At 62.1% G+C, this 57,671-nt stretch carries 44 protein-coding genes (2 of these 44 running past the window's edge); 28 read left to right on the forward strand and 16 right to left on the reverse strand.

Annotated elements, in window-relative coordinates:
- Together GX515_00790 and GX515_00795 are read left to right on the forward strand one after the other, a co-directional pair.
- Positions 1-387 carry the 3' portion of a MarR family transcriptional regulator gene (locus tag GX515_00790; GenBank protein HHY31548.1) on the forward strand. Its footprint begins 102 nt before the window's first position, so only the last 387 of its 489 coding nucleotides appear in the window; the start codon falls outside the window, past its left edge; its stop codon occupies positions 385-387.
- On the forward strand, positions 380-1,810 hold the full coding sequence (locus GX515_00795; protein ID HHY31549.1) for a GNAT family N-acetyltransferase: 1,431 nt from the start codon (positions 380-382) through the stop codon (positions 1,808-1,810). The genes GX515_00790 and GX515_00795 overlap by 8 nt, the downstream gene beginning before the upstream one ends.
- A 188-nt stretch (positions 1,811-1,998) precedes the next feature.
- Here GX515_00795 and GX515_00800 read toward each other — a convergent pair whose 3' ends face one another.
- The 5 genes from GX515_00800 to GX515_00820 form a co-directional block, all read right to left on the reverse strand.
- The gene (locus GX515_00800) at positions 1,999-3,126 is read right to left on the reverse strand and encodes an ABC transporter ATP-binding protein (GenBank protein ID HHY31550.1); all 1,128 of its coding nucleotides are present in this window, start codon (positions 3,124-3,126) and stop codon (positions 1,999-2,001) included.
- A 10-nt stretch (positions 3,127-3,136) separates the two neighbouring features.
- Entirely contained in the window at positions 3,137-4,810 is a 1,674-nt protein-coding gene (locus GX515_00805; protein HHY31551.1) for an iron ABC transporter permease, read from the reverse strand.
- A gap of 290 nt (positions 4,811-5,100) precedes the next feature.
- The gene (locus GX515_00810) at positions 5,101-6,132 is read right to left on the reverse strand and encodes an ABC transporter substrate-binding protein (GenBank protein ID HHY31552.1); all 1,032 of its coding nucleotides are present in this window, start codon (positions 6,130-6,132) and stop codon (positions 5,101-5,103) included.
- A gap of 386 nt (positions 6,133-6,518) precedes the next feature.
- A complete protein-coding gene (locus GX515_00815; protein HHY31553.1) occupies positions 6,519-7,865 on the reverse strand; it encodes a sigma-54-dependent Fis family transcriptional regulator in 1,347 nt (448 codons plus the stop codon).
- Positions 7,834-9,939 carry a HAMP domain-containing protein gene (locus tag GX515_00820; GenBank protein HHY31554.1) on the reverse strand — a complete coding sequence of 702 codons (2,106 nt, stop codon included), beginning with the start codon at positions 9,937-9,939 and terminating at the stop codon, positions 7,834-7,836. Before GX515_00820 ends, GX515_00815 begins: the two co-directional genes overlap by 32 nt.
- A 352-nt stretch (positions 9,940-10,291) precedes the next feature.
- Between GX515_00820 and abc-f the strand changes: the two genes are divergently transcribed.
- The gene (gene abc-f / locus GX515_00825; protein ID HHY31555.1) at positions 10,292-12,259 is read left to right on the forward strand and encodes an ABC-F type ribosomal protection protein; all 1,968 of its coding nucleotides are present in this window, start codon (positions 10,292-10,294) and stop codon (positions 12,257-12,259) included.
- 75 nt (positions 12,260-12,334) lie between these two features.
- On the opposite strand, the gene GX515_00830 is transcribed toward abc-f, so the two are convergent.
- The 3 genes from GX515_00830 to GX515_00840 all read right to left on the reverse strand — a co-directional run bounded on the left by GX515_00830 (position 12,335) and on the right by GX515_00840 (position 17,417).
- Positions 12,335-15,139: a carboxypeptidase regulatory-like domain-containing protein gene (locus GX515_00830; GenBank protein HHY31556.1), complete on the reverse strand. Its 2,805-nt coding sequence runs from the start codon at positions 15,137-15,139 to the stop codon at positions 12,335-12,337.
- Positions 15,140-15,513: 374 nt separating this feature from the next.
- Positions 15,514-16,797 carry a hypothetical protein gene (locus tag GX515_00835; protein HHY31557.1) on the reverse strand — a complete coding sequence of 428 codons (1,284 nt, stop codon included), beginning with the start codon at positions 16,795-16,797 and terminating at the stop codon, positions 15,514-15,516.
- A gap of 59 nt (positions 16,798-16,856) precedes the next feature.
- Positions 16,857-17,417: a hypothetical protein gene (locus GX515_00840; GenBank protein ID HHY31558.1), complete on the reverse strand. Its 561-nt coding sequence runs from the start codon at positions 17,415-17,417 to the stop codon at positions 16,857-16,859.
- A 635-nt stretch (positions 17,418-18,052) separates the two neighbouring features.
- On the opposite strand from GX515_00840, the gene GX515_00845 reads away from it, so the two are divergent.
- The 11 genes from GX515_00845 (at position 18,053) to GX515_00895 (ending at position 29,717) form a co-directional block, all read left to right on the forward strand.
- Positions 18,053-19,312 (forward strand): D-alanyl-D-alanine carboxypeptidase, encoded by a 1,260-nt coding sequence (locus tag GX515_00845; protein HHY31559.1) that lies wholly within the window; start codon positions 18,053-18,055, stop codon positions 19,310-19,312.
- Positions 19,313-19,353: 41 nt separating this feature from the next.
- Positions 19,354-20,274: a thioredoxin-disulfide reductase gene (gene trxB, locus GX515_00850; GenBank protein ID HHY31560.1), complete on the forward strand. Its 921-nt coding sequence runs from the start codon at positions 19,354-19,356 to the stop codon at positions 20,272-20,274.
- A 704-nt stretch (positions 20,275-20,978) separates the two neighbouring features.
- The gene (locus tag GX515_00855) at positions 20,979-21,305 is read left to right on the forward strand and encodes a hypothetical protein (protein ID HHY31561.1); all 327 of its coding nucleotides are present in this window, start codon (positions 20,979-20,981) and stop codon (positions 21,303-21,305) included.
- On the forward strand, positions 21,292-23,304 hold the full coding sequence (locus GX515_00860; protein ID HHY31562.1) for a V-type ATP synthase subunit I: 2,013 nt from the start codon (positions 21,292-21,294) through the stop codon (positions 23,302-23,304). The genes GX515_00855 and GX515_00860 overlap by 14 nt, the downstream gene beginning before the upstream one ends.
- Before the next feature lie 6 nt (positions 23,305-23,310).
- Positions 23,311-23,805 carry a V-type ATP synthase subunit K gene (locus GX515_00865; protein HHY31563.1) on the forward strand — a complete coding sequence of 165 codons (495 nt, stop codon included), beginning with the start codon at positions 23,311-23,313 and terminating at the stop codon, positions 23,803-23,805.
- A complete protein-coding gene (locus tag GX515_00870) occupies positions 23,806-24,405 on the forward strand; it encodes a hypothetical protein (GenBank protein ID HHY31564.1) in 600 nt (199 codons plus the stop codon). It abuts the gene before it with no gap.
- Positions 24,406-24,450: 45 nt separating this feature from the next.
- On the forward strand, positions 24,451-25,455 hold the full coding sequence (locus GX515_00875) for a hypothetical protein (GenBank protein HHY31565.1): 1,005 nt from the start codon (positions 24,451-24,453) through the stop codon (positions 25,453-25,455).
- Positions 25,439-25,771, forward strand: a complete 333-nt coding sequence (locus GX515_00880; protein HHY31566.1) for a V-type ATP synthase subunit F — start codon at positions 25,439-25,441, stop codon at positions 25,769-25,771. Before GX515_00875 ends, GX515_00880 begins: the two co-directional genes overlap by 17 nt.
- Before the next feature lie 8 nt (positions 25,772-25,779).
- Positions 25,780-27,552 carry a V-type ATP synthase subunit A gene (locus GX515_00885; protein ID HHY31567.1) on the forward strand — a complete coding sequence of 591 codons (1,773 nt, stop codon included), beginning with the start codon at positions 25,780-25,782 and terminating at the stop codon, positions 27,550-27,552.
- On the forward strand, positions 27,545-28,927 hold the full coding sequence (locus GX515_00890; protein ID HHY31568.1) for a V-type ATP synthase subunit B: 1,383 nt from the start codon (positions 27,545-27,547) through the stop codon (positions 28,925-28,927). The genes GX515_00885 and GX515_00890 overlap by 8 nt, the downstream gene beginning before the upstream one ends.
- Positions 28,928-29,090: 163 nt before the next feature.
- On the forward strand, positions 29,091-29,717 hold the full coding sequence (locus GX515_00895; GenBank protein HHY31569.1) for a V-type ATP synthase subunit D: 627 nt from the start codon (positions 29,091-29,093) through the stop codon (positions 29,715-29,717).
- A 6-nt stretch (positions 29,718-29,723) separates the two neighbouring features.
- Here the strand turns inward: GX515_00895 and GX515_00900 are convergent, their stop codons facing one another.
- From GX515_00900 to GX515_00910, 3 genes are all read right to left on the reverse strand, one after another.
- Entirely contained in the window at positions 29,724-30,686 is a 963-nt protein-coding gene (locus GX515_00900; GenBank protein HHY31570.1) for an ABC transporter permease, read from the reverse strand.
- A 14-nt stretch (positions 30,687-30,700) separates the two neighbouring features.
- Positions 30,701-31,621 carry an ABC transporter permease gene (locus GX515_00905; GenBank protein ID HHY31571.1) on the reverse strand — a complete coding sequence of 307 codons (921 nt, stop codon included), beginning with the start codon at positions 31,619-31,621 and terminating at the stop codon, positions 30,701-30,703.
- A 439-nt stretch (positions 31,622-32,060) separates the two neighbouring features.
- Positions 32,061-33,743 carry an ABC transporter substrate-binding protein gene (locus tag GX515_00910; protein HHY31572.1) on the reverse strand — a complete coding sequence of 561 codons (1,683 nt, stop codon included), beginning with the start codon at positions 33,741-33,743 and terminating at the stop codon, positions 32,061-32,063.
- Between the two features lie 714 nt (positions 33,744-34,457).
- Between GX515_00910 and GX515_00915 the strand changes: the two genes are divergently transcribed.
- From GX515_00915 to GX515_00940, 6 genes are all read left to right on the forward strand, one after another.
- The gene (locus tag GX515_00915) at positions 34,458-35,732 is read left to right on the forward strand and encodes an insulinase family protein (GenBank protein HHY31573.1); all 1,275 of its coding nucleotides are present in this window, start codon (positions 34,458-34,460) and stop codon (positions 35,730-35,732) included.
- Positions 35,733-35,870: 138 nt separating this feature from the next.
- A complete protein-coding gene (locus tag GX515_00920; protein HHY31574.1) occupies positions 35,871-37,574 on the forward strand; it encodes an arginine--tRNA ligase in 1,704 nt (567 codons plus the stop codon).
- A gap of 30 nt (positions 37,575-37,604) precedes the next feature.
- Positions 37,605-38,324: a hypothetical protein gene (locus tag GX515_00925; GenBank protein ID HHY31575.1), complete on the forward strand. Its 720-nt coding sequence runs from the start codon at positions 37,605-37,607 to the stop codon at positions 38,322-38,324.
- Between the two features lie 14 nt (positions 38,325-38,338).
- Positions 38,339-39,067 carry an MBL fold metallo-hydrolase gene (locus GX515_00930; GenBank protein HHY31576.1) on the forward strand — a complete coding sequence of 243 codons (729 nt, stop codon included), beginning with the start codon at positions 38,339-38,341 and terminating at the stop codon, positions 39,065-39,067.
- A gap of 33 nt (positions 39,068-39,100) precedes the next feature.
- The gene (locus GX515_00935; protein ID HHY31577.1) at positions 39,101-40,729 is read left to right on the forward strand and encodes a CTP synthase; all 1,629 of its coding nucleotides are present in this window, start codon (positions 39,101-39,103) and stop codon (positions 40,727-40,729) included.
- Positions 40,730-41,225: 496 nt separating this feature from the next.
- A complete protein-coding gene (locus GX515_00940; GenBank protein HHY31578.1) occupies positions 41,226-42,503 on the forward strand; it encodes a transcription termination factor Rho in 1,278 nt (425 codons plus the stop codon).
- Between the two features lie 185 nt (positions 42,504-42,688).
- Here GX515_00940 and GX515_00945 read toward each other — a convergent pair whose 3' ends face one another.
- From GX515_00945 to GX515_00965, 5 genes are all read right to left on the reverse strand, one after another.
- Positions 42,689-43,654 (reverse strand): ABC transporter ATP-binding protein, encoded by a 966-nt coding sequence (locus GX515_00945; GenBank protein HHY31579.1) that lies wholly within the window; start codon positions 43,652-43,654, stop codon positions 42,689-42,691.
- Complete coding sequence (locus GX515_00950; GenBank protein ID HHY31580.1) at positions 43,654-44,703, reverse strand: ABC transporter ATP-binding protein; 1,050 nt, start codon at positions 44,701-44,703, stop codon at positions 43,654-43,656. The genes GX515_00945 and GX515_00950 overlap by 1 nt, the downstream gene beginning before the upstream one ends.
- A gap of 5 nt (positions 44,704-44,708) precedes the next feature.
- Entirely contained in the window at positions 44,709-45,626 is a 918-nt protein-coding gene (locus tag GX515_00955) for an ABC transporter permease (GenBank protein ID HHY31581.1), read from the reverse strand.
- A 14-nt stretch (positions 45,627-45,640) separates the two neighbouring features.
- Positions 45,641-46,567: an ABC transporter permease gene (locus GX515_00960; GenBank protein HHY31582.1), complete on the reverse strand. Its 927-nt coding sequence runs from the start codon at positions 46,565-46,567 to the stop codon at positions 45,641-45,643.
- Between the two features lie 246 nt (positions 46,568-46,813).
- Positions 46,814-48,490: a hypothetical protein gene (locus tag GX515_00965; protein HHY31583.1), complete on the reverse strand. Its 1,677-nt coding sequence runs from the start codon at positions 48,488-48,490 to the stop codon at positions 46,814-46,816.
- A gap of 733 nt (positions 48,491-49,223) precedes the next feature.
- Here GX515_00965 and GX515_00970 point away from each other — a divergent pair.
- From GX515_00970 to GX515_01005, 8 genes are all read left to right on the forward strand, one after another.
- Positions 49,224-50,537: a radical SAM protein gene (locus GX515_00970; GenBank protein HHY31584.1), complete on the forward strand. Its 1,314-nt coding sequence runs from the start codon at positions 49,224-49,226 to the stop codon at positions 50,535-50,537.
- Between the two features lie 13 nt (positions 50,538-50,550).
- On the forward strand, positions 50,551-51,636 hold the full coding sequence (locus GX515_00975) for a flippase-like domain-containing protein (protein ID HHY31585.1): 1,086 nt from the start codon (positions 50,551-50,553) through the stop codon (positions 51,634-51,636).
- 14 nt (positions 51,637-51,650) lie between these two features.
- The gene (locus tag GX515_00980) at positions 51,651-53,057 is read left to right on the forward strand and encodes an MFS transporter (GenBank protein HHY31586.1); all 1,407 of its coding nucleotides are present in this window, start codon (positions 51,651-51,653) and stop codon (positions 53,055-53,057) included.
- Positions 53,058-53,062: 5 nt separating this feature from the next.
- Entirely contained in the window at positions 53,063-53,389 is a 327-nt protein-coding gene (locus GX515_00985) for a hypothetical protein (GenBank protein ID HHY31587.1), read from the forward strand.
- Between the two features lie 294 nt (positions 53,390-53,683).
- Positions 53,684-55,567 carry an adenylate/guanylate cyclase domain-containing protein gene (locus tag GX515_00990; GenBank protein HHY31588.1) on the forward strand — a complete coding sequence of 628 codons (1,884 nt, stop codon included), beginning with the start codon at positions 53,684-53,686 and terminating at the stop codon, positions 55,565-55,567.
- A gap of 167 nt (positions 55,568-55,734) precedes the next feature.
- The gene (locus GX515_00995) at positions 55,735-56,568 is read left to right on the forward strand and encodes a FecR domain-containing protein (GenBank protein ID HHY31589.1); all 834 of its coding nucleotides are present in this window, start codon (positions 55,735-55,737) and stop codon (positions 56,566-56,568) included.
- A gap of 11 nt (positions 56,569-56,579) precedes the next feature.
- Positions 56,580-57,332 carry a Crp/Fnr family transcriptional regulator gene (locus GX515_01000; GenBank protein HHY31590.1) on the forward strand — a complete coding sequence of 251 codons (753 nt, stop codon included), beginning with the start codon at positions 56,580-56,582 and terminating at the stop codon, positions 57,330-57,332.
- A 275-nt stretch (positions 57,333-57,607) separates the two neighbouring features.
- On the forward strand, positions 57,608-57,671 hold the start of the coding sequence (locus GX515_01005) for a methylated-DNA--[protein]-cysteine S-methyltransferase (GenBank protein HHY31591.1). The gene runs 458 nt beyond the window's last position; the window shows 64 of its 522 coding nt (coding positions 1-64); its start codon is at positions 57,608-57,610; its stop codon lies beyond the right edge, outside the window.

Here is a 57,671-nt window from a genome sequence, read left to right on the forward strand (position 1 = left end):
TGCGGGATCACTCTGTCTCAGTGCCACGCGCTGGGTGAGATCGCGGGCGCGGAAGGTCTGACCCCCGGAGAGCTTGCTCAACGCCTGCGGGTGGATCCGAGTGCTGTGACGAGGATAACCGATGCCCTTGTCCGGGGCGGGTTGCTCAGGAGATCGGGAGACCCCGAGGATCGCAGGCAAGTGCGGCTCTACCTGACCTCCGACGGGAAAGCCCTGTGGGACGAGGTGGACAGGACGATGACGGAAAGGGCAGGTGTTCTCGCATCGCGGATACCTCAAGCTGAACGAGGGGCGATACTCGCGGCGCTCGGGCGGCTGGTGGAAGTGCTGCAAGATGAAGGGTACCTGCCTGCACCGAGGACGAAAGGGGGATGCTGCTGTGAATGATGGCGAACTCAGGCAGGCGATCCTTTCCCGTTACGACGCCGTGGCGAAGAGGTTTGAAGAAGGCGCCAAACCGAGTTGCGGGTGCGGCGTGTCGGCCTACGGGTCTGGGGGATGCTGCACGCCGGAATCCCAAGGCAATGCCTGCTGCAGCGAAGGTGGGGCCAACCAGCACGGGGGATCGAGCGAGAAGCGGAGGAACGTGGTAGATGACGAGACCCGGCTGGGCGTAGGGGAAAGTGGCCTTGGCTGCGCGCGTCTCGAGTCGGTCGTTGCGCTCTACCCTGGGGAGGTGCTCCTTGACATCGGGAGCGGCCCGGGTCTTGAGACTATCTCGCTCGCGCGGCGCGTGGACCCGGCATGGGCCTTCGGCTTGGACCCCGTCCCTCGCATGCTGAAGGTGGCGTCTGACAACGCGCGGAAGGCGGGTGTACGAAACGCCTCATTTCTCAAGGGGTCGGTAGAGGACATCCCCCTAGCCGACGAGAGCGTCGACGTGGTTGTGTCGAATTGTGTCATCAACTTGTCCACAGACAAGGAACAAGCGATGAGGGAGATCTTGCGCGTGCTTCGTCCGGGCGGCCGCGTCGCGGTCGCCGACATCGTCTGGCTGGGCACTCCGTCTGCCAGTGTCCGAGCGAGCGCCCAGGCATGGGCATCGTGCATCGGCGGAGCGCTCGAGGCCGACGGATACACGAGACTCCTTGAGGAGGTCGGCTTTGTCAGCGCAAGGCTAGAGATCTTGCATGCCGTCGACATGGCTCCTGCCCCAGCTCACGGTGAGCCGGGCATGTCGCGGCGCGTTGCCGGAAAGCCCCGGCCAACGGCATGCGGTTGCGCGGAGGCAGGGGAAGACAGCCTGCGAAAGACGGGGAGCGGGCACGGGAACGCGGCCGTGCCGTCCGACCTGGAGGAACGCCGGATCCCGTCGCCGGAGGAGCCCGTTCTCGCGAGCGCCCTTGTGACCGCGGCAAAGAGCGGCTTTCCCGATGGCGCCGTGGAGATACGCAAAGCGGGCGGGGCTGACCTGGACATTGTCATCCGCATCCTCCAAACCGCCGGGTTGCCTGTGGCTGGGGTCGAGGAGCATTTCGATGAATTCCTCGTCGCTCTTGCACCGGACAGCACGATCGTCGGGGTGGCTGGACTCGAGCGATACTCGTCCTCCGCTCTGCTGCGGTCCGTGGCCGTGCTGCCCCGCTGGCGCCGCATGAATGTGGGACGTCGCCTGGTGTCAGCGCAGCTCTCGAAGCTCGAGCGCGGGACTCATGTGTACCTGCTCACGACCACCGCGCAATGGTACTTCCATTCGCTTGGGTTCCAAAAGGTTTCAGAAAGCGAAGTCCTCCCGGAGGTTAGGCAGTCTCCTGAGTTCCAAGGAGCCTGCCCGAAATCTGCCGTACTAATGAGGCTCATTCTGCCCTAGGAACGGCTTGTCTCGGGAGCAGTCGTGATCGGAAGCTTGAGCAAAGTACCGAAAGTACCGAATGGTCGCGTACGGCGCGGAGAGGAGTGGTCCCGTGGAGCAGTTTGATCGGATGCATGGCCGAGCCCGCAGGGGTTCGACCTGGCTCGGGCGACGCGCTCACAACAGGCCCGAGTGGGATCAACGCTCTAGGCCTCGCCGGCGATGACGTGCGTCCTCTCGGCTGCAAACGAGATGAGGGCTTCACCCGACGACACGACTGCAGTGCCTGGGTCGCTGACGTCCACGGTCCAGAGGGTGCCGTGAGACAGACGCACGGTGTACCTGGCCTTGCTCCCGAGGAAGGTTGCTTTCGTGACTTGACACGGCAGCACGTTTACCCCCGCCGCTTCACCTTCTCCTCGGAGCCCTGTCCCGGGATGGCGTGGGGCTGTCATGATCCGTACCGATTCCGGGCGCACCGTGAGGAGCACGCTCTGACCCGGGACGAAGCGTCGCTCCTGAGTCGTGGCGACGAGGGTGGTTCCGGCGGTCGCCAGCGTCACGCGGTTGCGTTGCACGCCGAGCACGACGGCGCTCAGGAGGTTCGTCGTGCCCACGAATTCTGCCACGAAACGGTTCGCAGGCCGGTAGTAGATGTCCTCGGGCGTGCCAACCTGCTGGACCTTGCCGGCGTTCATGACCACCACCGTATCCGAGAGACTGAACGCCTCCTCTTGATCGTGGGTCACGTAAATGGACGTGATGCCGATCCTTTGCTGGATGTCGCGGAGCTCGCTCCTCACAGCCTCCCTGAGCTTGGCGTCGAGGTTTGAGAGAGGCTCGTCCAAGAGGAGAGCGTCCGGCTGGATGACGAGGGCCCTCGCGAGCGCGACGCGCTGCTGTTGTCCCCCGGAGAGCTGGGCGGGAAAGCGGTTACCCATCCCGGCCAATTGGACGAGCTCGAGCGCCTCGTTAACCCGCCTCTTGATCTCCTCGGGCCTTACGCCCCGGATTCGCAGGCCATAGGCCACGTTGGAGAACACGCTCATGTGCGGAAACAGCGCGTAGTCCTGGAAGACCATGGCGGTATTGCGAAGGTAGGCGGGGAGCACGTCCACGCGCCTGTCCCCGATGAGTATCTCGCCAGAATCGGGCTCGTAGAACCCTGCGATCATGCGCAAGGTCGTCGTCTTGCCGCACCCGGACGGGCCAAGGAGGGTCGTGAGCTTCCCAGGCTCCACGTGAAGGTTCACGTTGTCGACCACCCGGGTCCGTCCGAAAGACTTCGTGACATCCTTAAGCTCCACGGAGAGTGCAGTGTGCGCGTTCGTCATTGGGGTCCTCCTACATCTCGAAGAGTCTGACCTTCTCGCCCAGGATGAACCTTGCCAAACCCAGGACAACGAATATCGATCCGACCACCGCAACCCCGAGGGAGCTCGCCTGGCCCCAGTAGCCGTGGTCTGCAAGGTTTATGATAGATACCGACGCTAGTTTCCAAGACGGGGATATGAGGAAAACGGGGCCGCTCACGGAGTTCATCGACCTTATGAAGGTGTACAGCAGCCCTGTGGTGAACGCCGGCTTCATCAGGGGCAGCATCACCGACCAGAACGACCTCAGGCTGTGGGCACCGAGGTTCGTGGAAGCCTCCTCGATCCCTCTGTCTATCTGTTTGAGCATTCCGGACGCGGTCCTGTAACCGACCGCCATGTAGTGGAATACCATGAACGTCACGATTATCAGAGCCGTCCCTGTCATGGCGAGAGGCCCGGAGTTGAACGCGAGGATGTATCCGATGCCGAGCACGGTGCCTGGGACCGCCGACGGCAGCACCGCGGCGAAGTCCAGCGCGGCCTTGCCGGGCACTTGCTTGAACTGGACCACGTAAGCCAGGACGACCGTGAAGAGAGCTGAGAATGCAGCGGCCATAGCGGAGAGCATGACGCTGTTGAGAAGCTCCTTCCCGTGGACCACCGCCATGACGAAATGGTACGCGGTGAGCGTGAAGTCTGCACCCCAGGTCTTCACGAACGCGCACACGAGGATGACCCCGTATATCGCTACCACGAAGAGGGCGACAACCAGGCAGAACGCCGCAAGCCCCCATTTTAGCCAGGGCGCCGGTCCCACGCGTCCTCCCTGGATAGGCTTGCCGGTCACGGTCACGAAGGAACGCCGCTCCACGATTGAACGTTGGACGAGGAACACCGCGAGCGCGGGCACGAGCAACACCGTTGAGAGCACCGCCGCTCGGGCAGGGCTCCAGTTGGTGATGAGCTCGAGGTAGGATTCGGTGGCGAGCACCGTAAAGTCGCCTGCGATGAGCATCGGGTTTCCAAAGTCGGCAAGGACTTCAGATGCGACCAGGAGAGCAGCGCCTGCGATGCCAGGGGTGGCGAGCGGCAGCACGATGTCCCTGAAAACACGCCACCGACGCGCCCCGAGGTTCACGGCGGCGAATTCCAGGCTTGAACCTGCGGCCTTGAGCACGGACGATATAGAGAGGTACGCCGTGGGGAAGAAAGCGAACGTCTGCACCGCCCAGAGGCCTTTCCACCCGTATATATCCGGTCTCAGGCCGAGGAGGGTCCACGTGATGAGGCCGCGCCGCCCGAAGAGGAGTATGAAAGCAAGCCCGGTGACGAACGGCGGTGACATGAGCGGCAAGAGCCCGATGATCCGGAAGAAGCGGCTTCCTGGGACCTCGACGTAAGTCACGGCATAGGCGAACACAAATCCGAGCACGGTGGCGGACGCCGTCGATATGACCGCCATGAATAGGCTGTTCAGCGTGGCCTTGACGAAACGAGGCGTCTCGAAGTAGGCGAGCCAGTCGGCAAGGCCAGGCATAGCGAGCACCTTGCCGAGGGGCAAGAAGAGAAACAGCGCGAGAAGCACCACGGAGCCACCGACAGCGAACAACAAGGCGGGCTCGCGCGCGATCTGACGGGCGCGGGTCAGCGTTCGGTTGTACTGTCCCATGTGTTGTTGAGCTTTAGTGATAGAGGTTTCCACAGCTATCCTCCGTTCCGGACGCGCAGCGCTTGACGACCGAGGCGAGTCCGCGTCTGAAGCGGGCGACGGTACCGCCCATCATGGCGCAACACGTATGAGTGCAGCGCGGAACGCGCATCCATGCGCCGCCCGGGTCATGTCGTCTGTCAGGACCAGGGAGACCGGCAGGGGGACGAGAGCGGTGGCGCCCCGGGAGCCCGCCGCCGGCGCAGCGCCCAACTGCGAGCCCCACGGGGCGGTCCCCCTGCCTGTGCTTCAGGAATTGCGACGCAGCTAAGGCAACCTGACTGTCAACGGGCGAACTTCTTGCTCCACACGCTCAGGAGAGCGTCCTTGTCCGCAGCGGCCTTGATCACGTCGAAACCCTCAAAGATATCCATCTCAGACAGGGGCTTCACACCGGGCGGCAGCTCGACGTCCGGGCGTGTGGGGATCCTCATGGTGAGGTCGGTATGCAATTGCTGTGCCTTCTGGCCTATCACGAAGTCGATGAACTTCTTGGCGTTCTCCGGGTTGGGGCCGCCCTTGATGATGGAGACAGACCCGATCTCCCACCCAGCGCCCTTCGGCACGATGATCTCCACGTTGAACCCGGCCTTCTGCATGAGGAGCTGATCATGGAGGAAATTGATGCCCACGAGGAACTCGCCGGTCGCGACGAGCTGGGCCGGAGCGAGCCCCTTCTTCGTGTAGTGGTTCACGTTCTTGTCCAGCTGTTCGAAGAACGCCCATCCCTCGGCCTCGCCGTACTTCTGGAGGTAGGAGGCGAGGAAGGTGTACCCCGTGCTCGAGAGCTGTGGATCAGGCATCACGACCTCATCTTTGAATTCCGGTCGGAGCAGGTCCTTCCATGTCTGCGGCATTGGAACGTTCTTCGGCTTGCATTCCGCGTCAAACCGGTCCTTGTTTACGATGATCGCCACGGGCCCTAGATAAATCCCGGTCCAGTACCCATCCTTGTCTTTGAACGCCGCAGGGATCTTCGCCGCCTCCGGCGAGACGTACTTCGCGAGAAGACCCTTCATCTTCATCGCTTCGTGGTTCTCCGCGCCCGCCCCGAGGAAGATGTCTGCCTGAGGCGAGGCCGCCTCAGCCTCCACTCTCGCTACGGCCTGGCCCGTCGCGAGCGCCAGGTACTTCACTTTGATGCCGGTCTCCTTCTCGAAGAGGGAGAAAAGACGCTTCGCCTCATTCTCGTGGAAAGTGACGTACACGACGAGTTCCCGCGACCCCTGCGCCGCGGCAAGCGCGGTGCAAAGGCCGAGCAGCATAACGGCTACGATGGCTGCAGCTATACAGCGACCCAGAGCACGGTTTCTCATGATACGCACCTCCTGTAAGATTTGTGACTCTCGCGAGAAAGAGGATGCATGTCCTGTGCCATCGGAGGTCGCCCGTCGAAACAAGTGCTGCGGAGTCGCGTGGCCGCGAGATTCGTTCGCGTTGCGGGCGTCCTTGGAGCGTACGCGCAAGCGGTGCTATAATGCACCATTTTGGTGCACCGTGGCACCGTTATGGTGCCGCGAACTGCAGGCGCGGTTGGTGAGTCCCCGAGGTGGCGCGCTTGCGGTGTGCACCGTTGGGATCTGAGGTGGCGCGCGAGATGGCCAAACCTTGGGCGCTGCGTCGTGCAAGCGCCGCCAGCGCCAGCTCTGGCGCCTTGTGGGAAGAGACACAGAAAGAAGACTTGTTGCGCCATTCTTGATGCCTATGGTGAGCCAGCGGGAGGAGTTATGCTGAACTCCTCGAGTTTTCGTCTCAATGTGTTCCTGTGAATGCCGAGGACCTCCGCAGCCTTCCTTTGGTTCCAGCCGCAGCTCTCGAGGACTTTCTGAATGTGGTCGCGCTCCATGGATTTTATGGAAGCGTTCTTGCGCTCGGCACGCTCGCGCACCGTGGCCGGAAGGTGCTCCGGGGTGATCCGGCTTCCTGTGCCCAGGAGGACTGCTTGCTCGATGACGTTCTTGAGCTCCCGGACGTTTCCCGGCCAATGGTACTTCATCAAGAGGTCCATCGCCTCCGGCGAGGGCCCTTCGAAGTCCTTGTGAAACGCGGTGTTGAACATTTGGACGAAGTGTTGAACGAGGAGAGGTATATCTTCGACGCGCTCCCGCAGCGGCGGAAGGGCGATGGTCACGATGTTCAGACGATAGTACAGGTCCTCCCTGAAGGTGCCGTTCGAAACCGCCTGGCTGAGGTCTTTGTTGGTTGCAGCCAGGATCCTCACATCGACATGGATGGTCTCGTGACCGCCGACGCGCTCGAATTCTTTCTCTTGGATCACACGGAGGAGCTTGGCCTGCATCGAGGGGCTCATGTCCCCCACTTCGTCCAGGAAGATCGTCCCAGTATCTGCCACCTCGAACTTGCCGGGCCTTTGAAATTGCGCGCCTGTGAACGCGCCCTTCTCGTGGCCGAAGAGCTCGCTCTCGAGGAGGGTGTCGGGCACAGCAGCGCAGTTCAGCTTGACGAGTGGCTTGTCGCGCCTGGCGCTGTTGTCGTGGATGGCCTGGGCCACGAGCTCCTTGCCCGTGCCCGACTCGCCGACGATGAGGACGGTAACGTCATACGGAGCTACTTTGGCAATCATCTCGTACACCCGCCGCATCGCCGGGGACGTTCCGATCATGCCGGGGAACGGGCTCCTCCCGAGCATCCTGCCGCGTAACCGGGCGTTTTCTTCGGCGAGGTCCCTCATTTTCAGGCCCTGTTCTATCACGAGAATGAGCTCGTCCATCTCGAAGGGCTTCGTGATATAGTCGAACGCCCCGGCACGGACGGCCTCGACTGCTGTTCTTATCGTGCCGTACGCGGTCATGATGATCACCACAGCCCGGGGGGCCACGGCCTTGATCTTTGGAACAGCCTCCAGGCCGCTCATCCCATCCATGCGAAGGTCGACGAGCACGACATCGTAATGCTTCTTCTCGAGAAGCTCGAGGGCCTCTCGGGCTCCCGCAGCGGCGTCGGCCAGATAGCCCCGTCCCCGGAGTATCATGGTGACGGCTGTGCGGAGACTATCATCATCGTCTACCACGAGTATCCCCAGAGACACGCACGATTCCTCCTTCTTCCGGGGTGTCCGAGGAAGGCCTCGGGCTTACGCCGCATCCCGCCTCGGACGTCGTGAGGCAGTCATATGGGGCGGGGAGCAAGATCTCAAAGAGCGCACCGTGCCCGCACGCGGCCGGGTACGGACTCACCACGGATACGCTCCCGCCGTGTTCCTCCACGATCTGCTTGACGATGGCGAGGCCGAGCCCGGTTCCACGCTTTCGGGTGGTGTAGAAAGGCTCAAAGATGTGGGGAAGGACGTCAGGATCAATGCCCGGTCCGGTGTCGGCAAACGCGACCCGTATGGATCGCGAGGGGGTGTCATAGCAACAGGCGATATCCAGGCTACGCTGGTCCCGAGGGCTTTCCTCCAGCGGACACTCGCCCGTCTCCTTGCGCCACGTCCGATCCGTCGCCTCCGCCGAGCCCTGGGAGGCTTGGGGCGCAGGGGAGGCCTCCATCCCTTCCATGGCCTCAAGAGCGTTGATGCAGACGTTCAGAAAGGCTTGCCTGATTCTGTCCTCGTCCACGAAGCACCCAGGAATATCTGCCAGCCTGAGCGACACACGGATCCCGCCTGCTTCGGCACGTGGACCCACCAGGCTTGCGATGTCCGAAAGGATCCTTCCGATGTCGGTGAACTTCGGCATGGTGGAGTGCGGCTGCGCGAAATCAAGGAGCTGTTGAACGAGCAGGTTGAGGCGGTCCGACTCCTTTATAACGATGTCGAGGAGCTCGGAGACCTCACGATCCTCAGCTTTCGATCGTATGTACCGGGCGCAAGACCTGATGGACCCGATGGGGTTGCGGACCTCGTGGGCGATGGCCGCCGCCATGCGGCCCAATTCTGCAAGGCGGTCCTGCCGCGTAGCCTTCGCCTGAAGGTCTTTCTGCCAGGTGATGTCCTGCAGCGTGACAGCTATTCCGGCGAAACCGCCCCCCTGGTCTGTCATGACAGCGGTGTTGACTAGGAACGTGGCACGATGAGGCGACGCCACCGAGATCTCGCGGCTGGGACAGGATCTCCTCGCGGCCATGGAGTCGGAAACGAGGTCCACGAGGGGCGGGAGGTTTCGAAGGGCTTGCTGGACAGGACAGGACACTGGTGGCACGCCGTCGTTGATGTCCAGCATCCTGCACGCCGCGGGGTTCACAGTGGTGACGATGCCGGACGCGTCCACGGTTATCACGCCTGTGGGGATGGCGGCAAGGATGTTGTCAGTGTACTCTTTGAGTTCGCAAATGGTGGCGGTGTGCCGCTCGAGTTCGCGATAGGCTGTCTTCAGATTCGCCATGGACGTGCCGAGATTCTCCGCCATCACGTTAAACGCTGCAGCGAGATCTTCGATCTCGTCGCCCGTGTGAGCATCGATCCTAGTTGAAAGGTCGCCGGACGCTGCCCGCCTTGCAGCCGCCGTGAGGACGCTTAGCGGCCGCGTGATCTTGAGCGCCAGCCACAGGACGCCCAGCGATCCTACGATTATCGCAGCCACGGTCAGAGCCACCGATTGCAGTGTCGCCTGACGGATGGCCGTTCGCATGGTGCCGAGGTCCATGCCAACTTCGACGGCACCGACCATGCTGCCGAAGAAGTAGAGCGGAACCATCACCCGGAAGATCGTTTCGCCCGAGGCGAGATGCTGCAGTTCATCGGCAGGAGCGCGGGTCTCCACGACCTTTGCGAGAAGCGGGTCCTCCGGCCTCACGTCGAACTGCGAGAAAACATCCATGGGCGGAGCCTGTTCCTCGGAGAGCAGGTCGGCCCTGGTGAGGAACCGGCCCTTTTGGCCGTAGATCCGCAGGTACCTTACGCCCGCGGACGTCCTCGCCTCGTCCACGATGCGGGAGATGCCGGAGTCGGTCACCATGGCGTTTTCGATCGAGAGCGCGTACGACTCTGCGAGCGTGACGCCATCTTTACGCATTTGATCAAGGATGCGCACGCTCTCGCTCCGGATTGCGATAGCGGTGGTCACCGCCATCACCGCAACCAGGAGCAACGTCACATACATGATCAGGCGACTCGCCAGGTGCCGCTTTTGGAGGATGAGGCTGCCTTTCGAGAGCCCCAGCATTGCCGCTGTAAACGCTCCTCTGCGTGGCGCTGTCGGAACAGGAGGGTACCGTTCCGCGCGATACCAATTCGATGTCGGAGGTGTGGTCCCTTCTCGGAAGTTATTTCTTACATTACCTGCTGTGTCGTACGCACTCCGCCTCGTCCCGCATCGAGAGGCGAGCACAAGCTCCGGAGGATGCCGCTTTTGCATTCGATGTGCGGTGGGGCGGGCTGCCGGGCTGCCAGGCTTGCGTCCTTGAGCGCTGTACCGTAGGATTGTGATGTGACGAGGACCGCCGCCGTATGCCCGGCACGGACCGGCGCGTGAACCGCGGCGTGCCGAGAGGGAGCGGGGGAGGAGCGGAAGGCCGTTGGTGGTTATCCAGGCAAAGGGAGTATCCAAATCGTACGGCGTAAACACGGTTATCGCGGAGGTGTCGTTCCGCATCAACGCCGGGGAGAAGATCGGGCTCGTTGGGCGGAACGGAGCGGGCAAGACCACCCTTCTTCGGTTGCTCGCAGGCCTCGAGCCGCCCGATTCCGGCGAGATCATCATTTCGGAAGGCGTCCGGATGGGCGTGGTTGAGCAGGATCCGGTGTTCGATTCAAACGCGCCGCTCATCGAATGGGTATATACGGGCCTTCAGGAACTGCTCGACTTGGAGAGGGCAATAGCCGTGCTGTCGCGAGAGATGAGCGTGCCCGAGGTAGCCGATTCCCCCGCCAGGCTAAAGAAGGTCATGCGGGATTTCGCCGCTTTGACCGAGGAGTTCGAAAGACGGGATGGGTACTCGGTAGACAGCAGGGTTGCCGGCGTGTTGGCCGGCCTTGGCTTCTCCCCCGAGGACCGCGCGCGTCCTGTCGGGAGCTTCAGCGGAGGCGAAAGGACGAGGGCCGCGCTTGCCAGGGCCCTGCTTGCGCGACCTGAGGTGTTGTTGCTGGATGAGCCCACGAACCATTTGGACATCCCTGCAAGGGTCTGGCTGGAGGATTTCCTCGCGGACTATGACGGAACGGTGATCGTGATCTCCCATGACAGGCAGTTCCTTGATTGCGTCGCCTCGAGAATTCTGGAAATCGAGGACCACAAGCTGGTCGAGTTCGCGGGAAACTACTCGCGCTACGTGGAGGAGAAACGGAGGCGGCTCGCGCAGCAGGAGACAGCCTACGAGCTCCAGCAGAGAGAGATCGCGAGGCTGGAGGATGTGCTCAGGCGATACACCGCGCTTTCTGCGAGGAACAACAAGTTCGCGAGGCGGGCCGAGGATATCCGCAAGAAACTCGCCCGGGTGGAGCGTATTGAGAAACCGAACCTGAATCGAAAGAGCATGGGCTTTCTCCTGCCAACCGCGGGGCATAGCGGCGACAAGGTGCTGCAGGCAAAGGACCTCTCGATGAGATTCGGCGACAAAGTCCTCTTTCAAAACGCCAACATGGTGGTGAGACGTGGAGAGCACGTGGGGATCGTGGGCCGGAACGGAGCCGGGAAATCCACGCTATTGCATATCATCACCGGCCGCAAGGAACCCTCGGAAGGGTCCGTGCGCCTGGGGGCAGGCGTCGTGGTCGGGTACTATGACCAACAGCACGCGGATCTAGCGCCTGACAGAACCGTTCTCGAAGAGATCCTTGGATCGACCGGCATGAACCCGCAGGAGGCGCGAAACCTGCTCGGACGCTTTCTCTTCAGGGGGGACGACGTGTTCAAGCGCATTCGTGACCTGTCGGGGGGTGAGCGAAGCAGGGTCGAACTGGCGAGGATAATGGCGTCAGGATGTAACCTGCTTGTCATGGACGAGCCCACCAACCATTTGGATATCGAGTCCATAGAGGTGCTCGAGGACGCGCTGTCGGCATACGAGGGGACCCTTCTAGTCGTGTCCCACGACAGGTACTTCCTCGAGCGGGTCGCTGACAGGATCATCGAGGTCGAGAACGGGCGGATCGTGGACTACCCCGGGGGCTACGCGTATTATGTGGAGAAGAAGCTCGCCGGCGAGGCGGGCGGCAAGGGCGCGTCCGCGCCTGCCAGCGAGGAAGGGGGCACACGGGCTATTCCCTCGGGGCGGCGGCCGGGCAAGGCCCCGCGGCCGGCGAGGGCTGGGGCTGGTGAGGGGCCCGGCCGCGAGGAGGGTGGCTACCCGGACACGGACGTTCTGGAGAAGGAGATCATTGAGCTCGAGGCCGTCATCAAGCAGCTCAATGCCGAGCTTGCAGACCTCGAGATCTACCTCTACCCTGATCGCATGGCTGAGAAGGCGAGATGCCTCGCGGAGGCCGAGAGGCGGCTCGACGAGTGCTACAGGAGATGGGAGGCCTTGACGGGGGAGACAGTGTAGGCGTCGGCCTGGCACGGTTTGGCGCCGAATGGTGGGGCGGGGTGAGGCTCACCGCCCCTTTCAGATCTCACCCTGTCAGATCTCACCCTGTCCCGCTCCGCGCCATCCGGATACCAGGACGAGTCGCACGTAAGGCCCCGGACGCGGCCAGGAGTCCTCCACCGAGAACGGACGACGCGGTGTTCCCGTGCCGCCGAATGCCGCTCGGTAGCCGAGAACGAGCTTTGCACCGGGCATAAGGTCGTAAGTCGCCCTGGTGTCTGCCTGCATAAGGTGCGCCCCTTCCGGGCTCAGGTGCGTCCACGACCCTCCCGCCCCCAGGGATAGCCTCGGGGCCACCTGCCGCTCGGCCCAGATGGATATGGAGTTGGTTCGCACCCGGGCCGACACTGGGGGGCAGGAATCCTCCACCTCTTTCATGGAGAGGAGCGCAGAGGCGGTCGTGTCGCTCCCGAGCGCGACCGAGATCGTAAGCGCTGCGGCGACCTTTTTGGTTTCGCCCAGCTCGATGGACCGCGTTCTCTCGCCGTCCAGCCTGAACGCGGCCATCGACTTGAAGCGGTTCGGAAGGACCATATGGGCGCGCAACGAGAGGGATTCGCGACAGGGTTCAGCCGAGGCCCGGATGCTGGCCTGCCACGACCAGTCCGCTGGCGTGCTCCCATCGAGGAGGAGCGACCCCTGGACCGCGCCGCTCGCAGGCTCGTAACTGGCTGCGAGCGTGAGGGGAGTCTTCCCAACGGGCGACCACCACAATCCGAGCACCGTCTTCCCGGGGTTTCCGTATCGACTGCACTGGCCTGCCTGTCCAAAGCTCAGGCAGTGGGACAGAGAGAGGGTGAGCCCTCCATTGAGCCGCAGGGAGCACGCGATCTCTGCGGCAGGCCGTGGCAGGCTCGTGATGGCAAACCGGGCCGCAGACCCCGCCGGGCCGGTGTAGGCAACGCTTAGGGAAGGCGTGATCGCCACAAGCCCGCTTCCTCCAGTTATGTCCGCGCCCGTCGTAAGCGTCAAGGAGTCCGAGAGTCGAGTGTCCCAGGCACCCGAGATCCGGGGAACGCCATGCTTTGTGTCGTACTCCGCCGCGAGCCTGACCCCCGACATCGGCGCGACTTCCATTCCAACGCTGAGCCCGGGGTTACTGCCATCGCCCTCAGAATCCGCTGACAGCGCCGCGATCAGCCTTGCACTATGGCCAAGCGGCACCGCGAGGCTGGCCTGGGCGAAGGCTGCTCCCTCCGAATCCCACGCGCCAAGGCGACCGTTCAGTGTTTCATGCGCGACGCGTGCCACGTGCCCATCGGCGTTCAGGTTCAGCTCAAGCCCGGCCTGTGTCCGCGCCCCGACCGAGCCGTTCGCTTCCCACGAGCTGTATCCCCTCCCCGCCTCGAGCCTGAGGCCCGCGGATCCAAAGGCTGCGAGGGCCGGGCCGGGCGGCTGGGCGAGTCCTCCCTCTTGGGTGTGATGCGAGGTCGCCTGCTGGAGCGGAATGTCCAGCCATGCCGTTTCGCCCGCGGCCACGCTAACAAGCGTCAGTGTAGACCTTGGCTTCCAGCCAACCGGCAAGGTTTCTTCAGCTATCTGCACCACATGGTCGCCCGGGCTCAAACCGTTCGCAACGAACCGCCCACCAGAGTCCGACCTGCCGGCCTCCAGGCCGTCTATGCTCACGAGCACCCCCTGCGCGGGCAGCTCGCCTTCGTTCATCTTGCCGTCGCCGTCGACGTCCGTGAACACCGTCCCAACGACGACTCCGCTGTTGAGGCCCAACTCGCCTTTTGTGGCGATCGCCGCGTCCGCCTCCTGCGATCGCACGATGAGCTTTCCATACGCGGCGGAGGCGCTCGCGCGGATCTCGCAACGTTCCCCTGGGCGAGCGCCTGGGCCCAAGACAGCCTTCAACGATAGTCGGACCGAGGAGCCTCGGTCGAGGGTGCCGATATCCCACAAGACTCGCGTGTCAGTCAAGACCGTGCTTACGGGACGGGTCCCACCGCTTTCGAAACCTCCGGTGCCGGTCAGCGGGTGAAGCCATCGAGGGAGGTCGAGGACGATCTGTGCTTTCTCGAGATCGAACCCGCTTACGTTCCGCAGCGAGGCACCGATGGTTACGATATCGCCAATGGCCGCGGAGGCTGGCTGGGCCCACGACGAAAGCTCGAGGAACCGCGCCGGCTCGAGAACCATAGCGCTGTTATCTTGCGTCCCTACCTCTCGCGTGCTTCGTTGGACGTTGATGAACCCTCCCGCCACCGTGTACATCGAGCTACTGATCGAGTAAGAGTATATGCCACTGGGGACCAGGCTGCCTGTCGTGTCGCGTCCGTCCCATACCTCCGTATACCACCCATCGGGTGGTTTTGGGAAGGACCTGGCATAAACCACGCGACCCAGGGAATTGACGATTTGCACGAGGACGTACGGGTACCCGAGTTGGGAGTAATGGTACTTTATTGAGACGGCTTTATGGACTGCGGGATCGAAAGGGTTAGGGTCCACGTAGGAGGCCGAGAGAGTGCCGAAGCTTGTGGTGTACACAAGGTCGGCTCTGTACTCCGCTCCGTTCGAGGGCACCTGCGCCTCGTAGCCGACTCCGAGCCTGTAATCCATGGCCACGATGCCGCCCGTTACCGGACCGTCGGATACGAGCGTTACAGGCGACGTAGAACAACGTTGGAACGGCGCCGGCTGCCCGTTCAGTCGACCGGCGATCTCGAGGTTCCCTATGGAGAAGGTCGGTCCGCCTTCACCCGCCGAGAAGTCTCCGGTCGCGTTTACCGTCAGGTTCCATGGCCCGAACCTCTGGGTCTTCACGGCGATGTAGACTGCTTCCGTGAGCGTGCGGGGCGGGGACGACGGGGCCAGTTGCCCGAAGTCCACGCCGCCGCTCCCCTCGACAGCTATCTCAACTGAAGGCTCGAGGGCCCCTCCGAACGCCCGAGACGGGCTCAGCGTTGATGGGAGCCACACCGTCGAGCACAGCAGGCAGACTGCCGCGAGTAATTGCCGCTTCCGGGCAGCGCACGCGCTGTGCCGGGTTGCCCGTGTTGTGCCGGGCACGGTTGCCCGCGTTGCACTCGAGGACGGTACCCCAGGCAGCGGGGGGCCTTGACCGAACCCGGTCCGCGTGGTAAGTGGCCGGGTCCTGACACCTCTCGTGCGACCACCGGCAACCCAAGATCTCGGAAAGCGAGAGAAATCCAGTGCCCTCACACCTAGCACCGCCCGCCTGAAAGCCCTTCCCATGCGACGTATCACCTCTCGCCCCTGAGGCTGATGCTGCCGCCCGCAACGAAGGGCGCGGCGCCCACCACGAAGGGCGCCGATAGAGAAGTGCTCTCGCCGTGCCATTGCAGAGTAACCCTCACCGTGTAATAGCCAGGTAAGAGCGTGTCGGGCCAGGTGAGCCGGATCACAGTGAGACCTCCTGGGGCCGCTTTCCCGTCATGCTGGATGGCCATCACCCCGACTCGCCTCATCTGGTAATCGCGGATCTCGATGTACCCGAGGGCTTCCATGGGCGAGCCGTCGAGGTTTTCCAGAACCACCTCGAGTGGAAGCCCGCGCCCTTCGCTGATGGCCGGCACGGTGAGCCGGGCTATTCTCGGGGCCTTCCCCGGTTCCGTCGCATCGGATACCGCGAGTTTCGGTTGCAGATCAATTGTGGTGCGCGCAACCCTCGCGCTCCCATCCGCCCTAAACGCTATCAGTGCGGAACCCGCTGGTCGCCCAGAGGCGGCAAGCCGGACCTCGGCGACGTACGTGCCACTCCTGACACGCGTGGCGTCGACCAGGCCGGACAGGGCACGGGCGCACCCGGGAAGGCATATTGCCGAGGAGAGCGCGCCCTGCGCAGTCAACTTGCCCTCGGGGTCTCTTATGAGAATGCTCCCCGAGATATTGGCGTGGACCTTGCCGGAGTTTTGGCACGTCGCGGTGACAGTCAAGCTCCTTCCGTCGCCCGCTCCAGCTACCGTCAATGATGTGATGGCGAGCCCTGGCCCCACGCTCACCGACGCGTCGTGGGGTGTCGACGTGAGAAGCATGAGCACGGCCACCTGTGATGTTGTTCCGATATCGCTCGCCGCCGATTCTCCGGGGACGCTGGCCTGAAACAGAAGAACCGGGTACGCGCCTCCGAAGAACCCGTTCTTGACCCGGACCCTTACGTAAACAGGCATCGACTCCCCAGGCGCGAGCACGAACTCGGCGGGCTGGAGCACGACCTCCACGGGCTCAGTCGCCGGGTCCTCGATCGCTCGGCACGTCGGCACGCCCGCTAGATCGTGCCCGCCCATGCCGTAGGACGCTCTCACGTGTACCGGGGATGTCCCCCGGTTCGTCACGAGCACGGGCCCGAGCGTGTCGCCGTTCTTCACAGTTGCCGTGATGCTGGCCGGGCTGACGCGGATCGCAAGCCCCGCTCCGGCGTCGATGCCGCATGGGAGACGGCACGTCGCGAACACGCAGAGGAGAAAGCTCAGAACCGACGCACGAAACATTAGGACGCTCACACGCGGTTTACGCACGACTATCACCTCGTTGCACCACCTTGCCGGTCGTCTGTGACTCAGGCACGCCGCCTGCTCGCGCAGGCTCAATAGACCTGAGTGGCCACGTAGGTAACCTCGATCCTGTATGCGTGGGCCGGGTCCGGCAGCGTTTCGTCGTCGTAGCTCGCAGCTTGCCGGAATACGACGGAGATAGTGGCGCCCGCGGAGCCAGTAGGCGGCATCCCCGCCGCCACAACCGCCTCGTTTCCCGAGATCGGGGCGAAATCGGCTGCGTCCTGGCGTTTCCACTCGAGCGGCTCCGACATCGTCTTAGGGGTTGGCGCGGCGTAAGCCGTGCCAGTCCACTGTCTCATGCGGCCGTCCTGGGCATCTGAACGGACTTTGAGGGCCCACGGCGCGTTCGATCGAACGGTCACGGTCTGCGGGGCGGACAGCGCTGCGGGAGCACCGACATTGAGGTTGCCCAGGCTCACGGCGCCCGGGAACGATGCCTCGAGCGCGGCCACGACCCTGCACGTGACGGGGACCGTTGCCTGATTCGACGTGCTGGCGTCCGTCGGGCTGTCAAGCCCGGCAAGGCCCATCGCTGCGGCCGCCAGCGACGCCAGGGCAGCACTGGACACTCGTTGAAGACGGGGTTTCATGATGCCACCAGCCTTTCTCTTGGTTCTTGGCGTCCTTCTCCATGTCTCTCTCGCTAGACACACATCGGATCGTCGGGCGAGCCGGTTGGCTCGACGATGCGAGAGATGGTTCGTGCACGGCACGGCCGCGTCCTTCGAGCTTATGGGTGATCAAAAAGAGTGATCCGCCGAGACGGCGGGTAGCCAAGCACGCGCGGCGTGCAGGACTTCCAGCCTTGGCGTAGAAACGATTCCGCGGTAGACAGGGAAGTGATCTCGCGGAACTCGACGCGCGCGTCGTAGAATCCCCTTCTGGTGGTTTTTCGCTGTCGCCGGGGCACCCACCAGGCTGTTGCACGGAACGTGGCGGTGGAGCTTCACCACCACGGCGCGACAGGCGTGGGGGCGGCGGCCGCTGTGCCCCCAGCCTTTTGCAGGGAGTCCGCCGAGCATGCGATGGCTGCGGTAGCGCGTGAGTCCTCCGTCCTTAAGGTCAGGCTGGGCAACGCTGACGATTTGCAGACCACGAAAGCCGCAAGGGGTGAGGAGACCGAAGCGCACTCAGCGAAAGGTATCGGTCATGCCCAGCCCGCATAGGGATAGTGCGGGGTGGGTTTACGAAGCCGACTGCCCCAAGCGAGTGGGAAGCTGTGTTTGTGCCGAGGAGGACGTTGACTTATTGGGTCGCCGGGCTCGTCGCGGCTTTCGTGGGCGCCGTGTCGCTTTGCGGCGCGTACATCCTCCCGGCCACGGCGCGGCTTTACACGCGGACGCGGGGCTACCCGGAGGTCGTGTATGCGCCTTACTATACGGAAGGCCCCCGCGTAACCGCGGCGTCGGCGGTTCTCATTGAAAGCGTCACCGGCACGGTCCTTTACGGCAAGAATGAGAACGTGCGCATGCACCCCGCGAGCACCACCAAGATCATGACGGCAATACTCGCCATCGAGCTCGGAGACATGGATTCAGAGGTGGTGGTGAGCGCCAACGCGGCGGGGGTGCCCGGCTCGTCGCTGTGGCTTCGCAAAGGGCAGAAGATCAGGCTCGATGACCTGGTCCGTGGGACTATGCTCAGATCGGGCAACGATGGCTGTGTCGCCATCGCCGAGCACATCGCGGGGTCGGTGCCCAACTTCGTGCGAATGATGAACATCAAGGCGCAAAAGATCGGCGCCTTGCACACGAGATTCTCGAATCCGCACGGCCTCACCGAGCCGAATCACTACTCCACCGCGCTCGACCTCGCGCTCATGACACGCTACGGCTTGCAGTATCCCCTGTTCGCCGACATCGTGAGCACGCGCGAGGCCGACATCGAGCTTACGCAGGGCGAACAGGTGGAGCGACGGCGGCTCGCGAACACGAACGCGCTCTTGTGGTCCTTCGAGGGCGCTGACGGGGTGAAAACGGGCACTACGGCGGCCGCAGGTTATTGCCTGGTTGCCTCAGCCACGAGGAGCGGTGTGCAATTCATCTCGGTGGTCTTGGACTCGGCGGCGAGATGGAGCGACTCGGCGAAGCTGTTGGACTACGGATTCAACCAGCATGCGCTCGTGACGTTTGCCTCCCGCGGGCAGGAGGTCACGCGGACCCGGGTCGAATCCGGCATGAGCGGTGAGGTAGCTCTCGCTGCCGCGGATGACCTTCGCATAGTGGTCCGCAAGGATTTGGCTCATCTGGTGGAGGAGAGAATACTCATCGACGGGGTCCCTCGGGCTCCCGTTCGGCGCGGGGAGACTCTCGGGAGGCTTGTGGTTCTGTTCGACAAGGACGAGATGGCGTCGGTGGACCTCGTGGCAGCCTCCGATGTCCCAAGAAGGTCTCTCCCGCGTGTATTCCTCGAGAACCTAAAGGACATCGCCCGCAGGGCGGGGGTGGCCATGCGTCGAAGCAACGGTGAAAGGCCGCAACGGTGAAGGTGAATAGGAGTGATGCGACATTGCAGAACGGTGCAACGTTGAGCCCTGAGGTCGTCGTGATAGGTGCGGGCCCGGCGGGTCTTGCAGCGGCGCTCTATGCCGGCCGCGCGAGGCTTTCCACGGTTGTGCTTGAGCGGGGCGCCGCGGGCGGACAAGCTTCCACCACACACTTAATCGAGAACTATCCCGGGTTCCCAGATGGGGTTACCGGGCCCGATCTCATGCAGAGGATGCAACAGCAGGCGTTGAGGTTCGGAGCGGAGTTCCGGTACAGCGAGGTCCAAGGCCTGGCCGCAGCCGGCGATGGGCGGGGGTTTCTCATCAGAACCAGCGACGGGGACCTACGCGCGCCCGCGGTAATCATCGCGACCGGCACGGAGCCTGTGAAACTTGGCGTCCCGGGCGAGGACAGGCTGCGGGGGGCTGGCGTGTCATACTGTGCTACCTGCGACGGCGCGTTCTTTCGGAACAGACGGGTGCTCGTGGTCGGCGGGGGCGACTCGGCGATTGTCGAGGCGCTCTTTCTTACGAGATTCGCGTCGCGAGTCACCGTGGTGCACAGGCGCGACGAGCTCCGGGCGACGAAGGTCCTGCAGGAGGACGCTTTCAAGAATCCGAAGATCGACTTCGCATGGAATTCCGTCGTGGAGGAGATCTTGGGGCAGGACAAGGTCGACGGAGTGATCCTGAAGGACACGAAAACAGGCGAGAGGCGGCGCATGGATGCGGACGGAGTCTTCGTGGCCGTCGGAAGCCGGCCCGACACTGGGTTTGTAGCCGGGCTCGCGGACCTCGACCCCCAGGGTTACGTGAAAACGGACGACCGCATGCGGACGCGAACAGCCGGGCTTTTCGCTGCCGGCGACGTCCGCGCAAAGACAGTGCGGCAAGTCGTCACCGCGGTGGCCGACGGGGCGGTGGCCGCGGTGGAAGCAGAGAGGTACATATCGGGGCACTAAGTATGGCGCCGGAAGTTCGCGCTACTTGTCGGCGGGGGGTCCTGGCTAAGGCTATCGGTATTGCCCTCCGGGGACGGCGCGCCTCGCTTGGTGCGCCTTAGTTGGGCACACCTTGCCCGGGCATAAGGTCGGCGACGCGGCGCTCGCCGGGCCTCGCAACCGGGGGCATCGCGACGACCGGCGACGACCAGCACGTTCTTACGCCGTGTACAGCGGAAGCCGCCAGCAGGGCCTGTCCGAAGAAGGCCTGCGGCGGCTTCCACCGGGTTTTGGGTGGTCTATTGGCGTGGGTCGGTTGTCGCTGTTGTTCTTGCCGCTGTGGTGCGTCGTCACCCGGCGGCTCTCGCAGAGTATATGTTAAAGGGCGCGCGCCTCGAGCGCTTACCTACGCAGTCGTGATGCGCTCGTCTCGTTTCTCTCGTTCTCGACCTTTCACTAACTCATAACGCACATCCCGCCCAACGGTTCCCGACGGGGACACGAATGTTGATGGATTTTGGACCGGCGCGCGCGACACGCACCATCTCCGAATGGAAACCGGAAGGAATTGCGGTCTGGGCGGCGAATTGCTAGTAGGACTTGCGCATCGGGCAAGCTCTGGTGGACCCTGGTGAGACCGCTGCCAGGGTTTTGGCCTGCTTGTATGGGTTGTTCTGCTGTACGTGATGTAGTAGAATAGACTCCGGTTGGGGGAGGTGGGAGGCTTGGCTTACGAGGCGCTGAAGCTATTGGAGGACGCCGAGAGGCGCGCTGACGAGATCGTTAGGGAAGCCGAGGCGCGTGCCAGGTCCATCATCCAAGATGCCCGTGCTACCGCGAGGATGCTTGTCGAGAATGCGGTGGCGGAGGCCACCGCGGAGGCCGCCGCAAGCGCGAAGGCTCAAGATGCCGAGGCCAGAGCGTCCGCCGCCGCTGTTGCGGAGAGAGCAGAGGCCGAGTGCCGCAACCTGGCCGGCCAGGCGCGGGCGAGGATGTCGGAAGCGGTCGATCTTGTGGTGGAGAGGATCGTGACGGCAAGTGGCAGTCGCTAGGATGAAGAAAGTCGTCCTGGTCGCGCCTGTGTCGGACGCGCCGGGCATCGCGGAGACCCTCCAAGAGCTTGGCATCGTCGAGATCGTGAGGGAGGATTCCCCGGCCGGCGACGCCGATTCCAACGGGGGTCCAGCTAACCTTGCTGCTCAGGCGCGCAGGGATGGTGCGCCCCGGCCCGGCGACGATCAGAGCTTCGAAGAGCTCGATCAGCGCCTCGCGGAGATCAAATACTGTGTGGAGTTCTTCGATAGGTTCGAGAAGGTCAAGAAGAACCTCATCCAGCAGTTCGCCGGCGGGAAGGTGCCGCTGCCCGGGTCATCATTCAGGGAATACGGCAGGCTCTACGACGAGGGACGCCGGGTCTACGAGCAGTGTCGCAGGTTGGACGACGAGCTTGCGAAGCTTCACAACGACGAGACGCGCGCCCAGTCGACTTTGAACCAGCTCAAACCTTGGGCATGGCTTGACGTTCCGCTCGAAAAGACCGCGGAGAGGAAACGACCATACGGCATCGTTCTGTGCGAGGTGCCCGTGAGGGTCTTCGATGAGGTTGCAAAACGCCTCGAAGAGTCGTGCTACGCGGTGCATATCGAACGCGGGCCCCAGGACAAGCACGCTGTGAGGGCCGCCGTGTTGTGCCTCGCCGGCGACAGGCAGCGCGTCGTTGAGATTCTGACGGAGGCGGGCGTATCTCCCGTGCAGCTGCCAGCGCTTCCGGGAACTGCCGCCCAGGAGATCCAGGCGTGCGACAAGGAGCTTTCACGAATAGCGAACCAAAGGGAGCGGGTCCTGGGCGAGGTCAAGGCCCTCCTTTCCGAGCGTATCAAGATATTGTCGCTCTACGACACCCTGTCTCTCGAGCGTGAAAGGCGGGTGCTCGAACGAAGCTGCCCCGCTACCCGGACGGCGTTCGCGGTGGAGGGGTGGATACGCGCGGCAGATCTCCCCGCCCTTGAGAAGACTTTGTCATCCAGGTTCGGGCTCGTTCACATAGAGTCGCGCGACCCTGTGGAAGGCGAGGTCCCGCCGGTGGTGCTGGAGAATCCCGGCCCTGTGACTCCGTTCGAGGCTGTGACCGAGATCTATAGCATGCCGCAGCAGGGGTCGATCGATCCCACGTTTGCGCTGGCGCCGTTCTTCTTCATATTCTTCGGCATCGCGCTGGGCGACGTGGGCTACGGGCTCTTGCTCACAGCCTTGTCGCTCCTGCTCCTCAAGAAGGTGAAGATGGCCGGTCTCGCCAAGAAGCTTTTCAGGCTCCTCGCCATTTGCGGGGTGTCTTCGGCGATAGTGGGAGTCCTCACCGGGAGCTGGCTGGGCAATCTCGTCCCGATCCCGCCGGTTTGGTTCAATCCCATGGACAACCCGATGCTCATGTTGGGGGTGTCGTTCGCCCTGGGCATCATCCACATTTACGTCGGTCTCGGCATCAAGTTCTACTCTAACGTTAGGCAGGGCAAGGTTCTCGACGCGGTTTTCGACCAGGGATTCTGGTACGTGTTTCTCACGGGCCTTCTCCTCCTTCTCGGAGGCTCGGGCCTGAAGAGCACCGGCCTTACGGCGGGCGGTCAGTGGACGGCCATTGCCGGGGCCGTCGGGCTCATACTTACCCAAGGACGCGCCCAGAAGAATCCCATCAGGCGTCTTGCGTCCGGTGTGCTCAGCCTATACGGAGTAACGGGCTACCTGAGCGACGTGCTTTCTTACTCTAGGCTTCTTGCGCTTGGCCTCGCATCGTCAGTGATAGCTGTTGTCATCGACGACATGGCCCTGCGCATGCTTGGTATACCGTTTGTCGGTTGGATCCCAATGATACTCCTGCTTGCCATAGGGCATGGGTTCAACCTCGCGATAAACGTTGTCGGCTCGTACGTGCACTCAAGCAGGTTGCAATATGTGGAGTTCTTCAGCAAGTTCTTCGAAGGAGGCGGGAGGAGGTTCCTGCCCTTTAGAAAGAGGACGAGGTACATCGAAGTCATGGAGGAAGGGGAGGCTTAACACAAAATGGGTGTCACGGTCGGTATGATCCTGGGGTTTCTCGGCATAGCCTTGGCGGTGGCTCTGCCAGGCGTGGGGTCGGCGATGGGGGTCGGGCTCGTGGGCTCCGCAGGTTCGGGGGTAGTGACGGAGGACCCCGATAAGTTCGGACAGATACTGCTCCTGCAGGTCATTCCCGGCACGCAGGGTATATACGGACTTCTCACCGGATTCGTTCTCATGATGAAGCTCGGTGTGTTCAGCGGGAACGTGCTGCGGCTCACCACGTATGAAGGATTTCTGGTGATCATGGCCGTCCTTCCGGTGTCTATAGTGGGCTGGCTTTCCGCCATTCACCAGGGGAAGGTCGCGGCGGCTGGCGTCGGAGTTGTGGCGAAGAGACCTGAGGAACTCGGCAAGCCTGTTACGTTCGCAGCTATGGTGGAGACGTACGCGGTGCTATCGTTCCTCGCCTCGCTGCTTCTCATCATGTTCGGCCTGCCCCTCAAAGGAGTGGCGTGAATGTCTGCTCTGGAGAAGATGCAGGAGAAGATCCTGCAAGACGCGAAGGCCAGGGCTGAGGAGATCGTGAACGCAGCCACTGCGGAGGCCCAGGCCATACTCGCTGAGGCCAAGGCGGAGGCGGCGCGGAAGCGCGAAGAAGTGCTTGCGCGCGGCAAGGAGAAGGCCGACGAGGAAAAGCGGCGCACTCTCACCCTAGCGGAGCTGGATGCCCGCAAGCAACTTCTGGCGACCAAAGCGGCTCTAATGGACGAGGTCTTTCAGATGGCCCGGAAACGCTTGACCTCGCTTGAGCGCGCCCGGTACACAGCATACTTGAAAGGCGCGGTGCTTGAAGCCGTGGAAACCGGCGAGGAAGAGGTCGTCATGTCCGCACGCGACATGGAGACCATCGGGCCCGAGGTCGTGGCGGAGGTGAACGCTGAGCTGTCACGACAGGGCCGCAAGGCCGGCCTCCGCCTCTCCAGTTCTCCTGGTGAATTCGACGGGGGCTTCGTGTTGCGGACTGGGAGGACGGAGATCAACTCCACGTTCGACGCCATCTTGACGCGACAGCGCGAGGCGCTTGTGGTCGAGGTGGCCAAGGTGTTGTTCGGATAGCGCTCGGCACGTGGGTAAGGATCCCGGGAGGTGACGGATGGCGACATGATGGGGCTTGAATCCAAGTTTGCGTATGCTACCGGGCGCGTGCGGGTGCTCGAGACGAGGCTCCTCGACCGGGGTCGTATCGACCGGATGATCGACGCCCCAGACCTCGAGGCGGCTTTGAAAGTCCTGGCCGAAGCGGGCTACGGTCGCGTTCAGCCTTCCGAGAGGACCTATCTCGAGATCGACGACATCACGGCGGGCGAGGAGGCAAGGCTCATTCAGCTTGTCCGCGAGACCACTCCCGAGCCCGCGTTGGTGGATTTCATCGCCGCGAGGTGGGATTTTCATAATCTCAAGGCGATGATGAAGGCAAAGCTCCATCGGGTCGCTCCGGAAAAGGCCGTGGCGAAGCATGGTGCCTGTGACCTGGCCGTGATCGAGCGCGCGGTCGACGGTGAGACGCGCGACCTTCCGCAGCACTTGGCTCGGGCTTTCAGCGTCGCTAAAGCGGCTCACGATCTTCGTCCGGTCCCCGAGACCATCGATATCGCCGTTGACCGGGAGATGTACTCCTACCTTCTCACCTTGGCGAAGTCCATCGGCATTGCGTACCTCGTGGACCTCGTCCAAACAGAGGTTGACCTGTTCAACTTGTCGGTGTATTTCAGGTCCAGGAGGATGGGAAGGGACAAGGCGTTTGCGGCGGAAGCCATGGTGCCAGGGGGTCGACTCAATCCCATGCGGCTCCTGGCATCATATGAGCAGCCTCCGGAGGCTGTGGGTGCGAGCGTGACCGGCACCGGCTACGAAGCGCTGGCGGCTCAGGCCGCAACCGCGCTTGCGGAAGGGAAGCCGCTTTCGGACTTGGAAACGCTTTCGGAGCAGGTCATGTGGGAGCGCATCAGAAAGGCGCGGTACATGCCTCTCGGGCCTGGACCGCTTGTCGGTTACGTTTTCGCGAAGTTGCACGAGCTCAAGCTGGTGAGGCTCATTCTTGTGGGCAAACTCTCGGGTGTCCCCAGGGAGAGCCTGAAGGAAAGGCTGCGTGATGTCCATGTATAAGTTCGCAGCCGTCGGCGAGGAAGCGTCGGTTTTTGGATTCCGCGCCCTCGGGGTGGATGTCTTCGTCGTGAAAGACGAGGACGATGCCGCCTCCGTTCTGGAAAAAGCACGCAAGGGCGGGTACGCCGTGATATTCGTGACTGAGCAGGTGGCGAAGGCCGTGCCCGACGTCATCGAGGGGTTCCAGGACGCGCCGCTACCGGCGGTGCTCATCATCCCAGGCGTAGGCGGCTCTCTCGGGCTTGCCTCACAAAGAATGAAGAGGATCGTCGAGAAGGCGGTCGGAGCTGACATCCTGTTTCAAGAGAGAGGGTAGGATCGTCGATGGACGTGGGAAGGATCATCAAAGTCTCAGGGCCGCTCGTTGTAGCCGAGGGCATGAGCGATGCCAGGATGTACGATGTGGTGCGCGTGAGCGAAAAAAAGCTCATCGGCGAGATCATCGAGATGCGCGGCGACAAGGCGTCAATCCAGGTTTATGAAGAGACAGCCGGGCTCGGACCGGGGGAGCCGGTGTATTCGACTGGTGAGGCCCTCTCCGTGGAACTCGGACCGGGGCTCATCGAGTCCATCTACGATGGCATCCAGAGGCCTCTCGACAAGATCCGGGCCGCGGTCGGCGACCGGATCGAGCGCGGTGTGGAGCTCCCCGGCCTCGACCGTGAACGCAAGTGGGCTTTCGAGCCGCGGGTCAAGCCCGGCGACCACGTTATCGCCGGGGACGTGCTGGGCGTCGTTCAGGAGACTCCCGTGGTGGAACACAGGATCATGGTGCCCCACGGCATCGAGGGGACCGTTGAGGACATCCGCGCAGGGGAGTTCACCGTGCTTGACGTCGTGGCGAGGATAAGCACGGCCTCGGGCATCAAAGACGTCACGATGCTCACGAGATGGCCTGTGCGACGCGGCCGCCCATATAGGGAAAAGCTTGCGCCGTACGAGCCGCTTGTGACCGGGCAGCGTATCATCGATACGTTCTTCCCGGTGGCGAAGGGCGGGACCGCGTGCGTGCCTGGGCCCTTCGGGAGCGGCAAGACGGTGGTCCAGCACCAGCTCGCGAGGTGGGCCGATGCCGACATCATCGTATACATCGGATGCGGCGAGCGCGGGAACGAGATGACCGAGGTGCTCTTGGACTTCCCTGAGCTCACAGATCCGCGAACAGGGGAGCCGCTCATGAAGCGCACCGTGCTCGTGGCGAACACATCTGACATGCCGGTGGCTGCCCGTGAGGCCTCGGTGTATACGGGAATCACCATTGCCGAGTACTTCCGCGACATGGGGTACAACGTGGCACTCATGGCCGACTCCACATCGCGTTGGGCCGAGGCTTTGCGCGAGATATCCGGCAGGCTCGAGGAAATGCCGGGAGAGGAAGGCTATCCAGCCTACCTCAGCTCGAGAGCCGCGGAATTCTACGAAAGGGCGGGCCGCGTGAAGTGCCTTGGAAGCGGGGATCGGGAGGGCACGCTCACGGTCGTGGGCGCTGTATCGCCCCCGGGCGGGGACCTTTCGGAGCCGGTTACCCAGGCCACCCTGCGGATAGTGAAAGTCTTCTGGGGCTTGGACGATGCCCTGGCGGCTCGCCGCCATTTCCCAGCCATCAACTGGTTGAGCAGCTATTCACTGTACCTTGAGAGGCTGGAGGAGCACATAACTGAGACCGTGGCGTCGGATTTCGGAGTGCTGCGTGCCGAAGCCATGAAGATTCTGCAGGAAGAGGCGGAGCTCGAGGAGATAGTCCGGCTCGTGGGAGTGGACGCGCTCTCCGTGCGGGACAGGTTGACCCTTGAGACGGCGAAAAGCCTTCGCGAGGACTTCCTGCACCAGAACGCGTACCATGAGGTAGACACGTACACGTCCCTCAAGAAACAACGCCTTATGCTCAAGGCCATCCTCGACTTCCATCACGCTGCGCTCGCCGCCGTGGAGCGGGGTGCAAGCCTGGACGTCGTCCTCGAGTTGTCGGTAAGGGACGCGATCGCGAGGATGAAGTACGTGCCGGAGGGCGAGTTGGCGAGGCTGGACAAGATCAGTGAGGAGATAACGAAGGCGTTCGCCGGCTTGGCCCAAGCTGGGGGTGAAGAGGTTGCTTAAGGAGTACCTGACTGTCTCCGAGGTCGCCGGGCCACTCATGATGGTTGAGCAGGTCCGCGACGTGAAGTACGGAGAGCTTGTGGAAATAGAGACCGCTCCGGGCGAGACCAGGAGGGGTAGGGTGCTCGAGGCGTCCGGCTCAAGGGCGCTGGTGCAGCTTTTCGAGGGGTCGGCAGGGCTCAACCTCGCTCGGGCCAGGGTCAGGTTTCTCGGCAGAGGCATCGAGCTTGCGGTGGCCCCCGACATGCTCGGCCGCGTTTTCGACGGTTTTGGCCGCCCGCGCGACGGCGGTCCGCCCGTCATACCCGAGAAAAAGCTGGACATAAACGGCAGCCCCATCAACCCATACGCGCGCGACTACCCATCGGAGTTCATTCAGACGGGTGTCTCCGCCATCGACGGCATGAACACCCTGGTGCGCGGGCAAAAGCTGCCGATCTTCTCGGCCTCGGGCCTTCCGCATGCGACCCTGGCCGCGCAAATAGCGAGGCAGGCGCGGGTGCTCGGAACAGACGAGAAGTTTTCCGTGGTCTTCGGGGCAATGGGCATCACGTTCGAGGAGGCGGACTACTTCATCAGAGACTTTAGGCGCACCGGCGCCATCGAGCGGGCGGTCCTCTTCCTCAACCTGGCCAACGACCCCGCCATCGAGCGCATATCCACGCCGAGGATGGCTCTCACGGCAGCGGAATACTTGGCGTTTGAGAGAGATATGCACGTGCTGGTCATCCTCACTGATATGACCAACTACTGCGAGGCCCTGCGTGAGGTATCCGCAGCGCGCAAAGAGGTTCCTGGCCGGCGCGGGTATCCCGGCTACCTCTACACGGACCTCGCTACCATCTACGAGAGGGCGGGAAGGATAAAAGGGCGGAAGGGGTCCATCACGCAGATCCCGATCCTCACCATGCCAGAGGATGACAAGACCCATCCCATCGTGGACCTTACCGGTTACATCACCGAGGGGCAGATATTCCTCTCGCGTGAGCTCCACCGCAAGGGGATATATCCACCGATCGACGTGTTGCCTTCCTTGTCGAGACTGAAGGACAAAGGCATTGGGAAAGGCAAGACCCGCGAGGACCACGCCGACACGATGAACCAGCTCTATGCGGCGTACGCTCGTGGCAAGGAAGCCAAGGAACTCGCGGTGATCCTGGGGGAGGCTGCGCTATCCGATGTCGACAAGCAGTTCTCGAAGTTCGCCGATGAATTCGAGGCACGCTACGTGAAGCAAGGGCCCGAGGAGAACCGCTCGATAGAGCAAACCCTAGGTATAGGTTGGGAACTCCTGGCCATGCTTCCCACCAGGGAGCTCAAGAGGGTCCGCGAGGAGTACATCGAGAAATACATGCCCAAAGTACGGACCGCATAGGACCCCGGTCCGGGTGGTCCGCCCAGCTGGCTTGCCCAGCCGGGCGGCCGGGCTTGCGACGTCAGGATCCGAGGTCAAGATATGAGAAGGAGGGAGCCGCAGGACATCGCGCGCGAGCAGGAGCGGGTACAGCCCCTGGCGCGCGTGCAGACGCGGCGACGTCATGGAGGTCAGGGTGAGTCCCACCCGAATGCAGCTTTTGAGGCTCAAGAAGCGCCTCGCCATGGCCGAGCGCGGGCATAAGCTGCTGAAGGACAAGCGCGACGAGCTCATGAAGAAGTTCCTCGATCTCATAAAGAAGGAGCAGGCGCTGCGCGTCGAGGCTGAGGCGGGCCTAGGCTCGGTCTTGCCCGCGTTCCTCGAGGCAAGGGCCGCTATGTCTCATGAAGCGCTCGAGGAGGCCTTCATGGTGCCGAAGATATCGTGCGGCGTCGACGTCTCCACCACGACCATCATGAACGTGAAGGTGCCAGAGTTCACATGGCGGGGTGAGGACGCGCGAAACGTGCATCCTTATGGCTTCTCAGGCACGAGCGCGTCGTTGGACGATGCTGTGGCGGGCCTTGCCAGGCTGCTTCCCAAATTGGCCGAGCTCGCTGAGGTCGAGAGATCCATAGAGCTTTTGGCTGACGAGATCGAGAAAACGAGACGCCGCGTCAATGCGCTGGAGTACGTCCTGATACCGAACCTCCGCGATACGGCGCGCTACATCACGATGAAACTCGATGAGATGGAGCGCGGGAACCTCACCCGGCTCATGAAGGTGAAGGACATCGTCCGCGCGAAATGACAGGCCTCACTGCTTGAGCCTCGGGTCTAGCGCGTCGCGGAGCCCGTCACCGAAGAGATTGAACCCTAGCACGGTCAGGCATATGGCGATGCCCGGGAACACCGACCACCACCACTTTCCTGCGAGGAGGTATTCCTGACCCCGAGATATCTCGTACCCCCAGCTCGGGGTGGGTGGTTGCGTGCCGAACCCCAGGAACGTCAACCCCGCTTCAAGCATCACTATGCCGCCCATGCCCAGGGTCGCCGAGACTATCACAGGGGCGACCACGTTGGGGAGTATGTGCCTGAAGATCACCCTCGTGTCGCTTGCTCCTGAGGCTATCGCGGCCTGCACGAACTCTGTCTCCTTTATCGCCATTACCTGGCCTCTGACGATTCTCCCTATCTGTATCCACGAGATCGCGCCGATCACAGTATAGACCAGAGTGTCGCTGGGCGGCAGGTACGCGACCACTGTTATGACGAAAAGCAGGAACGGGAAGGCGAAGATAACGTTTATGAGCCACGACACGATATCGTCCACGAGCCCGCCGTAATAGCCCGCGAGCGCTCCCAGGGTCGTCCCGATGACCACGGATATGACGGTCGCGGCCACTGCGAGCCGGAGGGATATGCGCGTGCCGTATACGACCCGCGAGAAAACGTCCCGACCGTACAGATCCGTCCCGAACCAGTGTTTCAAGCTCGGAGGGGAGAGCTGCGCCGGAGGCCCCTCCGTCCACATGAGCTGCTCGATGGGGTCGTAGGGCGCTATCCAGGGCGCGAAGATGGCGCAGAACACCACAAGGAGCACGAGCGACAGCCCAAGCATCGCGGACTTGTTTCTTCGTAGCCGCAGCCAGGCGTAATACCATAGGCTCCTGCCAGCTTCCTCGCGGGCTGGTTTGTTAGCCCCGCGCCCTGTGCCTGGCGCGGCGGAAAGAGGCGTTGACCTTGCAGGAGCCGGAGCGGGCACCGTTTTCTGCATTCTCCCGAACACCCCTACTCATACCGTATTCTCGGGTCAAAGAGCGCGTAGGAAAGGTCGACGACAATGTTCACCGCGACGAAAACAACGGCCATAAAAAGCACTTCGCCGCGGAGGATAGGAAAGTCGCGGTTAACCACCGCCTCCACGGCCATCCGCCCGATCCCTGGCCAGCAGAATATGGTCTCGGTCAAGACAGCGCCGCTCAGGAGGTTCGCAGTGTCCACGCCTATCACCGTGACCACGGGGATCATCGCGTTGCGAAGGGCGTGTTTCCAAACGACCACCTTCTCTGGAAGCCCCTTGGAGCGTGCCGTTCTGACGTAGTCCTGGCGTATAACCTCCAACATGCTCGACCGGGTGATCCTGGCGATGAGTGCCGCCGGGCGCAGCCCGAGCGCCATGGCCGGCAGGATGAGATAGCGCAGCCCGCCGTAGCCTGTGCCGGGAAGCCAACCCAGAATCACGCAGAATATCACGATTGCGAGAAGGCCGACGAAGAACACGGGCATCGACACCCCGAGGAGGGCGAGAACCATGCTGGCGTAGTCCCAGATGGAGTACTGCTTCACAGCGGATACGATCCCGAGGACGACTCCGAGCGGAATCGCGATAGCCATGGATGCCCCCGCAAGCTTGGCGGACGCCGGTATCCTTTCCGCTATCGCCTGCGTCACCCTCATGTTGTTGCGGTACGAGCGTCCAAGGTCGAGAGTGATGGCATCCCTATAAAACTTGATCATTTGAATGTACCAAGGTTTGTCGAGGCCCATTTCCCGCCTTATTCGCTCGATTGTCTCCGGGTCACCTCTCTGACCTGAGAGTATCCTCGCGGGGTCGCCAGGCACGATCGTGCTCAAGATGAATACCACCAGAATGACACCCATGAGGACCGGGATCGCTGCAATAAGCCTCCGCATAACGTACTTTCCCACTGCGCGGACCAACCTCCCTTGCAAGACAAGCCGCGGTCCGCTTCTCTTGCGGCGCGCCGGCTGACTCTGGTTCGTCTCCCGCAGCGCCCCTCACAAGGATGAGAGACTCCCTGTCAGGTGCGTCGCTCTGGGGCTTTCCAGTGCAGCCCGTGGTTGGGACCAGACCGGGTTCCCCGGCCCGCGCCGCTGTTCGTCACCCGCCGCAGACCACTAAGTATTGCGCTATAAGTCTTTCGTCTCCTTTGTTGACAGCGCTAGGGTTGCCGGTGCTTGCACGACGGGGCGTGGAGGATCTGGCCATCTCGCACGCCAGACCCGAACGAGGCACGCTACAAGCACGCCGTCCCCGCCCTGCAGGGCAACACCGCGCCGGCAACCCTACGCATCACCGCCACGCCCAAGAGCGACGCGGAGTCCTGGCGACACACTCAGCAAGGCGCTACAGGTCCAGCCAGACCTCGGTGAACTTGTTGCAATATTGCCCGAACGACGGGAGCTTGTATCCTCGCACGAAGGGCTTTATCATGTTGTGGCTCGTATAGTGGTATATGAATACCCAGGGCGCATCCTCGACCACGATCTGCTCGGCTTTCTGGTATAGTTTCCTCCTGACCTCCTGGTCTGTGGCAAGCCTGGCTTGCTTCGTGAGATCGTCAAAGAGCGGGTTATGATACCTAGTGTAGTTACCTGGGTCTCCGAAGTTGTCGGAGTTCAACAGGACGTACAGGAAGTTGTCGGGGTCGGGATAGTCGACGACCCAGCCCATGCGGAAGAAAGGCACAGTCCCTTGGGTGCCGCATGTGTCAAGGTGGGCACCCCAGTCCACGTTCTTGAGGTCGACCTTGATACCGACCTGGGCGAACTGAGCCTGGAGAGCTTCGGCTATCCTTTTGTGGCCCTGGCTCGTGTTGTACTGGAGCGTCACCTGGACGCCTTTGGGATATCCAGCTTTCACGAGAAGATCTTTGGCCATCTTTGGATCATAGGTGTAGCCTTTGAGGTTCTCATTGTAAGCGAACATCCCGGGTGGGAGCACTCCCTTGGCAGGCATGGCGCGGCCGTTGAGCACGAAGTCAATAAGGGCCTGTCTGTTTATGGCGTAGTTAAAGGCCTGTCTCAGATACTTGTTGTCTTTGAACGGCGGGAGGGTCTGGTTCATGCCGTAGTAGTACGTGCCCAGCTGCGGCCTCTCAAGGTAGGTGCCAAGCTCGTTCACGGCGGTCTTCACGCCCTTGTCGACCTTCAAGCCTTTGGACGCCTCGGGATAGTATGGGTCGTCTACCTGTGTGGCGTAGAGGTTGCCCAGCTTGTACTCGGTCCATTCAATTGTGGCGTCGGTGATGATCCTGAACTCGATGCTGTCAAGATAAGGGAGCCTGTTGCCCCACTTGTCCTTCATCCAGTAATTCTCGTTCCGGGACAACACCAGCTTGTCATCGTGCTTCCAAGACTCGAACTTGAAAGGCCCGGTTCCCACGACGTGGAAGTTCCAGTCCTTGCCCCACTTCAACACGTCTTCCTTGGGCAACACCACGAACGTGTTGTAGCTCAACACTGCGATGAACGGGGCAAACGGATAGGTGGTCTCGATCTGCAGCGTGAATTTGTCGAGGGCCTTGATGCCCGAGATCGACTGGGCCTTCCCTTCGCGATACTCCTTGTAGCCCTTTACCATGTCGATGAAGTAGGCCCGCGGGGAATTGGTCTTCGGATCGCAGATGTAGTTGAAGGTCCATACCCAGTCGTCCGCGGTGACCTCGCGGCCTCCATTTGCGGTGGGTTTGCCACCTTCGGTGGTCTTGTGGAAGTACACACCTTTCCGGAGTTTGAACGTGAAGGTCTTGCCGTCGGGAGAGGCTTTCCAGGACTCCGCGAGGAGAGGCACGATCTCGCCGTTAGGGTCGATCGCGACTAGGGTTTCGAAGATCTGATAACCAACCTCGGCTGAGGTGGTATCCGTTGCCATAACGGGGTCAAGGTCGGGGGGATCTGCGCCGAGGGCGTCCTTCCAGATGCCGCCGTACTTTGGCTGCTGTTCCTGCCCGCTCGCGAGGAGCGTGCACGCCAGGACCAGGGCAGCCGCAAGGAACAACGTCGTCGTCACGCGGCCTCTACGGAACATTGCTCTACCTCCTTCATTCCTCGTTTACGCTCTCTAGGGGTTCCCGAAACACAGGACGCCGTGCCCAGCCGATGGGACCCTTGGTCATGCTGCGGGGACGCCGACCTCTCCTGCTCTCTTGCCTGCCACCTCCTTCTTGGGTTTGTGGCACACGTGAGACATGTGTTATAAGACGGGATATTCTATCGTTGCGGTACTATTCGCTACACAGCGAGCATTTCCTTCATGAACGCACGCTTTGCCGCTCTCCCGATACGGTGTCGTGCCGCAGCGTTAGACCTTTGCGGGGGTACCAGTAACCGTCCGAAAGCCGGGACCCGCCCGTCGGCCCCACGGTGCGGACTCAGCGATGGTGCCCCGCTTGGGGCTTTGTCTCCGGGCACAGGACCGGCTCGACCCTTCAGGGGCGACTTGGTCTTGCGTCGGCGGCGCAAGCAAGCACTGGGATGTGTCCCGCATGAAGGCTACAGGAGGCTGGAACGGCCGGAACAGAGGGAAGGGGGGTGCGGCGTCGAAACGTTCCCTGGGCGCGTTGCGGCGTCATAGCCATAGCGCAGTGCTCGTGAGATACCTCGCGTGATCCGCGCGGGAAGTGGGGAAGCTATTAGTCGGTAGCAGGGCGGCACGCCGGCGGCAGGGTCCGCAGAGTAAAAGAGTAAAGTTGTGTTTGCTGGTTTGCTGACTACGGCTAGTGCGAAGGGTGGCGTGGCAGGAATGGCTTCAGTCGATACTCTGGACAATGGGTTGCGGGTGATAACCGAGGAGATGCCGCATATGAGGTCCGCGTCCGCGACGATCTGGATCGGGGCCGGTTCACGGTACGAGCCCCCGGATGTGAACGGAGTGTCGCACTTCATAGAGCACATGCTCTTCAAGGGCACCCCGAAACGCGACAGCAATCTGAAGATCTCCGCGACGATAGAGGGCGTGGGAGGCGCGATAAACGGGTTTACCAATAAGGAAACCACGTGCTTCCTGGTGAAAGTGCCGTCGGAAAGCTTCGGATTGGGCATCGATGTCCTTGCGGACATGGTTCTTCACTCGCTTTTCGACCCTGAGGCCTTTGAGCGGGAACGCGGCGTGGTCATCGAGGAGATCAAAATGGTTAGGGACAGGCCGGATTCGTGGGTCCACGTCCTCCTCGACGAGATGATGTGGCCTGGTCACCCCCTTGGTCGGAGCGTCGCGGGCACGGAGGAAGTCATCCGGTCGTTAAGTCGCGAAAAGGTGATGGACTACTTTGATTCGCTGTACCAACCGGCCAATATGGTGATCTCCGTTGCGGGCAAGGTCGGCGCGGGCGATGTTCGAGAAGCTGTAGCCCGCGAGTTTGGAACGCGGTCCGGCGGGAAACGGCGTGATTACGCCCCCGCGAAGCCTGCCTCGAGGGGGCCCGTCGCAAAGATCGAGCGGCGGGACACGAAGCAGGCCAACCTCGCGTTGGGGCTCCCGGGCTACGAGCGGCTCCACGAGCGCCGGTACGTCCTTGAGATCCTCAACGTCATCCTCGGCTGGGGAATGAGCTCGAGGTTGTTTCAGGAAGTGCGGGTGAAGCGGAGCCTCGCGTACTCGGTCGGATCCCAGTATTCGGCGCATCTCGATACCGGCATCGTGAGGGTGTACGCTGGCGTCGACCCAGGCAGGGGAGCCGACACGGTCCGGGTGATCCTTGAGCAGCTCGCGCGGATGCGCGATGAGAGGGTGGGCGACGATGAGCTGCGCAAGGCGAAGGATTTCTACAAGGGCTCGCTCGCTCTTCGGCTCGAAGACACGCTCAATCTCGCTCTCCGCAACGGCGAGCACGTGGTCCTCACCGGCAAGATCATGCCGGTAGACGAGGTGCTTGCAAGGGTCGAAGCCGTAACGGCCGACGATATTGCCGAGGTCGCACGCGACCTCTTCAAGAAGGAGAACCTCCATCTTGCCGCGGTCGGGCCGTTCGAGAAGGAGGACGAGATGGCTGCCGCGCTCAGTGCATCTGTGCTATAATACCAAACTAGGTGGGCCAAAACCGCCGTAGGCGCAGGGCGCCGGCGATTGGCGGCGGACTGGGATCGGAAAGGGCGCGGGCCTCCCCGTCCCCGGACAGGGGCGTGGTGGCCCGGGCATCGTGGGAGGGGTTCTGCGTTGTTGTCCAACGTGGCGGAGGATGTGAGACGGGAGATTCGGGCTGTCGTAGTAAGGGCCATCGCTTCGAGCGAGCTTGCGACTAAGGTGGGGGAATGTAGTGCGATCGAGGTCCCCGTGGAACTCGCGCGTGACAAATCCCACGGCGATTTCGCCACCACCGTGGCGATGGTTCTCGCGAAGCGGCTCGGGCAGCCGCCAAGGCACATCGCCGAGGTGATAGAGGCGTCGCTGAGGCCGCTCCTCCGCGAGACCCGCTATGTACGCCAGGCCGAGGTGGCCGGGCCGGGCTTCATCAATTTCTTCCTCTCCCGGGCGTGGCTCGAGGACGCGATCCGGGCCGTGCATGCCGCGGGTTCCGCCTATGGGACAAGCCATGTGGGAGCTGGCAAGCGCGTGCAGGTTGAGTTCGTGAGCGCCAACCCGACCGGCCCGATGAACGTCGTGAACGCCCGCGCGGCAGCGGTGGGTGCCGCTCTCGCGAATGTCCTGAAGGCCGTGGGGTATGACGTGAGCACCGAGTACTATATCAATGACGCCGGAAACCAGGTGGCCGTGCTTGGAGAGTCCGTCGAGCTGAGGTACAGGCAGCTTCAGGGGGAGCACGTGGACTTTCCCGAGAAGTGCTACCAGGGCTCGTACATCATAGACATTGCGCGCGAGGCCGCCGCTGAGCACGGCGAGACGCTGAAGGCGATGACCCCTGTAGAGCGGACGCGGTTCTTCCGGGAATTCGCGCTCTCGAGGATGCTCGAAAGCCAGAAGCGGTCGCTTTCCCGGTTCGGCGTGGACTTCGATGTGTGGTTCAGCGAGCGCAAGCTGGTCGAGGGCGGTGCTCACCAGGAGATGCTGAGGATTCTCCGAGAGAGGGGCATGGTGTACGAGAAAGACGGCGCGGTGTGGCTCTGTAGCACGAAGTTCGGTGACGATAAAGACAGGGTGCTTGTGAAGAAGGACGGCGAGTACACCTATCTTGCCGGCGACATAGCTTACCACAAGAACAAGCTCGACCGAGGCTTCGATCTGGTCATCGACATCTGGGGGCCCGACCATCACGGGCATGTAGTGCCGACCCGGGCGGGCATCCAGGCTCTCGGGTACCCCGGCGAGCGCCTTGAAGTGCTGCTCCTGCAGTTCCTGTCCATTCTGTCGGGCGGCGAACGCGTGAAGATGTCGAAACGCGCGGGCGAGTTCGTGACCATGGACGAGCTCGTTGACGAGGTGGGGCGGGACGCAGCGCGCTATTTCATGCTTATGCGCAACATCGAAAGCCATCTCGATTTCGACCTCGAGCTCGCCAAGAGACAATCACAGGAGAACCCCGTGTACTACGTCCAGTACGCCCATGCGCGGATCTGCAGCATATTCAGGCAGGCCGATGAAAACGGGGTCAAGTGGGAGAGCGAGAGCGCGTCGGAGACGGACCTCTCCCGCCTGGAGGAGGAGATAGAGCTAGATATCGCCCGCAAGATTGCGGCTTACCCGGATGAGGTCGTCACAAGCGCGGCGGAGCGCGCACCGAACAGGCTCGCAAAGTACGCTCTGGACCTTGCAGGATTGTTCCATTCATTCTACAATAGTTGCAGGGTGATGAGTGACGACGCCGGCCTGACAGCCGCAAGGCTCGCGCTTTCCGGAGCGGTTGGCATTGTTCTACGGAACTGCCTCGGCATCCTGGGCATTTCCGCGCCGGAGAAAATGTGAGCGTGTGGTGTGCCGCAACAGGAGGTCGCGATGTCAGGACCGAAAGACGAGGTAGTGAGGGCAGGTGCCGTGGTAGGGGCGTCTGTTAAGGATGCCTATGGGTACCTCGGCACCGTGGTGCTCGTGAGCCTTGCGTGGTTCGGGTGGTTCGCGTGCGGCGCGCTCTTCTTGAGCTTATTCGTGAAGTCCCTCGTTGTTATCGTGCCAGCGCTGGTGGTTCTTGCCGCCCCGCCACAAGGGGCGGCCTTTCACGTGATAGCGCTTATCATGGACGGACAGGACGTCGCGCCCCGTGATTTCCTCGAGGGCCTGAAGAGGTTTTCATGGCGGTCGCTGGCCATCGTTGGGGCGCACGTAGGGCTCTTTGTCGTGGTCGTGGTGGACGTGCTCTGGTTCGTCTCGCGGCCGGGCACCCTGTTTAAGGTCGTGGGCGGCTTATGGCTGTATGCGCTCCTCTTCCTCGCCATGATGACACCTTACCTCCTACCTATCGCGGTCCAGCAGGACACCGGGTTCCGGAAAGCTTTCAAGAGAGCTGCGCTTCTCGCGCTTGCGAACCCTTTCTATTCGCTTCTGGTTGTGGTCTTCGAGATGGCTGTTACCGTCCTGTGTGTGATCATCGCCCCGGCGTTCAGCCTGCTTTACATGGGCCTGGTCGCTTTCGCGAGCAACCGCGCCACGCGGGCGCTTCTCGACAAGTACGGGGTGCTGGCCGGCGAAGACCCGGGGCACGATGCCAACTCGAAATAGCGGGGGGTGTCCTTGTGATTGCGAAGGCCATGCTTGCTAGTGCGGTGGTTCTCGCTGCGGGGTGTGTCCTAAGCGATGTTGTAAAGGCCGCCTCGGGCGGGCAGGTCACGGTCAGGTGGTACGGGCACGCGTGCTTCCTCATTACATCGTCGACAGGCGTCAAGGTGTTGACCGATCCCTTTGACGCGACCGTCGGATATCCCGTGCCGCAGGTTGAAGCGGATGTCGTGACCTCGAGCCACGACCACTTTGATCACAACAACGTGTCGGCCGCGCGCGGAAACCCGGTAGTGTTGAAGGGAAAGGGCAGGTATGAAGGGGCCGGCATCAAGGTTTACCCTGTGGCGAGCTTCCATGACACCGAGCGGGGGGCCAAGCGGGGTCCGAACACCATATTCGTGATTGAGATCGATGGTATCAGGATAGCCCACATGGGCGACATTGGTCACGATCTTTCCAGACAGCAGTTGGACGAGCTTGGCAAGGTGGACGTTTTGCTGGTGCCGGTGGGGGGCACTTACACCGTGGACGCCGCTGGCGCCGCGCGGATTGTCGAGGCGATATCCCCTAAGGTGGTCATCCCGATGCATTACAAGACGGCTGCTGTCGGCCTCCCGATCGCAGGTGTCGACGGGTTCCTCGCGGGCTTTCACAATGTGGTAAGGGTGGGCTCGAACCAGATCGCGCTTCGCGCGGGGTCGCTGCCGCAGAGCACCACGGTGTACGTGCTGAACTACAAGTAGGGAACGGTCCGGACGTGGAAGGGAGCAAGGGACTTGGCAAAGTACGTGTTCGTAACGGGTGGAGTTGTGTCAGGCCTTGGCAAGGGGGTCACGGCTGCTTCCATCGGTCGGCTTCTCAAAAGCAGAGGTCTTAAGGTGACAGCGATAAAGCTGGATCCGTACATCAACGTCGATCCGGGTACAATGAGCCCATACCAGCACGGTGAGGTCTTCGTAACGGACGACGGCGCGGAGACCGACCTTGACCTCGGCCACTATGAAAGGTTCATCGACGTGGACCTTGGCAGGCTGAATAACGTCACGACCGGCATGATCTACTGGTCCGTGATAAGCCGCGAGCGGAGAGGCGATTTCCTCGGCGGGACTGTGCAGGTCATCCCACACATCACAAACGAGATCAAGTCCAGGATAACACGGGTAGGGAACGAATCCGGCGCGGACGTGGTGCTTGTCGAGGTAGGGGGGACAGTGGGTGACATCGAGGGCCTGCCCTTCCTGGAAGCCATAAGACAGCTTAGAAGCGACCTCGGACGCGAGAACGTGATGTACATCCATGTCACGTTGGTGCCGTACATCGGCGCTGTGGGGGAGCTCAAGACCAAGCCCACGCAGCACAGCGTGAAAGAGCTGCGGAGCATAGGCATTCAGCCCGACGTGATCGTGTGCCGGTCGGAGCGGCCGCTCTCAGACGATATCAAGTCAAAGATAGCGCTGTTTTGCGACATCGATAAACGGGCTGTGATCCCGGATGTGGATGCTGCAACGATCTACGAGGTTCCACTGATTTTCGAGCGGGAGGGGCTCGATGATATCGTCATCGACAGACTCAACCTGGGGGCGGTGGCAGGTCGGTCCGACCTTGCGGAATGGCGTGAGATGGTACACAGATTCTTGCATCCGAGGCGTCAGGTGACCATAGCCATCGTCGGCAAGTACGTGAGCCTCCCGGATGCATATCTAAGTGTGGTGGAGGCGCTCCGCCACGCCGGGATCGCGTACGACGCCGAAGTGAAAGTGGTGTGGGTTAACTCAGAGCATCTTGACGCTGAAAACGTGAAAAGAGAGCTCGAGCTGGCCGACGGGATTCTGGTCCCGGGCGGGTTTGGGTGCAGGGGCGTTGAAGGAAAGATCCTCGCGGCGGCCTATGCGAGGGAGAATAAAGTGCCTTACTTCGGCCTGTGCCTTGGCCTTCACTGCGCGGTCATTGAATTCGCACGCGCTGTGTGCGGGCTTGAAAGGGCTCACAGCTCTGAGTTCGATCCCGATACGCCTCACGCGGTAATAGATCTGCTGCCGGAGCAAAAGGAAATCGAAGGGATGGGCGGCACGATGAGGCTTGGGGCGTACCCGTGCCGGCTCGTGCCGGGCTCTATAGCGAGAGCCGCCTACGGGGAAGAGCTGGTGCATGAAAGGCATCGGCACAGGTTCGAGGTGAACAACGAATACATCGACGTTCTTCAGAGGGCTGGGCTACAAGCCACAGGGCTCTCTCCGGATGGGCGCCTGGTCGAGATAGTTGAGGCCAAGGATCACCCATGGTTTGTGGCTACTCAATTCCACCCGGAGTTCAAGTCCAGGCCGAATCGTCCGCACCCGCTGTTCAAGTCCTTTTTAGCTGCGGCCCTTGAGAGGGCGGCTGCTGGGCACAACGCGGCCCGGTGAGAAGGGAGCGAGTGCGCCGGGACAAGGCGGAAGGAATTCCCGTTTCCGTGGCGAATTGGCAGGGAGGGTGAGGGTCCACGATTCTATCCCCCGCGTGGCTTGTCTGAGCCTTTTTGCCCGGTGTTCGTCGAGGGGTGGGTGCCCCGATGTCTCGATATATCTCAAGGGGTATGCCCGGATTTTACGGAGTTCTCCTGGCAATGCTATAATACCGGTGTGTGACCAGGCCTTCATTGACGCTGCGTGTTGTCCCAGGCACCATAGTGTTGATGCTATCAACCTTTTCGCATGGTTTTCCAATTGTACCCCGCTGTAAGTTCCCTGTCGTGCGACGTTAACATGGGTGTCTCCCGTGGCGTGGCGTGGCGCGATCTCAAGGCGGAATAGCGTCCGGCTTGCCCGGCGGGAGAACCGAGAACGAACCACAACAGAATTCAGAATGAAAGGACTGGGTAGCTAGATGGCGCGAAACGGACAGGGTGTTCCTGATGAGCCTATGAACATAAGCGACCTGGAGGCAAAAACCATCCATGAGCTCTACGAGATCGCCAGAGACCTCGGGATCGCGAGCCCGACGAAACTGAGGAAGAAGGAATTGATCTTCGAAATCCTGAAGATGCGGGCCGAAAAGGAGGGCCTCATCTTCGCCGAAGGCATACTCGAGATAATGGCGGAGGGTTTCGGCTTTCTCAGGGTGGCGGGCCTCAATCCGAGTCCTGACGACATTTACGTGTCCCCTTCTCAGATCAGGCGGTTCGCCCTACGCACGGGCGATATGATATCAGGCCAGGTGAGGCCGCCTAAGGAGAGCGAGAAGTACTTCGCCTTGCTGCGGGTCGAGGCCGTGAACGGCACGGACCCTGAGATGGCTACCAAGAGGCTCTTTTTTGAGGACCTCACGCCGATATACCCCAACAACAGGCTGCGTTTGGAGACCACCTCGAAGGAGATCACCACTCGCATGATCGACCTCATCGCGCCGCTCGGCAAAGGGCAGCGTGGCCTCATAGTATCGCCTCCTAAGGCCGGCAAGACCACGGTGCTGAAGAAGATCGCAAATGCCATAACGGCCAATCACCCGGAGGTCGAGCTGCTCGTGCTCCTGGTCGACGAGCGTCCTGAGGAGGTCACTGACATGGAGAGGTCGGTGAAAGGCCTCGTGACGAGCTCGACGTTCGATCTCCCGCCGGAAAACCACATACGCGTGGCGGAGATGGTGCTCGAGCGCGCGAAGCGGCTGGTGGAGCACGGGAAGGACGTCGTGATCCTCATGGATAGCATCACGCGGCTTGCGCGGGCGTACAACCTGGTGGAGCCTCCGAGCGGGCGCACGCTATCCGGTGGCCTTGACCCGAACGCTCTTCGCAGCCCGAAGAGGTTCTTCGGCGCTGCGCGGAACATCGAGGAAGGGGGCAGCCTCACCATCCTGGCGACGGCGCTTGTAGAGACCGGCAGCCGTATGGATGACGTGATATACGAGGAGTTCAAGGGCACCGGCAACATGGAGCTTCATCTGGACCGAAAGCTCGCGGAACGACGCATATTCCCCGCTATCGACATCAACAGGTCCGGGACCCGCAAGGAAGAGCTGCTTTTGACCGAAGAGGAGCTCGATATGATGTACCTGCTGCGCCGCGCCATGGGCAACCTCGGCACGGCGGAGATGACCGAGCTCATGCTGGAAAGGCTTCACCACACCAAGAACAACGAGGAGTTTCGCCAGCTGGTGGTGAAGTCGTCGTTCGCCGAGAACGTAAGAGCCCTCAACCAGTGAGAGTGAGCCACGGCCAGGCGGGCGCACGGGGCCCCGCGGCTCTCGGTCTCGCAGGTCCGGCACGGCGCGGGCGCGCGGCGCAATCGCGGGAACAAAACGCGGCCCAGCGACTAGCTACTGGCGACTAGCGACTGCCGGGCCGCGCGGTGGATGCTTCCCGATCGGGGCCACCTCGATCCTCGATCTCAATAGAGGTGGCACGCCGTGAAATGCCCTGGGGCGACCTGCTTCAGCTTCGGGTCCTCCTCTCGACACACGGGTTTCACGTGCCTGCATCGAGTCTGAAACCGGCACCCTTTCGGCGGGTTGACAGGGCTTGGGACCTCGCCCTGGAGAACGATGCGTTTCCTTTCCCTTTCGAGCCTTGGATCCGGTATGGGGATCGCCGAGAGCAGACCCTCGGTGTAGGGGTGAAGCGGGTTCTTGTAAAGCTCCGTGCTGGGGGCCAGCTCGACCAACCGGCCGAGGTACATCACCCCGACGTTGTCGGAAAGATGCTTCACCATGGCAAGGTCATGGGCGATGAAAATGTATGTGAGCCCCCTCTGCTCTCTCAGCCGTGAAAGCAAGTTCACGACCTGCGCTTGGATCGACACGTCCAGTGCGGAAATGGGCTCGTCGGCTACGATGAACTCCGGGTCCACGGCGAGCGCGCGGGCTATGCCGATGCGCTGGCGCTGACCGCCCGAGAACTCGTGCGGGAACCTGTTCGCGTGCTCGGCCGAGAGCCCCACAATGCTGAGGAGCTCGTGTATCCTCGCGAGGCGCTCTTTACCCCTTGCAAGGCTGTGGATGTCGAGGGCCTCCCCAATGATGTCGCCCACCGTCATCCGAGGATCGAGAGACGCATATGGGTCTTGGAAGATCATCTGGACCCGGCGTTTGAACCTCTTTAGCTCCGCGCCCTTCAACGTGCTCGTATCCTCGCCCTTGTAAAGGATCTTGCCGCCGGTGGGGCTGTAGAGCCCTACGATCGTCCGCCCCGCGGTCGTCTTCCCGCAGCCGCTCTCACCCACGAGGCCGAACACCTCGCCCTTCCTCACCGAGAAGGTTACGTCGTCCACAGCCTTGAGCACCGCCCTGCGGCCGAACTGGAAGTATTTCTTGAGGTTTATTACCTCGAGAACTGTATCCTGCGTATCGTGAGACATCACCTTGCGCCTCCTCTAGCACCGGAGTCCTCCGCCCCGCCGGCGGCGTGCCTTTCCCTGACACGCGCGGCTCTTGGGTCCATGAGCCAGCAGGCCACAGTGTGGTTCTCGCCCGCCGCGAAGTCCCCGGGCTCGTGCTCCACGCACACTCTCATCGCATAGCTGCAGCGCGGTGCGAAGGCGCATCCCTGGGGCGGGACGAAAAGGTCCGGGGGCGTGCCGGGTATGGCGAGCAGCTCTCTCTTGGTCTCTTCGTGGAGCCTCGGCACGGACTTTAGAAGCGCCTGGGTGTACGGATGCTGAGCGTTATAGAAAATGTCCTCGGAGGTGCCGGCCTCAGCGACCTTTCCGGCATACATGACCACTATCCTATCTGCCAGCTTGGAAACCACGCCGAGGTCATGGGTTATCAGGATTATGGACGTGTTGAGCTTGGTCTGCAAGCTCTTCATGAGGTCGAGAATCTGGGCCTGGATGGTCACGTCTAGGCCCGTGGTGGGCTCGTCTGCTATGAGGAGCTTCGGGTTACACGAGAGCGCGATCGCGATCATGACGCGCTGTCTCATGCCGCCGCTGAACTGGTGAGGATACTGGCCGAACCTCTCGCTCGGGTTCGGTATCTCGACGAGCGATAGCATCTCGATAGCGCGTCGCCTTGCCTCCTGCGCCGAGAGCCTCTGGTGCTTGATGAGCCCTTCTGTGATCTGCCTGCCCACGGTCATAGTGGGGTTCAGAGATGTCATGGGGTCCTGAAATATCACGCCGATTTCAGCGCCTCTCACGCTCTGGAGATCGCGGTCGCTCATGGCGGCAAGGTCTCTGCCGTCGAAAAGCACTGTACCCCCTTCGATCTTTCCCGGGGGCATGGGGATGAGCTTGATGACCGACTGCACAGAGACGGTCTTTCCGCAGCCGGACTCGCCGACTATCGCCAAAGTCTCCCCCTTGTTAACGTGGAACGACACGCCGCGAACCGCGTGCACTTTGCCAGCGTAGGTGTAGAAGGAGACCTTGAGGTTTCTGACTTCGAGCAACCTTTCCTCAGCCATCCTTCTCACCTCCGCAGTTTCGGGTCAAGCGCATCCCGCAAGCCGTCGCCCACGAAGTTGAACCCCAGCATAGTCATGATGATGGCGAGCGCCGGGATGATCAGCTGATAGGGGTATATCCTAAGGTATTGATACCCGTCGTTCGCCATTGTGCCGAGGCTTGCGAGGGGCAGCGGCACTCCAAGCCCGATGAAGCTCAAGAACGCCTCGCCGAATATGGCGTTCGGGATAGTGAAGGTCATCTGAACGATGATGACTCCCATGGCGTTGGGGATGAGGTGCCGAAGGATTATACCGAGGTGGCTTGCTCCGAGTGCTCGCGCGGCCAGCACGAACTCCTGCTCTTTGAGCTGCAGCACTTGCCCACGCACGAGCCTGGCCATACCGACCCACCCGGTTATGGTCATGGCCAGGATCACCGACCAAAGGCCGGGACCGATGACCACGAGGAGGAGGATGGCGACGATGATATAGGGGATGCCGTAGAGAATGTCCACGATCCTCATCATCACGTCGTCCACTATGCCGCCGAAGTACCCGGAGATCCCGCCGTAGATCACGCCTACCACGAGGTCGATGAGGGCGGCCATGATCCCAACGAAAAGCGAGACCTTGATGCCGTAGCACAGCCTTGCGAACATGTCGCGTCCGAGGTTATCCGTGCCGAACCAGTGCTCTCTGGACGGAGGCTTGTTCGTGTCAAAGAGGCTCTGTTCCCTGGGGTCCCAAGGCGTAAAAAACGGCCCTAAGAACGCGAACGCCACAAGGGCTATCAGGACGACAAGGCCCACCACGGCAAGGCGGTTTCGCCTGAAACGCCTCACCACTTCTCGCCAATAGCTTATAGGGGGGCGCGTGATCGCTTCCCCTTCCCCCGCGCCGATGTGAAGGGGTTCGAACATGTCTTGTGTTATCTCCTGCACCGATGCCAATCTCATCACTCCTTGCTCCTCATGAGCCGGATCCTCGGGTCTACGATGCCATAGGCCACATCAACCAGGAAGTTCAGGAACACGAGGAGAACGGCGTAGAAGATGGTGGTCCCCAGGATAAGGGTATAGTCCCGGTTGAAGATGCTCTGCACATAATACTTGCCGAGCCCTGGTATGCCGAAGATCTGCTCGATGACGAAGCTACCCGTTACGATGCCCGCTGTGAGCGGACCGAGGATGGTTACGACAGGAAGGATAGCGTTCCGCAACACGTGACGGAAGACTATCTCCCGCTGCGAGAGCCCTTTGGCCTTAGCGGTCTTGATGTAGTCTTGGCTTGTGACATCGAGCACACTCGTGCGCATCATCCTCGCGACCACCGCGAGCGTGCCGAGCCCAAGGGCAGTGGCTGGCATTATGGTGTACTTGAAGCCTTCCCATCGGGCTATGGGAAGCCATCCGAGCTTGAGGCCTATTACGTACTGCATGAGGCTGCCCATGATGAACCCCGGCACCGATATGCCTATGAGTGCTACGAACATCGCAAGGTAGTCCACCCATGTGTTATGCTGGAACCCGGCGAGGGTGCCCAGGAGCAGGCCAAGGGTCACGGCGTACGCCAGCGCCTCAAGGCCTAGAAGCGCCGAGACCGGGAACCCATCGCGGATCATGTCGTTCACGGAGCGGTGAAGCATCTTCAGCGAGGTGCCGAAGTCCCCGCGCAGCAGGTTTCCAAGGTAGATCACGTATTGCTCCCAGAGGGGCTTGTCGAGGCCGTACTTCCGCAACATGTTCTGGCGGATCGCCTCGGTTACCTTCTCTCCAAGAAAGGGATCGCCCGGGATGGCGTGCATGAGAAAGAAGGTGGCGGTGACGATCACCCAAAGCGCGGCAAGCATCAACCCGAACCGCCTGAGTATGTAGCGTCCCAAAACACCCACTCCTTTGCCGCGGTCACGCGCGCCGTGCGCCTGTTCCGAAAGACCGAGTGACCGCATCATACGGCAGCGAGGCCCTGCTTTCCTGGCGCAGGGCCTCGCTGCCTGCTTTTCGATAGTCCTATGCCGGGAATACCCGGGGATGTACATGCCTGTTGGGAGGAGATTCCACACCTGAGAACCGGGCCGAATCCGGCCTTGTGGCCTTACCTATCCCGGGCTCCTCCCGGACCCCCGGGACTAGGGCATGGCGTAACCAAGCTCAGCGAGACCCTCTGCCAGGAGCTGCTTTGCCAGCTTGACATCGGCCTTCGTAGGCAGCAGGTCGCCGACGTATACATCGTGGAACGATACTCCGTCCTTGCCGTGAATCGTTGGCGGCACCAGAGATGTCGCCGGCAGCGAGCCGTTCTTCAGCACGTAGTCGACGTAAGCCTGCCTATCGATGGCGAGGGAGAACGCCTTGCGAACCTTCGCGTTCTTGAAGATCTCGTGCTTGCAGTTGAACTCGAGGTACCATGAGGTCGCCTCGGCGATGGTCTTCATGCCCTTGTTCCTGTACTGGTCGATGTAGGTTCCGGGGACACCGACGAAGTCAAGCTCTCCTGCGTCGAACATGTTCAGCGGGGTGGCGATGTCCTTGATCATGTCGGCCTCGATGCGCTGCAGCTTGACTGACTTGGCATCCCAGTAGTTCGGGTTCTTCTCGAGGATGATCTTGTACTCGTGCTGCCACTTGGAGACCTTGAACGGCCCGCACGCCACCATCTTGTCGACCTCTGAGGCGTACTCGTCGCCGAGCTTCTCTACCATGTGCTTCGGGCTCGGCATGTAGGTGATGAACGTGATGAGGTCGAGGAAGAACGGAGTGGGCGCCTCGAGCTCTACGCGCAGGGTCTTAGCGTCGAGCGCCTTGACTCCCACCGTCGCGAGGGCATCATCGATGGCCTTGTTCTTCTCGGCTTTCTTGGGATCCTTGTCGTCAGGAACCTCCATGCCATTGACTTTCTCGGCGTTCTTGATCACATACATCATGTACGCGTACTGGGACGCTGTGCGTGGGTCGATGGCCCTCTTCCAGCCATACTCGAAGTCATACGCAGTGACGGCGACTCCGTCGCTCCACTTGGCATCGCGGAGCTTGAAGGTGTACACCTTACGATCCTTCGATACGGTCCAGCTCTCGGCGAGGCCGGAGCCCGGGAGGACCTTCATCTCCGGGTTTTTCCGGGCGAGACCCTCATAGGTCGCGTTGATGACCCAGAAAGACACCTGGTCCGTGGAGGTGGCCGGGTCGAGATCCGGCGGCTCCTCGCCAAAGTTCAGGCGGAGGAACTGGTCCTTGTCGCCGCCCGGGCGCCCTTCTGTGTAGGCCCACTTCCATTCGTAGTCGGAGCCCACGGTCTTGCGGATAACGTTCTTGACGTAAGGATGCTCGACGTAGTTCCAGGCGGGCCAGTACAGAGGCGCTATGGGCATCTCGCCGATGAGGATCTTCTCCGCCTGGGACATGGCTTTCATGCGGACTGCTTCGTCGGAAGAGGTCTTCGCCACATCGATAAGCTTATCGTAGCTGGGATTGCTCCACATGACGTCGTTGAAGGGGCCGTCGGTCACCCACATGTCGAGGAACGTCATGGGATCGTCGTAGTCGGCGCCCCAGCCGGCGAAGACGATCTGGAAGTCCTTGTTTCTCATCTTTTGAAGCCTTGTCTTGAAGTCGACCGCCTCGATCTCGATGGGGAGACCGAGGTTCTTACGAATCATTTCCTGCACGCCCTGGGCATAAAGCCTGGCGATCTGGGAGTCGCCCGAGAGCAGGACCAGCTTCGGCAGGGGCTTTGCTGCACTGACAAGCCCGACGCTCATGGTTGCAAGCACAAGCGCCGCCATGAGCACGACAAGCACTCTTCTCATTCAATATACCTCCTTGCTTTCTCGTCCGCTTGACTCGAAGGCCTCATCAGCTGCCTCGTGCAATGCGGTCTTGTGGAAGCCGCACGTAGAAGCGCACTGCTATCTCGCAACCAGTAGGCCATCACTCCCTTCTGGCGTCGAGTCACAGCCTAAGTAGATCACCACAAGTTCGTGCTGCTGTTCAGCGCCGAGGCCCGGCCTAGGGCTGTCCACTCTCCCCCTTTGGGGCGGGCGGCGCGCTTGCGGCGCGAATGTCCGAAGTCAGCGCGCCTTGTCGCCAAATCCCGGCCGTCTCGTCGCGCAAGCGCCGGTAACCCTGGCGCCTCCAAACAGAGGAGTCGAACACTCATGGCACCATACTTAGGGAAGCCGAGATGCTTGGGGTAACGATCGATGAAGAACCGATTAGCCACCCACAGAACCCCGTGCTCCGCGGCTCTTCTCGCGCCGCACAATCAACGCGCGGTGCGGCATGGCGTGACGTCAGCTGCCTCACCTCTCGATAGTATTCGATGACGTGGGTCGAATTCCTTCCGCAGAATTCCTGGGACGGCGTGGATGTCCCATATTCGCGCTGATATAACGAATAGACACGATTCAGACGTATCGACACGAGCTCCTTGCGGGGAGTGCGCCGGGAAGGTATAATTGTTCCGCGAGATCAGCCTGGTGACCGCGCTGTCTGGTGGGAGTGCAGCTCGGTCGCTTGGGCGAAGGCCGAGGACGTGCACTAATGATTCGGGCTTTGTACGCGGACGATCACGGCGCCATGTTTGAGGAAGGAAGCCTGGCGGCTTTCGGTCGCTCCTGGGACGAGATATGGGAGGTCCGGGAGGGCGACATGATCCCCCTCCCTCGCGGCTCCTCTCTCGTGATGCTTCCCGGGCGCCAGGCTGTCGGCATGAGGCCGGGCGACGGCGACGCACTCGCCATATGGCTAGAGACCGATAGGCGGGGGCGGCGCGAAACGGAGGCACCAGGGTGGGCGGTGGGGGCGCTCCTACCAGCCGGGTTCACGCGAACCCTCCTTCCGGCATATGTGGTCGACCGGCGCCGCGAAATGCGAGCCCTTCCTCTTTACGGATATACCGCGGTGGGAATGAAACAAGGGAGGCCGTACGTCGCCGCACTGAGGACCGACGAGCCCTTCAGGTGGCACCCTGCGAATTACAACGCCCCTGAGCTGCCGTCGCTCATAGAGGCGATGTTGAAGGAGCATCCAACCAATAGGATCCTGCGCCAGCTCGCGAAGTGTTCGACGGAATATCGATGCTTCACGGCGCAGAACGTCTTCTACCGCCGGTGGGAGGCGGGGATCCCCGTATCGCCGGCGTGCACGGCGTCGTGCCTGGGGTGTATCTCGCTACAGCCCGCGGGATGCTGCCCTTCCCCGCAGAGTCGCATCGACTTCGTTCCTACGCTTGACGAGATAGTCGAGATAGGCTTGCCACACCTTCGTGAAGCGCCACACGCCATCGTAAGCTTCGGACAGGGATGTGAAGGCGAGCCCCTGCTTCAGGCCGACCTCATTGCCCGGTCCATCATGCGGATGAGGGCGGAGGTGCAGGATAGAGGCCTCATAAACGCGAATACCAACGCGGGCCTCGTGGACGCCGTCGACAAAGTCTGCGCGGCGGGTCTCGACAGCATGAGGGTGAGCATCATCAGCGCGAGGCACGAGATATACAACGCGTACCACCGCCCGTGCGGGTACGGGCTGGACGACGTCCGAAGGTCGCTTGCCATCGCGAAGGAGAGAGGGGTTTTCGTGTCTTTGAACCTCCTCGTGTTTCCCGGCCTGACCGACCGGGAGGAGGAGCTGGACGCCTTGTGTGCTCTGGTTGAGAACGTCCACGTAGACATGGTACAGCTTCGCAACCTGAACATCGACCCCGACGTGCTGACGGCAACGCTCCCCGGCCCCAGGGGGCGTGTGCTCGGGATCGACGCTTTCGTCGAAGAACTCCGCGCTAGGTGTCCGGGACTTCGGATCGGCAGCTTTACGCCGTCGCGTGAAGAGATCTCGTCCTCGACTATACGTGGATGAAGGGCGGACCGACGTGGCTGAGCCGAAAACACCCAGAAGCACGAAAAGCCTCGTCCGCGGGGCCGCTGGCGCGGTCCTCGCCAGCGCGTTCGCCATTTTCGTCATCATGCGTCTCACGGGAGGCCGCGAGGGATGGGCGAGCCTCTTCCGCGTGGATCCCGTGTCCCTAGGCGTTGCAGGTTCGCTGGTAGCGGCCGGATGGGTCCTTGAGGCCGTGCGCATAGAAATGCTCGTAAGGGCGCTCGGGGGCAGACTCGGGTTCATGAGCGCCCTGCGGATAGCTCTTGCAGGGGCGTTCGTTGCGTGCGTCACACCGTTTGACACGGGAGGGGAGCCGCTCCAGGTGTACCTGCTCCACCGGCAGGGCATCGGAGCAGGCGAATCCACCGCGGTTGTGGCGGTCAAAACGATAGTGAGCTCCCTTGCGAGGCTTGGCCTGGCGCTCGTCTTTCCAGTGTGGTACATCGTGGGGCGCAGGTCTTGGGACCTTCCCGGGCGGCTTGAGGCTGCGCTCTTTGTCGGACTGGTTCTCTATGTCCTCGTCCTGGCGCTGATAGGGTTCTTTGCCCTTTATCCGGAATCTGTGGGGGCGGTCCTGCGGCGTGTCCTCCGCAATAGACGCGTCAGCAAGATCATCCCGGCCCATGCGGCAGATTCATTCCTCGAGAAGCTGAAGGCAGAGGTTGCCGGCTTTCGGGCCGCTTCTAGGACGTTCGTCCGGGAGCGCAGACCTGCGCTCGTGGCCGTTTCGGCGCTGAGCCTTCTCAGCTGGGCAATGGCGTTCTTCATCCCGGTGCTCCTCCTTCGTGGCCTTGGCGTTGACCCGCCCTTCGCCCAAACCATGGGCATCGCCGGCATATTCTACCTTGCCGCCGCATATGCGCCGACGCCGGGGTCTAGCGGGGCAGCCGAAGCAAGCTTGGCGGTGCTCTTCGGGGCGATAGTGCCGTTCAGACTCCTTGGCGTCTTCGTGCTTCTTTGGAGAGGCCTCACCTACTATCTGACGCTCCTGGTCGGGGCCGTGGCGGTCGCCGCGAGTTATCTGCACGGCGGAACGCGCCGGAGCAATGGCGATGGAAGAAGGAAATCTCCTGGTTGAAGGTGTAAGTCGTCATGTCCATTGATAAAGGCCTCACATTCAGCGGGCCTGCCGCAACAGGCGAGCGGCAGGAGGCAAGCGGGCGTTTGCGCACGGTGCGGCTAAGGTCGCGCCGGCGGACGCTCGGGCGTCCGGCGAGGCCCACAAGCACGATACGCCACAATTTCATATACACGACCCTTGAGGGAATGGCGACCAACACTGCCTTCGGCCTCGTCAACCCCTTCCTTGGAGTCTACGCCATCGCCCTGGGGGCATCGAGCCTGCTTGTGGCCCTGCTCACGGCCGTCCCGGCACTCGCCAACGCGCTGGTCTTCCTTCCCGCTGCAAGCCTGGTTGAAAGGCGTAAGGCTCGTCTCCCGGTGGTTCTCCTGTGGGCGGGTTTACACAGGCTGCTTTACGTTGCCCTGGCCCTTGTCCCGTTTCTGCCCGTGCTCCAGACGGGCAAAGCTGCCGTGCTCGTGGCCATAGTCACTTTGATGTCGGTGCCCGGTGCCATCTCCGGTGTGGCCTGGACCGCGATGGTTGGCGACATGTTTCCCGAGAACCGACGGGGCGAGGTGTTCGGGCTCAGGAACATGTACATCGGGCTCACGAGCGTTCTCGGGACGCTTGCGGCCGGATATCTCTTGGATAGTGTGGATTTCCCGGCCAACTACCTGCTGCTCTTCATGACCGCCGCGTGCTTCGGTGGCCTCGGGATTGCTTTCATGTCGAGGATGCGGGAGGTGGCTCCGCCCGAGAAGCCGGGGCAGGAAGCGAGCCAAGGCCTCATATCCAGAGTAAGGGACCTTCTCACCGATAAGGAATACGGCCACAAGTTCAAATTCTTCTCACTGAGCTGCTTCATGCTTTGGTTCGGGTTCGGGTTCACTGCCGCGATGTGGCCCATATACCACGTCGAAGTCCTGTCCCTTTCCAATGCCACGATCGGTGCGTTTGCGACGCTCGCGGGGATCGCCACGGTCGTGGGCTCAGTATACTGGGGAAAAGTCGTGTCCCGCCGGGGCAACAGGATCGTCCTGCTCATCTGCATGGCGGGGATGGCGCTCTTCCCCGCGGCCTACATGCTTTCGCGGTCGGTGTCGTACCTTTATGGGATGCAGCTCATATCGGGGTTCTGCATGGGCGGCATCAACCTTGCCGTGTTCAATCTAGCTCTTGCGTACGCCAAACCCGGCAGAAGCGCAAGCGCGGTCGCGGTCTTCAACATGTTGATAAACGTGGCGACCTTCGTTGCGCCGTTCCTCGGCGACGCGTTCTACCGGATGTTCGGGATTCAGCTCACGTTCTACGCGGGCACGTGTGTCCGCCTGGTATCGCTGCTGCTTCTTTCCAGAATCATGGATCGGCCGGCTCGCGTGATACCGCCCGTACAATGGGTCCGCCGCAGGCGCGTGGCCATCTCGAAGGAGGGGTGAGGGGAATGAAGCTGGTCTTCGCCATCGTGAAGGACAGCGATGCCTCGGCTCTGCTCGACGCCTTTGCGGAAAGGCACATAGGCGCGACTCGGCTGGCGTCGACAGGTGGATTCCTGCGCGAAGGCAACACCACGTTCTTGATAGGCGTGGAAGACCACAGGGTCCAGGAGGTTATCAGCGTTATCACGAAATGTTGCCCGAGGCGAATCGAGGCGGCCCCTCAGTTCACGCCTGGGACGGGTCAGATGCCGTTCGGCGGACTCCCGGTGCAGGTGGAGGCGGGAGGGGCCATAGTGTTTGTCACCACCGTTGAGAGTTTCATTCGCGTGTAGGTGGTGGGGTTGCGAAGACGGTCCCGGCTCTCGGCAAGGGTCGCATGCGATTGCACGATGGGTGCCAAAACCGGCCACTGGCCGCCCGGGCCGGGGCTGGGTTTTGCGAGGCGCCCGCCCGGGGCGCCGCATCCGAATGCAAGCCCGTCAATCCGATAAACTGCCGAAACAGGGCCGAGGACCAACGCACCCTTGCCCAGACGGGCGCGCGTCCGTCTGGGCAGGAGGTGCCGGCCCGGTGTGAAATGCCCCATGGTGGAGGACCGCAGGGCAGCGTTGTAGAAGAATAGACACATGAAACGCACGTTTGCACGCCGCGAAGCTGGCAGCGGGCCCCACGGCAAGACCCGCGAATTCAAGACGATAGTGGCCGGGCTCCTCATAGCGGTGGCGGTCATCTGCCTGGACGGCACAGGTGCGGGCGAGCGCGCCGGGCTTGCCGCGTACGATCTGTGCCACAGAATGGCACCCGGGCCGTTTCCGACGCGGCGCATCGTCATCGTGGGCATCGACGACGATTCTCTTGCGCACCTCGGACCGTGGCCGTGGCCGAGGTCTTACCACGCTAGGCTCATTGAGATTCTCACCCGCGAGAAGGCAGGCGTCATAGGGTTCGACGTGATGATGCCTGACGCGTCCGGCGATGCCGCGGCCGATAACGCCCTCGCTAGGGCCGCCGCGGCCTCAGGTTTAGTCGTTTTCCCCTTCTACGCGGAGAACAAGGTGCTTCCGCGCGGGTCCCACGTCTTCTATGTGGCCGGTGCCAGGAAACCGCCGTATCCGGCGCTTGAGCGCGCGTCCGTAAGTGGTAGCGTTGTCGCGGTGCCGGACGCGGACGGGGTGCTGCGCCGTCACGTTCCCGTCGTGTTGGACGGGGGGACGCCGCGCTACTCGATGGACGTGGAGGTTGTCAGGGTATTCCTGGGGCTTCCGCGTTCGGCTGTTTCGCTTGAGGACGGCGGGCTTCGGCTGGGCGAGCTGAGGGTGCCAATGGATTCCACGGGCCGCGTGCTCATTCGGTACTCCTCTGGGTCACCCGTGGGCCCGAAGTTCGAGACGCTTCCCTACTACAAGGTGATCAGCGGCGAGTTCCCGCCGGGCGAGTTCGCGGGCAAGATCGTGCTTGTGGGCGTAACCGCACATGGCCTTCATGACTTCTACTTCACGCCCCTTGCCACGGCAGGAAGCCCGGTTGCTGGGGTGGAGATACACGCCAATGTGGTGCAGGCGCTCCTCGACGGGCTCATCGTGCGTGAGCCTGCGAGGTGGCTCGCGTGCGCACTGCTCCTCGCGTTTTCAGTCGCGGCCGCGTTAGGGCTGGCGAGGCTTCGGCCGCGGGCGGCCTGCGTTGCAGCCTTCCTGGCAGTGGCCTGCATTGCCTGCCTTAGCTTGACCCTTTTCGCACGGGCGAGCATCTGGGCCAACCCCGTGCCGGTCATGGTGGTCCTTGCCGTCGTGTTGGCGCGCCACATCGTAGTCTCGTATGCGCGCACCGAAGCCGAGCGGGACAGGACGAGGACGACGCTCGGACGGTATCTATCACCAGCCGTGGTCGAGGAGGTCCTCAAAGCCCCTGGGAGAGTCGCCCTCGGAGGGAGGCGGCTCGACGTCACTGTCATGTTCGCGGACATCCGGGGCTTCACGTCGTTCGCCGAGGGAAGGGACCCCGAGCATGTCGTGGAAGTGCTGAACGCCTGCCTCTCAATGATGGTGGAGGCCGTCTTCAGAGAAGGCGGCATGCTCGACAAATTCACAGGGGATGGTGTCATGGCCGTGTTCGGCGCGCCGGTTCCACGGGAGGACCACGCTCTCCGGGCGGCTAGGGCTGCGCTTGCTATCAGCAGGACCTGTGGGTGGGGGCCCACCGGCGGCGGTGTCGCGGCCGCCCACGACGCTGGCGGCGCCGGGGTCAACGACGTCAAACTCAGCGTGGGCGTGGGGATGGCCTCGGGAGAGGCACTGGTCGGCAACATCGGGACCCTTGCGCGCATGGACTACACGGCCATCGGCGACGTTGTGAACATTGCAGCGCGGCTCGAAGGCATGGCCGGCCCGGGCCAAGTGCTTGTGTGCGGCCGGACTTACCAGGCCATACAGGGCCTGGTCGAGGCCCGCAGGGTGGGGTCGGTCGAGGTGAAGGGCAGGTCGTTGCCTGTGGAAGTGTATGAGCTCTTCTGACGCGTTCGAGCGAGAATGGTGGTATCTGGGCCTGTTCTGTGACGGCCGTCACCGAAACGCCGCGCACACCAGGTAAACTAGAAATGGGAGCTTGTGCTCATCTCCTCTGCCCGCGGCGCTCGCGCCGCGCCTGGTGTAGGAGGGGCCGGGAGGCAAGGTGAAGGAATATGGCGCAGCGCAGCAGTCCTGGCACACAGCCGAGCCTCTTTGCGCGCCTTGTGCGCCGGAGGCGTCGGGTTCGCTCGTATCTCGCGTTGCTTGCGATCATGATTCTCTATGTCGTGCTCTGCGTCATGCCCGGCGGACACGGACGCGGTGGCGGAGCATGGGCGCAGCCCGTCGCCACAGGCGTGATCGCGACGGTTGCGACGGTTGAGGGAACGTGCACGCGTCTTCCCGCAAGATCTGCAGAGTGGGTCGAAACAAGGGCAGGGGGCCTGATCTACGGCGGCGACCGGCTGAAGTGCGGGCCTGACTCCTGGGCCGTCATCGACCTCGTTGACGGCGGCTCTGTCACGCTCGGTCCTGGCTGCGAGGTTCAGTTCGACTCGCTCCTGTACGTGCGCCTGTTCATCGGCAGGCTGTGGGCAAGAATACAGCCGGTTGCGCCCGGCGGGACTGACTTTCGCGTGGAGACTCCTAGCGCGGTGGTGGGCGTCCGAGGTACGCATTTCACTGTCTGGGTGAGCGACGAATACGCAACCACTGTCTCCGTCGAGTCGGGAGTGGTGGAGGTGCTCGGAGCGGGGCAAGCGGTTCTGGTTCCAGAGGGGTACGCTACCCGGGTGAGACGAGGCCAGGCTCCCGAGGAGCCGGGGCCCATGGGCGATGACGAAAAGCGGGCGTGGGCGGAGAGACGGGGCAGGCTCAAGGGACAGACCGGCAGCGATGGGGACAGTGGGTACGACAGTGGTGACAAGAAGGGTGGCAAGCAAGACGTTCACAACGGAAAGGCTCCGGGTCCTCCGGATGACCGTCCCGGCGGCGGGGGCAAGGGGTAAAGTGTGACTGCTTGAGAGAAGGCTCGATTGATGGGAGACGCATTGGCTCCGACCGGGGGTGGTGTGAGCTGAGACAGAACCCTGAGCCCGAGCAGATCCTCAGGACTGTACCGCTTTTCAGCCGCCTGGACCACGCGAGCCTCGAGAAACTCTCGGGGATCGCGTGCAAGCGGCGTTACGGGCGCGGTAGCCACATCTTCCTCGAGGGCGACCCTGGCGGTTTTCTTTTGATCATCGCCGAAGGGCAAGTCAAAATCCACAAAGTCTCCGAAGACGGACGCGAGAAGACCCTTGCCATCCTGGAGGCCGGGGATTTCTTCGGCGAGATGAGCGTCTTCGACGGCGCTCCGAGGTCGGCGTCTGCCCAGGCTCTATCCGACTGCGAGGTGCTCATCATCGACCGCGAGCCGTTTCTCGCCCTCCTGAAAACCACGCCCGGACTCGCGGCCGACGTAGCGCTCGCCCTCGTGGAGCGATTGCGCAGGACGAACGACGACCTAGAACGCCTCGCATTCCGGGACGCGCGCGGGAAGGTTGTCGAGGCACTGCTTCAGCTTGCGGAAGCCCATGGCGAGAGGGTGGCCTGCGGCCTGCGTCTCAAGGTGAAGCTGACCCACCAGGAGCTTGCGAATTACGCCGGCGTGACGCGGGAGACGGTTACAAGGGTCCTCGCCGAGCTTGGGGAAGCTGGGCTCGTGACGGTCGATCGCGGGAGACGACTCGTCATTCGCGACGAAGAGGCGTTGCGTGAAGTCCTGCTATGACGATCCTTTGACTGAGTGAAGGTGCGTTAGTCTTTGCCTTATTTCCAGCAGCTGCCGGGTTGCCGGTGATTGCGCGAGAGGTGTCGAGACCTGGCCATTGGCCTGACGCGCCGGGTTTTGCGAAGAGACCCCGCTTGGTGCGCCGTCCGCGAGGGCAACACTAGCAACCCCCGGCCCAATAATCAGAAGCGTTTTCGGCTCCCCACTTAGAGGCATAACGGGTGTCCCGAGGAGGTCTTTTGGCGGTGGCTGTTTCACTGTCGGCATACGGGCACGTGGACCGGGTTTTCCTCTCCGCATTGGAGTCCCCCGTCGGGACTCTCCGGCTTGCCTCGACCT

This window comes from Bacillota bacterium (assembly GCA_012842395.1).
Classification (GTDB): Bacteria; Bacillota; SHA-98; order UBA4971; family UBA4971; genus UBA6256.

Excerpts from the sequence above, each read along its gene's own strand:
- GX515_00970 (HHY31584.1), top strand. The coding sequence starts at position 49,224 with ATGATTCGGGCTTTGTACGCGGACGATCACGGCGCCATGTTTGAGGAA.
- GX515_00965 (HHY31583.1), bottom strand. The coding sequence starts at position 48,490 with ATGAGAAGAGTGCTTGTCGTGCTCATGGCGGCGCTTGTGCTTGCAACC.
- GX515_00985 (HHY31587.1), top strand. The coding sequence starts at position 53,063 with ATGAAGCTGGTCTTCGCCATCGTGAAGGACAGCGATGCCTCGGCTCTG.
- GX515_00995 (HHY31589.1), top strand. The coding sequence starts at position 55,735 with ATGGCGCAGCGCAGCAGTCCTGGCACACAGCCGAGCCTCTTTGCGCGC.
- GX515_00875 (HHY31565.1), top strand. The coding sequence starts at position 24,451 with ATGATGGGGCTTGAATCCAAGTTTGCGTATGCTACCGGGCGCGTGCGG.
- GX515_00950 (HHY31580.1), bottom strand. The coding sequence starts at position 44,703 with ATGGCTGAGGAAAGGTTGCTCGAAGTCAGAAACCTCAAGGTCTCCTTC.
- GX515_00900 (HHY31570.1), bottom strand. The coding sequence starts at position 30,686 with ATGCAGAAAACGGTGCCCGCTCCGGCTCCTGCAAGGTCAACGCCTCTT.
- GX515_00800 (HHY31550.1), bottom strand. The coding sequence starts at position 3,126 with ATGACGAACGCGCACACTGCACTCTCCGTGGAGCTTAAGGATGTCACG.
- GX515_00980 (HHY31586.1), top strand. The coding sequence starts at position 51,651 with ATGTCCATTGATAAAGGCCTCACATTCAGCGGGCCTGCCGCAACAGGC.
- GX515_00895 (HHY31569.1), top strand. The coding sequence starts at position 29,091 with ATGGAGGTCAGGGTGAGTCCCACCCGAATGCAGCTTTTGAGGCTCAAG.
- GX515_00870 (HHY31564.1), top strand. The coding sequence starts at position 23,806 with ATGTCTGCTCTGGAGAAGATGCAGGAGAAGATCCTGCAAGACGCGAAG.
- GX515_00810 (HHY31552.1), bottom strand. The coding sequence starts at position 6,132 with ATGAGAAACCGTGCTCTGGGTCGCTGTATAGCTGCAGCCATCGTAGCC.
- GX515_00840 (HHY31558.1), bottom strand. The coding sequence starts at position 17,417 with ATGAAACCCCGTCTTCAACGAGTGTCCAGTGCTGCCCTGGCGTCGCTG.
- GX515_00945 (HHY31579.1), bottom strand. The coding sequence starts at position 43,654 with ATGTCTCACGATACGCAGGATACAGTTCTCGAGGTAATAAACCTCAAG.
- GX515_00925 (HHY31575.1), top strand. The coding sequence starts at position 37,605 with ATGTCAGGACCGAAAGACGAGGTAGTGAGGGCAGGTGCCGTGGTAGGG.
- GX515_00910 (HHY31572.1), bottom strand. The coding sequence starts at position 33,743 with ATGTTCCGTAGAGGCCGCGTGACGACGACGTTGTTCCTTGCGGCTGCC.
- GX515_00915 (HHY31573.1), top strand. The coding sequence starts at position 34,458 with ATGGCTTCAGTCGATACTCTGGACAATGGGTTGCGGGTGATAACCGAG.
- GX515_00820 (HHY31554.1), bottom strand. The coding sequence starts at position 9,939 with ATGCTGGGGCTCTCGAAAGGCAGCCTCATCCTCCAAAAGCGGCACCTG.
- GX515_00940 (HHY31578.1), top strand. The coding sequence starts at position 41,226 with ATGAACATAAGCGACCTGGAGGCAAAAACCATCCATGAGCTCTACGAG.
- GX515_00990 (HHY31588.1), top strand. The coding sequence starts at position 53,684 with ATGAAACGCACGTTTGCACGCCGCGAAGCTGGCAGCGGGCCCCACGGC.
- GX515_00865 (HHY31563.1), top strand. The coding sequence starts at position 23,311 with ATGGGTGTCACGGTCGGTATGATCCTGGGGTTTCTCGGCATAGCCTTG.
- GX515_00885 (HHY31567.1), top strand. The coding sequence starts at position 25,780 with ATGGACGTGGGAAGGATCATCAAAGTCTCAGGGCCGCTCGTTGTAGCC.